Source organism: Nocardia sp. IBHARD005, assembly GCF_052814245.1.
In genome coordinates this window covers 6,234,130-6,291,800 of sequence record NZ_CP199935.1, presented here as the reverse complement: position 1 = coordinate 6,291,800, position 57,671 = coordinate 6,234,130, and the positions used below count along the sequence as shown (strand labels likewise).

Annotated in this window: 52 protein-coding genes and 1 pseudogene (2 of these 53 only partly in view); 27 read left to right on the top strand and 26 right to left on the bottom strand. The window is 66.5% G+C overall.

The features are described from left to right. A protein-coding gene (locus ACTWPB_RS29480) for a GNAT family N-acetyltransferase (protein ID WP_446226538.1) crosses the window boundary here: on the top strand, positions 1–445 show its 3' portion. 290 nt of this gene lie to the left of the window's left edge; only the last 445 of its 735 coding nucleotides appear in the window; the start codon falls outside the window, past its left edge; its stop codon occupies positions 443–445. 167 nt (positions 446–612) lie between these two features. On the opposite strand, the gene ACTWPB_RS29475 is transcribed toward ACTWPB_RS29480, so the two are convergent. The 8 genes from ACTWPB_RS29475 to ACTWPB_RS29440 all read right to left on the bottom strand — a co-directional run bounded on the left by ACTWPB_RS29475 (position 613) and on the right by ACTWPB_RS29440 (position 13,865). Beyond that, positions 613–1,824, bottom strand: a complete 1,212-nt coding sequence (locus tag ACTWPB_RS29475; RefSeq protein WP_446223699.1) for a peptidoglycan-binding protein — start codon at positions 1,822–1,824, stop codon at positions 613–615. 132 nt (positions 1,825–1,956) lie between these two features. Then, positions 1,957–2,289 carry a thioredoxin gene (gene trxA / locus ACTWPB_RS29470; RefSeq protein ID WP_056822621.1) on the bottom strand — a complete coding sequence of 111 codons (333 nt, stop codon included), beginning with the start codon at positions 2,287–2,289 and terminating at the stop codon, positions 1,957–1,959. A gap of 41 nt (positions 2,290–2,330) precedes the next feature. Next, positions 2,331–3,317: a thioredoxin-disulfide reductase gene (gene trxB, locus ACTWPB_RS29465; protein ID WP_446223698.1), complete on the bottom strand. Its 987-nt coding sequence runs from the start codon at positions 3,315–3,317 to the stop codon at positions 2,331–2,333. A gap of 836 nt (positions 3,318–4,153) precedes the next feature. Then, entirely contained in the window at positions 4,154–4,918 is a 765-nt protein-coding gene (locus ACTWPB_RS29460; RefSeq protein WP_446223697.1) for a hypothetical protein, read from the bottom strand. Positions 4,919–5,014: 96 nt separating this feature from the next. After that, positions 5,015–5,611 (bottom strand): RNA polymerase sigma factor SigM, encoded by a 597-nt coding sequence (gene sigM / locus ACTWPB_RS29455; RefSeq protein ID WP_446226537.1) that lies wholly within the window; start codon positions 5,609–5,611, stop codon positions 5,015–5,017. Between the two features lie 292 nt (positions 5,612–5,903). Next, on the bottom strand, positions 5,904–9,521 hold the full coding sequence (locus tag ACTWPB_RS29450) for a murein biosynthesis integral membrane protein MurJ (RefSeq protein WP_446226536.1): 3,618 nt from the start codon (positions 9,519–9,521) through the stop codon (positions 5,904–5,906). 1,432 nt (positions 9,522–10,953) lie between these two features. After that, on the bottom strand, positions 10,954–13,413 hold the full coding sequence (locus tag ACTWPB_RS29445) for a DUF6049 family protein (RefSeq protein WP_446223696.1): 2,460 nt from the start codon (positions 13,411–13,413) through the stop codon (positions 10,954–10,956). Next, entirely contained in the window at positions 13,410–13,865 is a 456-nt protein-coding gene (locus ACTWPB_RS29440) for an NUDIX hydrolase (RefSeq protein ID WP_446223695.1), read from the bottom strand. The genes ACTWPB_RS29445 and ACTWPB_RS29440 overlap by 4 nt, the downstream gene beginning before the upstream one ends. 710 nt (positions 13,866–14,575) lie before the next feature. On the opposite strand from ACTWPB_RS29440, the gene ACTWPB_RS29435 reads away from it, so the two are divergent. Beyond that, positions 14,576–16,039 carry a CCA tRNA nucleotidyltransferase gene (locus ACTWPB_RS29435; RefSeq protein ID WP_446223694.1) on the top strand — a complete coding sequence of 488 codons (1,464 nt, stop codon included), beginning with the start codon at positions 14,576–14,578 and terminating at the stop codon, positions 16,037–16,039. A 41-nt stretch (positions 16,040–16,080) separates the two neighbouring features. Here the strand turns inward: ACTWPB_RS29435 and ACTWPB_RS29430 are convergent, their stop codons facing one another. Further along, positions 16,081–16,896 (bottom strand): hypothetical protein, encoded by an 816-nt coding sequence (locus tag ACTWPB_RS29430; RefSeq protein WP_446223693.1) that lies wholly within the window; start codon positions 16,894–16,896, stop codon positions 16,081–16,083. A gap of 172 nt (positions 16,897–17,068) precedes the next feature. Here ACTWPB_RS29430 and ACTWPB_RS29425 point away from each other — a divergent pair, with 172 nt between their 5' ends. The 3 genes from ACTWPB_RS29425 (at position 17,069) to ACTWPB_RS29415 (ending at position 19,468) form a co-directional block, all read left to right on the top strand. Then, a complete protein-coding gene (locus ACTWPB_RS29425) occupies positions 17,069–17,818 on the top strand; it encodes a LamB/YcsF family protein (protein WP_446223692.1) in 750 nt (249 codons plus the stop codon). A gap of 15 nt (positions 17,819–17,833) precedes the next feature. Then, positions 17,834–18,508, top strand: coding sequence for a 5-oxoprolinase subunit B family protein (locus ACTWPB_RS29420; RefSeq protein ID WP_446223691.1), 675 nt, complete (start codon positions 17,834–17,836; stop codon positions 18,506–18,508). Between the two features lie 69 nt (positions 18,509–18,577). Next, a complete protein-coding gene (locus ACTWPB_RS29415; protein ID WP_446223690.1) occupies positions 18,578–19,468 on the top strand; it encodes a 5-oxoprolinase subunit C family protein in 891 nt (296 codons plus the stop codon). Here the strand turns inward: ACTWPB_RS29415 and ACTWPB_RS29410 are convergent. Next, positions 19,437–20,984: a DUF4185 domain-containing protein gene (locus ACTWPB_RS29410; RefSeq protein WP_446223689.1), complete on the bottom strand. Its 1,548-nt coding sequence runs from the start codon at positions 20,982–20,984 to the stop codon at positions 19,437–19,439. The genes ACTWPB_RS29415 and ACTWPB_RS29410 overlap by 32 nt on opposite strands. A gap of 93 nt (positions 20,985–21,077) precedes the next feature. Between ACTWPB_RS29410 and ACTWPB_RS29405 the strand changes: the two genes are divergently transcribed. Then, positions 21,078–21,371 carry a hypothetical protein gene (locus tag ACTWPB_RS29405; RefSeq protein WP_446223688.1) on the top strand — a complete coding sequence of 98 codons (294 nt, stop codon included), beginning with the start codon at positions 21,078–21,080 and terminating at the stop codon, positions 21,369–21,371. Here the strand turns inward: ACTWPB_RS29405 and ACTWPB_RS29400 are convergent. Continuing rightward, a complete protein-coding gene (locus ACTWPB_RS29400) occupies positions 21,325–22,653 on the bottom strand; it encodes an MFS transporter (RefSeq protein ID WP_446226535.1) in 1,329 nt (442 codons plus the stop codon). The two genes, ACTWPB_RS29405 and ACTWPB_RS29400, sit on opposite strands and share 47 nt — an antisense overlap. A gap of 606 nt (positions 22,654–23,259) precedes the next feature. On the opposite strand from ACTWPB_RS29400, the gene ACTWPB_RS29395 reads away from it, so the two are divergent. After that, positions 23,260–23,979, top strand: coding sequence for a pirin family protein (locus ACTWPB_RS29395; protein WP_446226534.1), 720 nt, complete (start codon positions 23,260–23,262; stop codon positions 23,977–23,979). A 2-nt stretch (positions 23,980–23,981) separates the two neighbouring features. Here ACTWPB_RS29395 and ACTWPB_RS29390 read toward each other — a convergent pair whose 3' ends face one another. Then, a complete protein-coding gene (locus ACTWPB_RS29390; protein ID WP_446223687.1) occupies positions 23,982–24,512 on the bottom strand; it encodes a hypothetical protein in 531 nt (176 codons plus the stop codon). Positions 24,513–24,733: 221 nt separating this feature from the next. Between ACTWPB_RS29390 and ACTWPB_RS29385 the strand changes: the two genes are divergently transcribed. From ACTWPB_RS29385 to ACTWPB_RS29360, 6 genes are all read left to right on the top strand, one after another. Beyond that, complete coding sequence (locus ACTWPB_RS29385) at positions 24,734–25,588, top strand: helix-turn-helix domain-containing protein (RefSeq protein WP_446223686.1); 855 nt, start codon at positions 24,734–24,736, stop codon at positions 25,586–25,588. A gap of 10 nt (positions 25,589–25,598) precedes the next feature. Next, complete coding sequence (locus ACTWPB_RS29380; RefSeq protein ID WP_446223685.1) at positions 25,599–25,964, top strand: DUF397 domain-containing protein; 366 nt, start codon at positions 25,599–25,601, stop codon at positions 25,962–25,964. A 42-nt stretch (positions 25,965–26,006) separates the two neighbouring features. Next, a complete protein-coding gene (locus ACTWPB_RS29375; protein ID WP_446223684.1) occupies positions 26,007–28,022 on the top strand; it encodes a M13 family metallopeptidase in 2,016 nt (671 codons plus the stop codon). Positions 28,023–28,083: 61 nt separating this feature from the next. Continuing rightward, a complete protein-coding gene (locus tag ACTWPB_RS29370) occupies positions 28,084–28,836 on the top strand; it encodes an MBL fold metallo-hydrolase (RefSeq protein ID WP_446223683.1) in 753 nt (250 codons plus the stop codon). A gap of 24 nt (positions 28,837–28,860) precedes the next feature. Then, entirely contained in the window at positions 28,861–29,109 is a 249-nt protein-coding gene (locus ACTWPB_RS29365; protein ID WP_446223682.1) for a FitA-like ribbon-helix-helix domain-containing protein, read from the top strand. A gap of 3 nt (positions 29,110–29,112) precedes the next feature. Continuing rightward, positions 29,113–29,523: a type II toxin-antitoxin system VapC family toxin gene (locus ACTWPB_RS29360; protein ID WP_446223681.1), complete on the top strand. Its 411-nt coding sequence runs from the start codon at positions 29,113–29,115 to the stop codon at positions 29,521–29,523. A 151-nt stretch (positions 29,524–29,674) separates the two neighbouring features. Here the strand turns inward: ACTWPB_RS29360 and ACTWPB_RS29355 are convergent, their stop codons facing one another. From ACTWPB_RS29355 to ACTWPB_RS29325, 7 genes are all read right to left on the bottom strand, one after another. Continuing rightward, positions 29,675–30,751, bottom strand: coding sequence for an ABC transporter ATP-binding protein (locus ACTWPB_RS29355; protein WP_446223680.1), 1,077 nt, complete (start codon positions 30,749–30,751; stop codon positions 29,675–29,677). A gap of 67 nt (positions 30,752–30,818) precedes the next feature. Next, positions 30,819–32,147: an ABC transporter substrate-binding protein gene (locus ACTWPB_RS29350; RefSeq protein ID WP_446223679.1), complete on the bottom strand. Its 1,329-nt coding sequence runs from the start codon at positions 32,145–32,147 to the stop codon at positions 30,819–30,821. A gap of 21 nt (positions 32,148–32,168) precedes the next feature. Continuing rightward, positions 32,169–33,035: a carbohydrate ABC transporter permease gene (locus ACTWPB_RS29345; protein WP_446223678.1), complete on the bottom strand. Its 867-nt coding sequence runs from the start codon at positions 33,033–33,035 to the stop codon at positions 32,169–32,171. Then, positions 33,032–33,943, bottom strand: a complete 912-nt coding sequence (locus ACTWPB_RS29340; protein WP_446226533.1) for a carbohydrate ABC transporter permease — start codon at positions 33,941–33,943, stop codon at positions 33,032–33,034. The genes ACTWPB_RS29345 and ACTWPB_RS29340 overlap by 4 nt, the downstream gene beginning before the upstream one ends. A 258-nt stretch (positions 33,944–34,201) precedes the next feature. Beyond that, positions 34,202–35,092: a L,D-transpeptidase gene (locus ACTWPB_RS29335; RefSeq protein WP_446223677.1), complete on the bottom strand. Its 891-nt coding sequence runs from the start codon at positions 35,090–35,092 to the stop codon at positions 34,202–34,204. A 319-nt stretch (positions 35,093–35,411) separates the two neighbouring features. Then, a complete protein-coding gene (locus ACTWPB_RS29330; RefSeq protein ID WP_446223676.1) occupies positions 35,412–36,749 on the bottom strand; it encodes a cytochrome P450 in 1,338 nt (445 codons plus the stop codon). 36 nt (positions 36,750–36,785) lie between these two features. Beyond that, a complete protein-coding gene (locus tag ACTWPB_RS29325) occupies positions 36,786–37,946 on the bottom strand; it encodes a serine hydrolase domain-containing protein (RefSeq protein WP_446226532.1) in 1,161 nt (386 codons plus the stop codon). A 182-nt stretch (positions 37,947–38,128) separates the two neighbouring features. On the opposite strand from ACTWPB_RS29325, the gene lppU reads away from it, so the two are divergent. Continuing rightward, positions 38,129–38,803, top strand: coding sequence for an LppU family putative lipoprotein (gene lppU, locus ACTWPB_RS29320; RefSeq protein WP_446223675.1), 675 nt, complete (start codon positions 38,129–38,131; stop codon positions 38,801–38,803). 94 nt (positions 38,804–38,897) lie between these two features. Further along, positions 38,898–39,158 (top strand): annotated as a pseudogene (locus ACTWPB_RS29315) (MFS transporter); the annotation flags it as partial. A 59-nt stretch (positions 39,159–39,217) separates the two neighbouring features. Here the strand turns inward: ACTWPB_RS29315 and ACTWPB_RS29310 are convergent. After that, positions 39,218–39,886, bottom strand: a complete 669-nt coding sequence (locus tag ACTWPB_RS29310; protein WP_446223674.1) for a S1 family peptidase — start codon at positions 39,884–39,886, stop codon at positions 39,218–39,220. A 488-nt stretch (positions 39,887–40,374) separates the two neighbouring features. Between ACTWPB_RS29310 and ACTWPB_RS29305 the strand changes: the two genes are divergently transcribed. The 9 genes from ACTWPB_RS29305 (at position 40,375) to ACTWPB_RS29265 (ending at position 49,879) form a co-directional block, all read left to right on the top strand. After that, positions 40,375–41,229: an MlaE family ABC transporter permease gene (locus ACTWPB_RS29305; RefSeq protein WP_446223673.1), complete on the top strand. Its 855-nt coding sequence runs from the start codon at positions 40,375–40,377 to the stop codon at positions 41,227–41,229. A gap of 3 nt (positions 41,230–41,232) precedes the next feature. Continuing rightward, entirely contained in the window at positions 41,233–42,096 is an 864-nt protein-coding gene (locus tag ACTWPB_RS29300; protein WP_446223672.1) for an MlaE family ABC transporter permease, read from the top strand. A 7-nt stretch (positions 42,097–42,103) separates the two neighbouring features. Next, positions 42,104–43,597 (top strand): MCE family protein, encoded by a 1,494-nt coding sequence (locus ACTWPB_RS29295; protein ID WP_446223671.1) that lies wholly within the window; start codon positions 42,104–42,106, stop codon positions 43,595–43,597. Beyond that, positions 43,594–44,619, top strand: coding sequence for an MCE family protein (locus tag ACTWPB_RS29290; protein WP_446223670.1), 1,026 nt, complete (start codon positions 43,594–43,596; stop codon positions 44,617–44,619). The genes ACTWPB_RS29295 and ACTWPB_RS29290 overlap by 4 nt, the downstream gene beginning before the upstream one ends. Further along, positions 44,616–45,611 (top strand): MCE family protein, encoded by a 996-nt coding sequence (locus tag ACTWPB_RS29285; RefSeq protein WP_446223669.1) that lies wholly within the window; start codon positions 44,616–44,618, stop codon positions 45,609–45,611. Before ACTWPB_RS29290 ends, ACTWPB_RS29285 begins: the two co-directional genes overlap by 4 nt. Then, positions 45,608–46,708, top strand: a complete 1,101-nt coding sequence (locus ACTWPB_RS29280; RefSeq protein ID WP_446223668.1) for an MCE family protein — start codon at positions 45,608–45,610, stop codon at positions 46,706–46,708. The genes ACTWPB_RS29285 and ACTWPB_RS29280 overlap by 4 nt, the downstream gene beginning before the upstream one ends. Positions 46,709–46,716: 8 nt before the next feature. Then, on the top strand, positions 46,717–47,805 hold the full coding sequence (locus ACTWPB_RS29275; RefSeq protein ID WP_446223667.1) for an MCE family protein: 1,089 nt from the start codon (positions 46,717–46,719) through the stop codon (positions 47,803–47,805). Continuing rightward, positions 47,802–48,980: an MlaD family protein gene (locus ACTWPB_RS29270; protein ID WP_446223666.1), complete on the top strand. Its 1,179-nt coding sequence runs from the start codon at positions 47,802–47,804 to the stop codon at positions 48,978–48,980. The genes ACTWPB_RS29275 and ACTWPB_RS29270 overlap by 4 nt, the downstream gene beginning before the upstream one ends. A 134-nt stretch (positions 48,981–49,114) precedes the next feature. Continuing rightward, the gene (locus ACTWPB_RS29265) at positions 49,115–49,879 is read left to right on the top strand and encodes a hypothetical protein (RefSeq protein ID WP_446223665.1); all 765 of its coding nucleotides are present in this window, start codon (positions 49,115–49,117) and stop codon (positions 49,877–49,879) included. A gap of 106 nt (positions 49,880–49,985) precedes the next feature. Here ACTWPB_RS29265 and ACTWPB_RS29260 read toward each other — a convergent pair whose 3' ends face one another. The 6 genes from ACTWPB_RS29260 to ACTWPB_RS29235 form a co-directional block, all read right to left on the bottom strand. Then, positions 49,986–50,660 (bottom strand): ribonuclease H family protein, encoded by a 675-nt coding sequence (locus ACTWPB_RS29260; protein ID WP_446223664.1) that lies wholly within the window; start codon positions 50,658–50,660, stop codon positions 49,986–49,988. A 10-nt stretch (positions 50,661–50,670) separates the two neighbouring features. Further along, positions 50,671–51,144 carry an SRPBCC family protein gene (locus ACTWPB_RS29255; protein WP_446223663.1) on the bottom strand — a complete coding sequence of 158 codons (474 nt, stop codon included), beginning with the start codon at positions 51,142–51,144 and terminating at the stop codon, positions 50,671–50,673. 70 nt (positions 51,145–51,214) lie between these two features. Then, positions 51,215–52,432: an L-2-hydroxyglutarate oxidase gene (lhgO, locus tag ACTWPB_RS29250; RefSeq protein ID WP_446223662.1), complete on the bottom strand. Its 1,218-nt coding sequence runs from the start codon at positions 52,430–52,432 to the stop codon at positions 51,215–51,217. Beyond that, positions 52,429–53,073, bottom strand: coding sequence for a hypothetical protein (locus ACTWPB_RS29245; protein WP_446223661.1), 645 nt, complete (start codon positions 53,071–53,073; stop codon positions 52,429–52,431). Before ACTWPB_RS29245 ends, lhgO begins: the two co-directional genes overlap by 4 nt. A gap of 621 nt (positions 53,074–53,694) precedes the next feature. Next, the gene (locus ACTWPB_RS29240) at positions 53,695–54,486 is read right to left on the bottom strand and encodes a TIGR03084 family metal-binding protein (protein WP_446223660.1); all 792 of its coding nucleotides are present in this window, start codon (positions 54,484–54,486) and stop codon (positions 53,695–53,697) included. A 108-nt stretch (positions 54,487–54,594) separates the two neighbouring features. Then, complete coding sequence (locus ACTWPB_RS29235) at positions 54,595–55,950, bottom strand: hypothetical protein (RefSeq protein ID WP_446223659.1); 1,356 nt, start codon at positions 55,948–55,950, stop codon at positions 54,595–54,597. A gap of 197 nt (positions 55,951–56,147) precedes the next feature. Between ACTWPB_RS29235 and ACTWPB_RS29230 the strand changes: the two genes are divergently transcribed. From ACTWPB_RS29230 to ACTWPB_RS29220, 3 genes are all read left to right on the top strand, one after another. Further along, on the top strand, positions 56,148–57,023 hold the full coding sequence (locus ACTWPB_RS29230; RefSeq protein ID WP_446223658.1) for a 3-hydroxyacyl-CoA dehydrogenase family protein: 876 nt from the start codon (positions 56,148–56,150) through the stop codon (positions 57,021–57,023). 16 nt (positions 57,024–57,039) lie between these two features. Beyond that, the gene (locus ACTWPB_RS29225; RefSeq protein WP_446223657.1) at positions 57,040–57,222 is read left to right on the top strand and encodes a hypothetical protein; all 183 of its coding nucleotides are present in this window, start codon (positions 57,040–57,042) and stop codon (positions 57,220–57,222) included. 140 nt (positions 57,223–57,362) lie between these two features. Beyond that, positions 57,363–57,671 carry the beginning of an HSP90 family protein gene (locus ACTWPB_RS29220; protein WP_446223656.1) on the top strand. Its footprint extends 1,488 nt past the window's final position, so 309 of the gene's 1,797 nt are visible here — the first part of the coding sequence; its start codon is at positions 57,363–57,365; its stop codon lies off the right edge, out of view.

Below are 57,671 nucleotides of genomic sequence, written 5' to 3'. Positions count from 1 at the left end.
GGTCCTGCTGACCACGCTGCAGGCCGAATTCCCCTACGACGAGGCCGATGTAGCCCATCGCCTTGTTCAGGCCGTGGTGGCCGATCTGGTGCGTCGTGGCGTGCGGGCGCTGGAGGCGTTCGGCATTCGCAACGGCCCACCGTCCAGTTCGGTGGCCGATCGGGGCTTCGGATCGTCGATGCGGCTGATGGAACGGATCGCGGCGCCACTGCGCGACCCGTCGTCGGCGACGAGGTGCACGCCCGAAACCTGCATGATCGACGCGGATTTCCTCGCCGAGGTCGGTTTCGAAGTGGTGGCCCCGCACCACCGCTTCCCCCGCCTGCGGCTGGAGCTCAACTCCGATCACGGCTGGAAGGAAGACGTCGAGCGCGCACTCGACCAACTGCTGGCGGCTGCGCAGCTCCGCCTCCCCGTGACTTCTGGCTCGTCCGCCTCTTCGTGACTTCAGGCCGGACTAAGGTGCGTTGTTGGTTTGGACGCGGCTGGCGGTGAAGTGGGGAGGGGTTACCCGTTCCCGGCGAGTTACCCATGTAGTCACGAGATCAGTGAAACGGCCCCGCGATAACCCAATACCTTGGGTTATCGCGGGGCCGTTGGTCTGTGGAGGAACTACACGCGCGGGGCGGGAACGTGGCCCGCGTCCGCAGCCGCCAACTCTTCGGCGAGGAGTTCGGCGAAGGTGTAGGTGCCGGTGGGCTGGTCGTCCTGGCCGAGTAGGTAGAGCCGTTTCACCGAGATGAGAATTGCTTCGGCGATCACGTCGCGCATGCGCGGGTTGGTGAGCACCGAGGCGTCGTAGCTGTTGGTGAGGTAGCCGAGGTCGACCTGGACGGTCGGCATCTTGGTCAGGCGCAGCAGGTCCCAGGTGCGCTGATGAGTCCGGCAGTCCTGCACCGCGGTTCGGGCCACCACTTCGCGCTGGATGAAGCCGGCGAGAACCTGACCGATCATCGACACCGAACCGTGGGAATTGCCGAAGTAGAAGCCGGCCACTCCCTTCGCCGACGGGTTGTCACTCGTCGCGCAGCGCAGCGAGATCATCAGATCGGCATCGAAGGCGTTGGAGGTATCGGCGCGTTCGACATCGGTGGGGTTGGCGCCCCACGGCCGGGACAGGAACGTTTCCATGCCCGTCGCGGCCATCCGGCCCTCGAGGCGGGAAGCCAGATCCCACAGGATCTCCGACTCGTAGACGTCGCCGAATTCGGTGGGCACCGCGAAACCCTTGTCGGTGCCGCCGAATCCGGGATCGATGACGATCCGCTTGCCGGTGAGCTGCGGGCCTGCCCGGTGCACCACTTCTTCCTCGGCGATGCGGTGCGGGTTGCCACCGGTGACGCGCGCGCCGAGCAGATCCAGCGAGCGCAAGGTGTCGGGTCCGCAGATACCGTCGGCGGACAGACCGATCTCGCGCTGGAACGCGCTGAGACCGTCGTGGGTGTGCGGGCCGAAGTGCCCGTCCACCCGGTACACGTAGAAGCCGAGGTCCTGCAGCTTGCGCTGCAGGGTGGCCACGTCGTCACCGTAGAGCGGTGCCGACAATTGGTAGATCAACGTGCGAGCACCCAGCCGGTAGGAGGCTTCCTTCAGCGCGCGATAGGTGGCCGGACCGACCACCCCGTCGACGAGGAGACCGCGCTGCTGCTGGAACGCGCGGATCGCCGAATCGAGGGGCCGATCGAACACCGCCTCGGTGTCTTTCCAATACTCCGGGCCGTCGGTGGATTCGACGTGAGGGAGATGCAGGAAGCCGAGGCTTGCGAGGGTGCTCCGAACCTCTGCGACGGCTGGTCCTGAATCGCCGTGACGAAGTCGGTGCATGCGTGAGAGCCCTTTCCTTCGGCCGGAGCGTGCGTCGATTGTCGCAGACCCGGGCCACTTTGCGGGAATCCCGGGTTCAGGCATCCTACGGCGCGTCGGCCGGTAGGAGACGCTTTTATCGGATGCTCTGTGTTAGATGAGGCCGTCGAGCTCGCGCAGCAGTGCCGCCTTGCCCTTGGCACCGACGATCTGCTTCACCGGCTTGCCACCCTGGAACAAGATCATCGTGGGCAGCGAGAGGATCTGGTAGTCGCGGGCGATGCCGGGGTTGGCTTCGGTGTCGAGCTTGGCGATGGTCAGCTTGTCGGCGTGGGTGCCTGCGATCTCCTCCAGCACGGGGGCGACCATCTTGCACGGGCCGCACCAGTCGGCCCAGAAGTCGACGAGCACCGGCTTTTCGCTGAGCAGGACGTCATCAGCGAAGGACTGGTCGGTGACGGTGATGGTGTTGGCGCTCTCGGCCATGGGTGTCTCCTCGACAGGGGTGGAACTCGAAATACTCGAAATCAGTTGGTGCGCACGGCGGCCGGGCCGTCGGCGTGGTCGAGCGTGTTGGCGGTGATGTCGCCCTGCTCGGCGAGCCAGCGCTCGGCGTCGATCGCGGCGCGGCAGCCCGTGCCCGCGGCGGTGATCGCCTGCCGGTAGGTGTGGTCGACGAGGTCGCCCGCGGCGAACACGCCTGCCACATCGGTGGCGGTGCCCGGATCGGTCACCTGCACATAGCCTTCGCCGTCGAGTGCGATCTGGCCCTTGACGAGTTCGCTGCGCGGGTCGTGGCCGATGGCGACGAACAGCCCGGTCGCGTCGAGCTCGGACTCCTCGCCGGTACGGGTGTCGCGCAGGGTGAGGCTGGTGACGCTCTTCTCCCCGTTGACCTTCACGACCTCGGAGTTGAGCCGGAACTTGATCTTCTCGTTGGCCTTGGCGCGCTCGAGCATGATCCGTGAGGCACGGAACTCCTCACGGCGGTGCACGACGGTGACGCTCGCGGCGAACTTGGTGAGGAAGGTCGCTTCCTCCATGGCGGAGTCGCCGCCGCCGACCACGACGATGTCCTGGCCCTTGAAGAAGAAGCCGTCGCAGGTAGCGCAGGCGCTCACCCCGCGGCCGAGCAGGTCCTGCTCCCCCGGCACGTTCAGATAGCGCGCGGCCGAGCCCATCGCGAGGACGATGGCGTAGGCCTCGAAGGTCTCGTCACCGACGGTGACCTTCTTCACCGGGCCGGACAGGTCGATCGCGTCGACGTCCTCGGTGCGCAGCTCGGCGCCGAAACGCTTGGCCTGGTCGCGCATCTGCTCCATGAGGTCGGGACCCATGATGCCGTCGCGGAAGCCGGGGAAGTTCTCCACCTCGGTGGTGGTCATCAGCGCGCCACCGAACTGGGTGCCTTCGAAGACCAGCGGCGAAAGCTCCGCGCGGGCGGCGTAGACGGCCGCGGTGTAGCCGGCGGGTCCTGAGCCGACGATGATCAGGTCGCGAACTGGCGTGCTCATGGGGCCCTTCCGAAAAAGCAATCTGGGACGTGTCAGTCAACAACACCCTAATCGGTGTTGTTCCCGGCCCGCATCGCCGCCGCCCCCGAAAACACCCCTGGGCCGGGTAATCCTGGTGTGTCACCACCTCCGTACACACCCCTGGGCCGGGTGACCCTGGTGTGTCACCACCTCCGTACACACCCCTGGGCCGGGTGACCCTGGTGTGTCACCACCTCCGTACACACCCCTGGGCCGGGTGACCCTGGTGTGTCACCACCTCCGTACACACCCCTGGGCCGGGTGACCCTGGTGTGTCACCACCTCCGTACACACCCCTGGGCCGGGTGACCCTGGTGTGTCACCACCTCCGTACACACCCCTGGGCCGGGTGACCCTGATGTGTCACCACCTCCGTACACAGCCCGGGCCGGGTAACCCTGATGTGTCTTCACCCGGAGGGGCCCGCCCCGATCTGGACTGACCGGAGGGTGCGACGAAGGAGTACCCGGAGGGAGGGAAGATCGGGGGCCCGAAGGGCCCCGACTCGAGCGCGTCAGCGCTCCAATAAACACAGCAAGGTACACCGCCCCGGGCTCGGTTTTACCTGAGCAGCAAGGTACACCGCCCCGGGCTCGGTTTTACCTGAGCAGCAAGGTACACCGCCCCGGGCTCGGTTTTACCTGAGCAGCAAGGTACACCGCCCCCGGCTCGGTTTTACCTGAGCAGCAAGGTACACCGCCCCCGGCTCGGTTTTACCTGAGCAGCAAGGTACACCGCCCCCGGCTCGGTTTTACCTGAGCAGCAAGGTACTCCGCCCAGGGCCCGCTTTTACCTGTTGTCGTCCTGCCGAACTATCAGCCGATATCGCGCAGAGTCAACCGCTCCGGCGCACCAGTGGTACAACCGGTACCCACGACGAGAGCGGTAATGGTAGGCGCCTCAACCCCCTGCACAAGGACGAGGACGGCGTCGGAGCCGCGGAAGGTGATGCTCGTCGCGCCGAGGACCGCGCGGTCGATTCCGTTGGCTTGCACACAGCGGGTGAGTGCGGCGTCGTCGGCGAGTGGGCCGATCACGTCACGTTTGCCTAGTGCGCGTAGTGCGGCGGCAGTGGTGAGCTCGTCGGGGGCCGCGGGTTCGGTGAACGGCGCGGCGGTGGGGGTGCCCTCGGTGGTGTCGAGGGTGCTGAACACGGCACCGGCTCCCGCCAGGACGGCCACCGCGGCGGCGGCCGCGGCGAGTAGCCCCAGCCGGCGCCGGGAGCGATAGCGGTCCAGCGAGATCGGGGCCTCGTCGGCGCTTGGTGCCTTCGGCTCGGCGGGAGGTGCCTGGGGAACGACCGACAGCGGTGTGATTCGGTCGGTCGGCCCATCCCCCGCGTCGAGCTGGGCGACGAAACCGAACATGCGGTCGGCCACGTCGTCGGGCATACGGTGCATGACCCGCTCGTCGGTGGCGAGCATGCGGAGGTGGGTGTTCACCTCGTCGAGCTTGTTCAGGTAGTGCAGCGCGTCTACGTCGGTGCGAACCACGGGCCACAGTTGCTCGCACAGTTCGGGTGCGAGATTGTCGGCATGCAGATCGGCCAGCAGTTCCGACGGGAACGGAGGCTGCGGCACGGATCGAGCCACCCTCGCACCTCCCCTGTTCTGTCGATATCGGATCGCAGGATTTACATCGCTGACTTGTTCGTCACTGTTAATGACGCATCCCGACTACATCCGGTTCCCTGGATCCCGGAAAAATTCCAAACGTTCTTGCAAACGTACGCGCGCTCGGGCGCATCGGCTCTTGATCGTGCCCGGCGCCACGCCGAGCGCAGCGGCGGTTTCGGCGACGCTGCGGCCTTCCATCTCGGTCATCACCAGGGCCAACCGCTGTTCGTCAGGGAGGGTGAACAACGCCTCGCTCACCACCGTGGACAGTTCGTAGTGAGCGAACGCATCATGCGGGTCGATCGCCTCTGGCATGGTGTCGGGCAGGATCGAGACCGCGCGGCGGGTCTTGTTGCGCCGGATCCGGTCGAGGCAGGCATTGACCACGATCGCGTGCAGCCAGCTGCGCACCTCGGATTCGGCGCGGAACGAGTCAGCGGTGCGGTGGGCCGAGAACAACGCGTCCTGCAGGCTGTCGGCGGCGTCCTCGCGGTTGTAGGAGGTGCGCAGCGCGGTCTGCCAGAGATGGTCGGAATGCCTGCGCAGCAGTTCGGCGAAGACGTGCGGTTCCCCGCGCACGTGGGCGGCCAGCAATTGCTTGTCGCTGCCGTTCTCCAGGAACGAGCGGACGCTGGACGCGACCTGCCGCGGTGGCACACCGCGGACTTGCTCGTTGACATCCGGCGACAAAACTGACCCCTTGGACAGCGCTCATTACGGCGACTTCAAGTCGGCGAAACAAGCCCGATCCATCACCTGACTACTACGCGGCGTCCAGGATCGACGTCGACAAATCCTGGGTAACTCTCAACCGAGAGCGCGAGGGGATCATATCGTTGATAACAATTACGCACCAACCGGACCGCGGTTCGATGAAGATCGGCGGCGGGCCCAGAAATGATCGACCACCTGCGCGGATACCGGAGGTGGGAGGGGCCGTGTTTACGGGCTAAGGGGCCGCGTCGAAGCGGACGTCGGCGATCGCGGTCTGGAACTGACCGCCCGAGTTCGCCAGCCCGGTAATCCACACGAGCACGAAACGAGCGGCCTGATCGGTCCGCACGGCGATATCGGTGACCCCGTCACCGAGCTTGGCCGAACCGATCAGCTGGGTCTGGTCGAGGGTGGGCGCCTCGGTGGGCGAGGTGCGGATCTCGACGGTGCTCCCCGCGCTGGGCGAGGTGATCGACACATTGGTCAGCTTCGCCGGTGTCGGCAGCGTGGCCAGCAGTCCCACGCCCTTCTTGAGGGCGGGGAACTGCTGGAAGTACTGATCGGTGCGCCACACCGTCGTCGTGTTGTGGTCGAGCACCGCGCCCGCCGCCGCGGCGCCGTCGGGCGTGCCCTCCGGGGAGAGCACCGCGGCACCGGTGACCGGCACCGGCACACTCGTCGGCGGTGCCGCGGGGTCATCGGCGGGCGGTGCCGATGCCGCGGGCGGCGCCACACTCGAGGTGAGCCCGATATTGATCTGCTGGTCCAGCGGCTTGTCCGACGCGCCTGGCGCGAAGATGCTGACCATCCACCAGATCAGGACGCCGACCACCAGCGCAGCGAGCACGCCGAGGGCGACCATGATCCACATCATCCGCTTGGAGCGTTCCCGCTCGGCCGCGAGCAGTTCCGGGTCGGCGAGCGAATCGGCGCCGGGGGCAACCGCCCGCTGACCCAGACGTAAGACCGGAATGAAGTCGGTCTTCTGGTCGACGACCGAGGCCTGCTCGAGCACGTGCTGCACGGTGGCAGCGGTGCGAACGCCCTTGTTGGATTCCAGCGAGCGCACCGCGACGGCCGAGATCTCGAACGGCACCTCCGGCCGGATCTGCCGCGGTTCCACCGGCGTGCCGTCGGGCCCGAAATCGGCCAGCCGCAGCCCGCCGATGGTGGCCGCCGAGCCGGTGACGCCGCCGACGCGAATCGGCCAGCGCGCGGTGATCAGGGCGTAGAGCATCGCGCCGAGGCCACGCACATCGCCTTGCGCGTCGGAATCGCCGAGCGTGCCGGGGAACGCCAGGACGGCGTCACCGGAGGCACTGATCCGGATCCGATCGGGGTGATCGATCGACAGCGAGCCGCCGCCACGGTGGGCGAGTTCGGCCGCCGAGGCCAGTGCCCTGATGGCCCTGGCCGCGCCGATCGGCGACGGCACGGTCTCGGCCATCTCGCGCAGCGAACGGCCGGGGGTCCACTCGGCCACGACGATGCCGCCGGAGCTGCCGCGAACCACGTCGAGGACCCTGGCAAGGCCGGGCGAATTGATCCGGCCGAGTCGCAGCGTGCGCGACAGCACCGCCTGCGGACCATCGTGACCGGAGTTCTCGCCGGAGGTCTGATCGGCGTCGACGAAGGTCAGCGCGACCTCGCGGTCGAGCTTGATATCGAGTGCCTGCCAGAACTTCAGCCCACGCGCACCGCCGTGACCGGCCAGCAGCCGGTAACGGCCGCCCGCGACGGACGCGCCGGGGATGAGCTTGGGGCCGCGCTGCGCACGGTTGGCCGCGGCGCCGGGGGGCACCTGCGGTGGGATCGGCAACATGCCGGTGTCGTAGGTCGGATCGTGCGGCGGCATGGCCGAACGCGCGTCTTCTTCGTGCGTATCGCGTTCGTCTGGCGCGTCGGTATGCTCGGAATCCGTCGAGTTCGGCGCATCGGGCCCGACCTCGGTGGACATTCCTGCTGCCGCGCGCGCCGCAGAATCAGCGGCCGGGACGCCGCCCACCGCGTCATCGCTCACCCTCGGTCCTCCTTCGGCCTGAAAACCCGTGTCGGTCTGCGAAACAGCGTACGGGAACTGTGCTTTACCGGCGCTGTCAACAGCGCCCGGTCGAATGACGGGGAGCACCATGGTCTGGGTGTCCAAAGACTGCCCGTATGCGGGGAATCCATAGGTATCGGGACGGCGCAGGACGGTGGTCGCGTAGATGTCGTCTGCCGGGGTGTCGTCGAGTCCGAGATCCGGCGCGGGCGGGGTGATACCGAGCCTGCGCGAGATCGCGACGGTGATGGCGACGACCTCGGGGATACCGGCCAGACGCATCAGGCCGAACGCCACCGAGAACATGACCAGCGCATCGATGACGACGCGCAGCAGCGAACCCGCGCCCCCCGAGACGCGGTCGAGTCCGGTCACCGTATCGACGATCAGCATCACCGCGCCGCCGGCGATCGAGGCGAGCAACACTCTGGTCACAGTTCGGCCGACATTGACCATTCGCAAGTCGCCGAGACTGCGGTGCAGCAGTACGCCGCCGATCACTGCGCCTGCGGTGAATCCGAGGCCGGTGGCGACACCGAGAACGATCACCACATCGTCGCTGTTGCGGGCGATGACCGGTGCCAGTGCCGAGATCAGGATCTTGATCGTGGTGATGCCGAGGATGATCCAGGTCGGTGTCCACGCCTGCTCGCGCGCGTAGAACACCCGCAAATGGATGAGCACGAGCGAATACGGGATGAGCGAGAACGCCGACCAGCTCACGGCATCGCCGAGCCGTTCGGCGTCCCCGGCGAATCGCGCGTAGCCGTAGAGCGCCTGGCCGATCTCCGGGCCCGCGAGGGTCATGAAGGTGACGATCGGGATCATCGCAATCATCGTGAGTCGTGTGGCTACGGACAGGTCGTCGACCACCGCGGGCGTGTCGTCGTCGGCGGCGCTGCGGCTCAGCCTCGGCATGATCGCGGTGAGCAGGGTTACCCCGATCACGCCGTAGGGCAGCTGCAACAGCGCCCATGCGTTCGCGAAGATCGCGGGACCCGCTTCGTCGGCCGAGGAAGCGATGTTGTTCGCGACCACCAAGCCGACTTGGCTGATCAGCACGTACAAGATGATCGCGATGCCCATCTTGCCGAACTGCTTGAGGCGCGCGTCGACACCCCACAGTGGACGCAAGTTGATCCCGTGCCTGCGGATCGCGGGCAGCAGACAGAGCGCCTGTGTCGCGACGCCAGCGGTGATACCGAGGCCGAGAACCAGCAGTTTCGGATCGCTCATCCGCACCGGATCGAGGGTGATCTCGCCGGGTGTCAGCGCGTAGATCGCCAGCACGGTCAACGCGACCACATTGTTCATCACGGGGGCCCACGCACCCGGCTTGAACGCCTGCCTGGTGTTGAGGATCGCCGTGAACAGCGCCGACATGCCGTAGAAGAGCAGCGCCGGTGCCAGCAGGTAGGTCAGCGCGACGGTCAGGTTCGTGTTCACCTTGCCGTCGGCGGAGACGAGCACGTGACCGGCCAGGATCGGCGTGGCCGCCAAGGTCAGCACGGTGGCGACGAACAGCACCGTGAAGGCCGCAGTCACCAACCTGCGCACGAACGCGGCACCGTTGTCGGCGTCCTCCTGCTCGGCGCGAATCAAAGTCGGCACGACGATGGCGGTCAGCACGGCGCCGAGGACGAGCTCGGCGATCATGTTCGGGATCAGGTTCGCGGAGATGAACGCACTGGCGATGGCCGGACCGAGCACCGTCAGCAGCAACAGCTGCTTGGCGAAGCCGGTGATCCGGCTGATCAGCGTGGCGACCGCGATCGAACCCGAGTCCTTGAGCAGCTTGGCGTTGCTGCTCATCGGGGCGTCGCCCGCTTTGTGCGCCGAAGGTTCGGCGGCCACCTTCTTCGGCCGGGCGATGACCTGAGTCCGCTCCGCCGACCGATCACCGGCAGGCGAACCGCCCGGGCCCCGCCTACGGTCGCCGAATCCCGCACCTGCCCGCGCGGAATCCGCGGCAGGCATCCCGGGGAAACTTCCACGCGGCGGCACAGGCCGACCCTGCTCGGGCGGACGCCGCCCACCGGCCTGATCGGGCCGATCCTGACTCGGCATGGCGCCGGACTGCGCACCGCGCGGCGGGACCGGCCGTTGCTGGGGGCCCTCGCCCGAGGGGTTCGGGCCGGGCCGCCGCGGGGCGAACCCGTCCGGTCCGGCGCCGGGGCGCTGCTGTTGCGGGAATTCACCTGAACGCCCAGCGGAACCGGCGCCGGGGCGCTGCTGTTGCGGGAACTCACCTGAACGGCCAGCGGAACCCGAGCCGGGCCGCTGCTGTTGCGGGAACTCACCCGAGCGCCCAGCGGAACTGGGCGCTCGGCGTTGCTGCGGAGGTGCGGGGCGACCGTCGGGGCCGTATGCGGCTGGACGCGGTGGCTCGCCGGGGCGACCGGGCGGACCGGCGGGGTGGGCGCCGGAAGGACCGCCTACGCCCTGGCGCTGTGGCGGCACGCCGCTGGGACGTTGCTGCTGCGGGAATTCACCCGAGCGATTCGCCGGGCCGGGTGGCTGTTGACGTGGGTTCGGGAGCCGTTCGCCGTGCGGCGGACGTTGCGGATCCGGGGAGCGATAGCCGCCGGGCGGTTGGGGCGCACCGGGTCGGCCCGGTTCTGCGCGGTGTCCGGCGGGCGGTGGCGGCATGTCCGGTCCAGGACGGTATCCGGGCGGCGGCGGTTCAGGGCGATAAGCCGGGGGCATGGCGGGCCGGGGGGTGCGCTGAGCCGAGGCAGGCGCCGGTGCACCGGCGTCGGCGGAACCCGGCCGGTAACCGGTCTGTTCGAAGGGCGGGTACCCGGCCTGGCCCGGTGTCTCGGGCTGAGGTTCGGCACCGGATCGCTCTCCGGGATGACGTGGGCCTGCACCAGGATGACGAGGCATCGCCTGCGGATCACCGGGCCGGACCGGCGGACGGCCCTCTCGGGGCGCGGCGAAGTCGGGCCGATGACCGGGTACACCAGGGCGCCGATCGCCCGGTCGATCCGCGTGCGGCACAGCCTCGTCGTGATCAGCGTCCTGCCCGGCCGTCATCCCGCGTTCCCACGGCGCGCTGGGTGCCCGGCGCAGGGTCGGGTCGTCGTCGTGGTCACGCCGATGAGCGGAATCATCGTCGCCCATCATGCCTCCTGTACCCGGCGTAACCCGCGAATCTCGCCGCCTCCGATGAGCGTTTCGCTCACCGGTGCCACTCTCGTCCTTGTCTGTCATGGTGCCCTGACCGCGCGTCAGGCGCGGGTGTTCACTGCCGTTGCAGCCGCTGACGTGCGCGCCGCAGCCGACCCGCCCGTTCCACCGTCTCCGGGGCGAACCCTTCGTCGGCGGGGTCGGGTTGCCCGCGGAACCGCCGCAGCAGTCGGCGCCCGGCCAGCAGCAACAGCAGTATCGCGGCACATGCGGTAATTATGGCCAGGGCCTGACCGTAGGCGTTCGAGCGCACCGAGACCGAGGTCGCCTCTCCTAGCGCTATCCCGTCCGGGGTGGTAAGGGCGATCGGAATGACCAGCTTACGGCTGTCGCTCACCTCGGTCGGGATCTGGAATGACCGGGTTCCGGACGGCGGAAGCAGCTGTTCGCCGATATCGGTGATGTTCGTCTCGGCAGGCGCTTCGATCCGGAACATCACCCGGATCGCGACGGGCAGTTCATTGCGCGCCACCAGCAGCAACGGGCTCTGCTCGGAGGCCAGCGTGTACACCCCACCCGGCGGCAGCACCGAGACCGAGGAGAACATCGTGTCCAGTTCGCGGGTCGCCTGATCGATGCGCCGCTGGGCGTGCAGTTCGGCGAGCGTGTCATTGTCGGCCCTGCGGTCGGACAGGCTCAGCGCGCGCAGCAGGTCCTCGCGCGCCGGGGTGAGGAACGCGAGCGGGGTGAGCTCGGATTCGGGCAGTTCGACCAGTGCGCGCATCAGTTCGGTCACCCGGGCGCCCTGGGCGCGAATCGGTCCGATGAACTCTTCCGGCGCGGCGTCCTGGGCGGCGCGCGGCAGGTACTCCAGCGCGAACGGCCGCGGATCGGGCGCCTGGGCGACGAGGTCGGCGAAGGCGCGCGGGCTCGCGAGGTTGTTGCGGGTGAGCAGTTCGACCTGCTTGAGCAGCGCGACGCCCTCCTCCCGGCTGGCACCCCACTGCTGCGGCGGCATCAGCAATTGCGATCGCGGCCGGTCCGGCGACGGATTTAGCGCGCTCCACGCCAGCGCGCCGAGCGCGTCCTGCAATCGGGCCGCGCGCGAATCGTTGGTGACGTCGAAACGCACCTTCGACGGCGTGAACGACGGTGTCGGCGGACTCGAACCGACCGCGGCCAGCGCGGTCGCCGACCAGATATCGAAGGTGGTCACGTGCAGCGCGGGATCGGTGCCAGCGGCGGCACCGGCGGGCGGTTCGACGCTCACAGCCGGCACCCGCACGACATCGGGCGCGGGCTGTTCCCCACCCACGACGACATCAGGTGTGAGGGTGGTCGGCGCGGTGGTGAGCGCGTTGTCGGTATCGGGCGGCGACCCGTCACCCGACACCGCCGAACCGGCAAGCACGGCCGTCCCGTACCCGTGCCGGCGCAACAACTGCCCGGCCGGATCGTCGATACTGCCCGAATCGGGCAGGCTCACCCCGCGCAACGACTGCGTGCCGAGGATCGAGTCCACTACATCGGCGGGCGCGAGCAGCGCCCGCGCCGACAGCCCCGGATCGTTCACCGAGGCCAGCGCCGAGATGTCGACCTGCGCGAACGGCAAGGCCACCGTGCACATCGACCCGGCCAGCGCGCGCAACCGGTCGAGCCAGGCCTGCGCGTTCGCCGCCCCGGTCCCCTCCCTGGTCGCCCCGCTCGGATCCGATGGACTCGCCAGCACCCGATAGCCGCGCGTCATGGTCTGCACGGTCGAGACGAGATCGGGATCGATAGCGATACACACCGATCCGGCCACCCCTTTGTCTTTGCCCGGCGCCGGCACCACCGATTCCAGGGCGGCGACGAGCTGTTCGAGGCGTCCACCCTTGCCGACCGAGGCCGCCAGCTCGTCATCGAGCAGTTCGACCTGGCCGTTCACCGCGCCGGGTTTACCCGCGACCATGCGCGGCCGGTCGGCCAGCGGCCAGATCATCGTGGTCGCGATGGGCGAGGCGTCCGGCGGTGCCCCGACCGGTGGATTCGTGTCGTCGGTGCCGGGCAGCCCCAGCACGGGGAGCAGGAAACGCGCGTCGTCGAGCCGGGCCTGGGTGCCGTAAGCGGGTTCGCCGTTGACGTTGAGCAGCAGCGGATACACACCGGGATCGGTCAAACCGAGCGAAGCCTCCGAGCCCGCGCGCAACGCGATACTCACCGAGAACTGTTTGCGCTGACCGGGACTCAACTGCGGCGCCACATCCTGGAACGGACCGGTCACCTCGTAGTTCACCTGGTCCAAGCGCAGCGAACTACGCAGCCCGCTCGGCGAATCCACCGCGGCCGCCCGCTGGATTCGCACGCTCACATCGTCGACGACCCGGTCGCCGATATTGGTGACCGTGCCCGACACGGTCAGCTTCGGGTCGCTGCCGGTGGTGACCGTGCCCGGCGCCACCGCGTCCAGGGTCAGCTTGAGAAACTTCGGCGTTCCCGACCCGTCCGTTTGAGCGTGCGCGACCGCGGGCAGCAGCGTCATCGAACCCAAGATGGTCAGGACCGCCGTGATCAGCCGGATCAGTCCACCCGTCATCGCTTGCCGGTCTCCATCCGGTCGATCAATCGATTCGCCACTTCGGCCAGCCGCCGTTCGTCGGCGTAGGCCAATCGGGAATCCAACTCGCTCAACGGAACCCACGCAACCTGGGTGACTTCGATATCGGCATCGGACAACTCACCACCGAGACATCGCAGCAGGAAATGGTGCACGGTCTTGTGTACCCGTCTGCCCTCGGTGACGAACCAGTAATCGATACTGCCGAGTTCGGCGACCACTTCGCCGTCGATCCCGGTCTCCTCGGCGACTTCGCGGATGGCGGTCTGCTCGGAGGTCTCGCCCTGCTCGATATGCCCTTTGGGCAGCGACCACAACAGTCGGCCGCGTCGGTCGGTGCGGCCGATCAGGGCGGCGGTGCGCTGGTCTTTGGGACCGTCGAGGCCCTCGACGACCAGTCCGCCTGCCGAGGTTTCCCGGACGGTGCGCATGCGAGGTTTGCCGGCAGTGTTCGCCGAACCACGCCGCCGCGGCTGGCGGCGTCGACTGTTCGCGCGATCGGCCGGAGGAGACACTCCGCCAGCTTAGCTGTGCATATTGCGTGCGGGCGCGGGTGAGGGTGCGGGCGGGATTTGTTGTTCGGTAGTCCCAGGAGGTTTGACGCTGTGTTTGTTGGAGCGCTGGCGCGCTCGAGTCGCGGCCCTGAGGGGCCGCCGGTCAGGCACCGTTGCTTGCTCCTTCGTCGCGTGCGCAACGGCGCCTGACCGGCGACCCGGCCGCGACCGGCCACTTCGTGGCCGCCGCTCCCTATGGGTCGCGGGTGGTGGCTGGGAGTGCGGTCATGGCGGATTTGGGGTGTGCGGTGGTGGCTGGGAGTGCGGTCATGGCGGATTTGGGGTTTGACGGTGTGGTTGGTGGTGGGGTTGTGGCGGATTTGGGGTTTGACGGTGTGGTTGGTGGTGGGGTTGTGGCGGATTTGGGGTTTGACGGTGTGGTTGGTGGTGGGGTTGTGGCGGATTTGGGGTTTGACGGTGTGGTTGGTGGTGGGGTTGTGGCGGATTTGGGGTTTGACGGTGTGGTTGGCGTGCGGTCATGGCGGATTTGGGGTGTGCGGTGGGGTTGGTGGTGGGGTTATGGCGGGCTCAGGTGGGGGGTGGTGGACTGGGGGGAAAGGATTCGACGGGGTCGGTAAGGTGCCTATGTGGTTTCTCCCGATGTTGTCCCTGATGCTGTGGCGGATCGTCGTGCTCGCCTGCTGGCGGGGGCGGCGGTGACTTTGGGGCAGCTCAATGATGTTTTGGCGCCCTTGGGGGGGATGTTCGCCGAGCGGGGGCACAGTCTCTATCTCGTCGGTGGCAGCGTGCGCGACGCGGTGCTCGGCCGGCTCGGCAACGACCTGGATTTCACGACCGATGCGCGGCCGGAGGTCGTGCAGGAGTTGATGCGTGGGTGGGCCGACCATCTGTGGGATACCGGCGGCCTGGCATTCGGCACGGTCAGTGCGGCCAAGGATGATCAGCAGCTCGAGATCACCACCTTCCGCGCCGACACCTACGACCGGGTCTCGCGCAATCCCGAGGTCACTTTCGGCGACACCCTCGACGGCGACCTGGTGCGGCGCGATTTCACGGTGAACGCGATGGCGGTCAAGATCGCCGCCGACGGGTCGCTGGAATTCGTGGATCCGCTCAACGGCATCGACGCGCTGCTCGATGGTGTGCTCGATACCCCTGCGGCGCCGCAGGATTCGTTCGACGACGATCCGCTGCGCATGCTGCGGGCCGCACGCTTCGTCGCCCAGCTCGGGTTCGAGGTGGCGCCGCGGGTGCGCGCGGCGATCATCGAGATGGCCGATCAGATCGACCGGATCACCGCCGAGCGGGTGCGCGCCGAACTCGACAAGCTGATCGGTGCCGACCACCCGATCGACGGCATCAACCTCATCTGCGACACCGGTCTGGCGCAGCGGGTGCTGCCCGAGGTGCCCGCGATGAAGCTCGAGATCGACGAGCACCACCAGCACAAGGACGTGTACCAGCATTCTCTGACGGTGCTCTCGCAGGCGATCGACCAGGAGGAAGGCGACCCCGACCTGGTGTTGCGCTGGGCGGCGCTGCTGCACGACATCGGCAAGCCCGACACCAAGCGCAACGAGCCGGCGGGTGGCGTCAGCTTCCACCATCACGAGGTGGTCGGCGCGAAGATGGTGCGCAAGCGGATGCGGGCGCTGAAATATCCGAAGGCGTTCACCGAAGAGGTTGCGCGCCTGGTGTTTCTGCACTTGCGGTTCCATGGATACGGCAAGGGACAGTGGACGGATTCGGCGGTGCGCCGGTATGTCACCGACGCCGACGACCTCCTCGACCGGCTGCACAAGCTCGTACGCGCCGACTGCACCACCCGCAACAAGCGGCGCGCCGCCGCGCTGAGCTCGACCTATGACGAGCTGGAGGAGCGGATCGCGGCGCTGCGCGCGCAGGAGGATCTGGCGCGGGTGCGCCCGGATCTGGACGGCAACGCGATCATGGAACTGCTCGGTCTGCCGCCGGGCCCGCAGGTGGGTAAGGCGTGGAAGTTCCTCAAGGATCTGCGCCTCGACCGCGGTCCGATGACGAGGGAAGAAGCCGAAGCGGCCCTCCGAGAATGGTGGGCCCAGCAGAACTGATCGAATTGTGCGGCGGCCAAGGGCAGTACCTTCTGCCCTGATCAGAACACGATCAGCGTTGTTCCCGCGATGATGGCGTCGCGGATCTGGGTCAGGTCGAACGAGCCGGTGGTCTCCGGCAGTTCGAGACGGAATTTCACCACATCACCGCGACGGTGCGCGTGGGAAATGCTCGCGCGGTTGGGTAGGTCGTCGAGCAGCAGCGCGGGCGCGGGCACGACGCGTTTGGGGAGCCGGATGCCATACCAACTGGCCTTGCGGATGTCGATGCTGAGCAGATTGTCGTAGACCTGCCCGTCGACGACCGCCCGCATCTTGCGCGTGCGATGGGTCGCCACGATCTGGCCGCGATCGTCGAGCCGCACCCGCCAGTCCAGGTTCTGGGCGTCGACCCAGTCCACCATCGCGCCGATCCCGATGGTGCCCTCGATATCGAGCTGCTGGACCCGGACCTTGGTTGGCACACCGGGAATCAGCCGCACGCCGTGCGCCACCACGGTGACGGTCTCGAAGGGATGCGAGTCCCAGACCAGGTTCGACAGCACCGTCTTGCTCTGGAAGTGTGCGCCGCGTCTGCGCACCTTGAACGTGTCGAGGGTGGCGGTGAGGTCGTGGCTGAGCAGCGTGGCGCTGATCTCCTGACCGCCGAATCGGCTGAGGATGCCCTCGCTGAGCACGGTCATCAGCACATCGGGCATGAGCGCGGTGACGGTGCCGGAACCCAGGTCGGCAACGGGATCGGCCCAGGACGTGGTGAAACCGAGCCACTGGTCGATCCAAGACGGGTCGAGCAGGCGTTTGCCCATATCGACGGCGCCCGCCAGTGACCAGGACTTCGGATCGAAATACGTGGCCATGATGGCTCCGAGCGTACTTGCCCGAATCGCCGGCGGCCACGAAGTGTGACCCGATTATGGTGTCGCGACACTGCGAATCAAGGAAGCGATAACGGTATGAATCTGTGCGTTCATGCTCGAATTACCGGGGTACATACCCGGCGAGTGACCCGCGAAGACCGGAGGGCATCGCATGCCGCTGGACCTGAACAGTGATCTGGGCGAAGGTTTCGGCCCATGGCGGATGGGCGACGACGCCGCCATGCTCGACATCGTGACCAGCGCCAACATCGCGTGTGGTTTCCACGCGGGCGACCCGACGATCATGCGCCGCACCTGCGAACTTGCGGTGGCCAAGGGCGTGCGGATCGGCGCGCATGTCGGCTATCGCGATCTGGTCGGGTTCGGCCGCCGCGATATCGCCATCTCCCCGGCCGATCTGCGCGACGAGGTGCTCTATCAAATCGGCGCGCTGGCGGCCTTCGCGCGGGCCGCGGGCGATCGGGTGCGCTATGTGAAACCGCACGGCGCCCTCTATCACGCGGCGGCCCGCGACCGGCTGCTCGCCGAGGCCCTTGTCGCCGCGGTGGCGGAGGCCGAGCCGGGTCTGGCGCTGCTCGGTCCGGCGGGCACCGAATTGGAGCGTGCCGCGCAGCGGGTGCGTTTCGTCGGTGAGGGATTCGCCGACCGGGCCTACACTGCGACAGGTTCGCTGGCCCCGCGCGGAGTTGCCGGGGCGGTGCTGTCGCCCGACGACGCCGTGTCGCAGGCGACGACTCTTGCGCTGTCAGGGACCGCGCGTACCGTAGACGGTCCCGGTACGGTCGCCGTGTCCGTGGCCAGCGTGTGCGTCCACGGCGACTCTCCGGCGGCCGTCGAGATGGCCCGCCGGATCCGGGGGGCGCTCGACGAAGCCGGGATACCGGTGGAGCCGTTCAGCTGAGGGGCGGGAGGCAGGATGGACATCGATTGGAACGCGCGGATCCGACCAGCGGGTGACCGCGCCATGCTCATCACCCTCGACGGCCCGCGCCCGGTGCAACGCCTGGCCTCGGCGTTGCGCGTGCACGCGATCGCCGGTGTCGAGGATGTGCTGCCGGCGGCGGAAACCGTGCTGGTCACCATGCATTCGGTGAGCTATGGCGTGCAGGTCCGCCGCGAGCTCGTCGCGCTGCTGGACCGGCTGGATCACGAGCCACCGCAAGCGGATTCGCCGGATGTTTCCCGTGGAACAGTGCCGGATGCCGAGTCTGTCGTGGAGATTCCCGTTCGCTACGACGGCGCGGATCTGCCCGAGGTGGCCCGGCTGCTCGACCTGTCGATCCCGGCGGTGATCGCGGCGCACACCGGCACCGTCTGGCGATGCGCGTTCGTCGGGTTCGCGCCCGGTTTCGGCTATCTCACCTCGCCCGACGGCAGGCTCACGGTGCCGCGGCGCACCCGCGCCCGCACGGCCATCCCCGCGGGCGCGGTGGCACTCGCGGGCGGATATTCGGCGGTCTATCCGCGCGGCACACCGGGCGGATGGCAATTGATCGGCACCACCGATCTGCGAATGTGGGCGGTGGACCGCGATCCGCCCGCGCTGGTGCGGGCGGGTTCGGCGATCAGGTTCGTCGCGTCCGAGGAATAGCTGTTTCGGCGGATAATCAGGGCTGCTCAACGGTGCGCCGCCTCGACTCACACATCGGGGAGAGATCGCATGCTGATCTTGATAGAGCGGGTGGGGCCGCTCGCGACAGTGCAGGACCTGGGCAGACAGGGCTGGTTCGATTCCGGCGTGGGGCAAGCAGGCGCGGCCGACCGCGGGTCGCTCCGGCTGGCGAACCGGCTGGTCGGCAATCCGGAGGATTTCGCCGCCATCGAGGTGCTGCTCGGGGGGCTGGCACTGCGCGCCGACGGTCACCTCACCGTCGCGGTCACCGGCGCGCCCGCGCCCGCCACCGTCGATGGCACCCCGGTCGGACATGCCAGCGTGCTCGAACTCGACGAGGGTCAGGTGCTGCGACTCGGCCTGGCGAGCACCGGTCTGCGCAGTTATGTGGCGGTGCGCGGCGGCATCGATGTGGCCAAGGTGCTGGGTTCGCGCAGCCGCGACACGCTGTCGGGCATCGGCCCCGACCCGTTACTCGTCGGCACGCAACTACCCGTCGGTCCCCCGCCGCGCACCCTCCCGACCGTGGAATTCGCGCCGGTTCCGCTGCGGCCGGACATACTCACGGTCCGCGCGTGTCCGGGCCCGCGCGCTGACTGGTTCACCGACCCCGACCAGCTGTTCCGCGGTTCCTGGATCGTTTCCGCCGATACCGACCGCGTGGGTGCCCGCCTGGATCGCGCCGACGGACCACCGCTGGTGCGTGCGGTCGCGCGCGAATTACCCTCGGAGGGCGTGGCGCTGGGATCGGTGCAGGTACCACCGAGCGGTCAGCCGGTGGTGTTCCTGGCCGACCACCCGATCACCGGCGGTTACCCGGTGATCGCCGTGGTCCTCGATGCCGATATCGACCGTGTCGCGCAGGCTCGTCCGGGAGACAAACTGCTGTTCGTGGCAGCACCGGCGATCAGCGTGGCGGATTCAATCGTGCGTGCATGAGGTACACGTTGTAGCTGTCCCACGCCGACATCGTGAAATACAGATCCCGCGCGGTCGACCACGGATGGATGAAACCGCCGTACGCCCTCGGATACATCTCGGTGGACACCAGCGACACCGCCGAATTCCACGCACCCTGCGGCTGGCTCGCGGTCCGCAACACGATCTGGCCTGCGACCGAGTCGAGGTAGACCATCTGCCACTGTCTGCTCTCCTCGTCGAACCGCACCGACAGCTCACTGGCGGTGCCGTGCACGAGCGGTGTCGCCGAGTTCTCCGCCGCGGGTGCCCAACTGCCGTCCACCCAGTACTGGTAGGCCGTCTTGTTGAGCACGTCGTCCTTGCGCACCCTGGCCAGCCCGATCATCCCGATCCGGCCGTTGGGCGTGCCGAACATGTAGACGTAATCCCCGTGCGGCACCATCGCCGCCACCTGGAATCGCCCAAGCCCGAACAGGTTCTCCCAGCGGGCATGCTGATCTTTGGTCCAGGTCTGGCCGCCGTCGTCGGAGTAGGCGAGGCCGCCGTAGTTCGTCAGCCACATGCCGGGGATCTTCGACCAGTGGTTCACCGACATGTAGCTCAGGAACTGCCTTTTCCCGAGCGCGAAACCCGAGGTCGGGATCGTGGTGGTCTCCCAGTTCTTGATCTTGCGGCTGCCGAGGAGTTCGGCGGCGTGACAGGGGCTGTCCTGCACCATCGAGTCGATGGTGATCCCGTCGCTCAGGTCCTTGTCGGTGCTGTAGGCGAGCACATTCGACCGCCAGTCGGCGGTATCGGCGCCCGCGCCGCCATAGGCCCAGCCCTCGCCGAAAGTGTCACCGAAAACCATGGCGACCTTGCCCGGTTCGGTTTCCCAGAACAGCCCGAGGTCGGTGCCGTCGACCTGCCAGCGCATATCGGTCCGGTTGGCCGAGCCGTGCCCGGTGACCTGGTCGACGAGCCGCACGGATTCGACCTTCGCGGGCACGACGGGCGCCGCCAGCGGGCCACGCTCGATCGGCCGGACCACGGGCGCAGGCGCTTCCTGGGCAGGTTCGCCCTCGCCACCGGGTACCGGGATCGGAATCGGCTCGATCTCCGGTTTGATCCTGATCCGGGGCAACGCGGTCGCCGAACCAGTCGCCGAACCAGTCGCCGAACCGGTCGACGTTGTCTCGTCCGTACTTTCCGATTCCGGTTCCGGCGTGTCGCGCACCTCCGGGCACGGATTGCGGCACGGATCCGAGGGCAGCGGAACCTGCGCGACGCGCGTGTTGTCGTGCGGCGGGTCGGGAATCGGCACCGGCGTCAGCTCCGGCACCCAGACCGGGATATCGATGCTCGGCGGCAGGACCGGCGGAGGTGGTGCGGCCGGATCGGGCAGCCGGTTGACCGGGTCGAATCCTGTTTCCCCGCAGACGTTCACCGGGGGCGGCAGCCATGGCAGCGGACCCGCCTGCGCGGGCACGGCGAGGATGGCGGACAGCACCACACCCACGGCGGCAGTTCCGTGCGATACCGGTTTTGCGCGCATCTGGCTCCCTCGAATCGGTGTCGGGCGAGGAACACCTGTGATCTTGTGTGAACTTACCGGAACCGATCGCTGTTGCCGTGCGTCCAAACAGATGTGAACGAAATCGAGTACGTCTTCGGAACCGGCGACGCGGTCGTGCACCACTGGTCGAGCCACGACGAACTAGCCGACACGAGCGCAGTCGCCGCCCTGTGGATCGACTACGACTCCGGCATCGACAACGACGCTTTCCTCCCCGACATCCCGCTGGCCACCGTCGACCACCGAACGGTTCTGGCGCAGGAACCCGCAGGCACCCTCAGCAGCCCTTTCGATGGAGTACTGCTTTCGGCATGTTCCGCTATTCCCGCAGTTCTGCTGGGCCCACCCTGGCTCGACGGGAATTGAGTGCGATAGCCACGATGCCGAGCGCGTAGACCCCGGCACCGGCCAGTACCACCCCGATGGAGCGTCCGTCGGCCGGAATCACCAGCGCGATCACCGCGATCGCCAACACGAAACAGACGTTGAAAACCGTGTCCTGCAGGGCGAATACCTGTCCGCGCTGATCGTCGTCGATGTCGATCTGCATGCTCGCGTCGCCGGTCAGTTTGATCGTCTGACCGGCGAGGCCGAGCCCGAACGCGCCGATCAGCAGGAGCCGGTGCGCGTTGTCGATCGCCGAGCCGGTCGCCAGCGCGATCGGTGTCACGAGCGTGAGCTGCACGATCACCGCTGTCGTCAGGCCGAGCAGCACGGTGCGCGGTCTGCCGAGACGTGGAATCAGGATCGGTGTTCCGATCGCGGCCACCAGCATGCCCGCCGCCGCGAACCCGATCGCGACCCCGAAGCCGACCAACCCGCCGCTCATCTGCGTGCCGTCGGCCGGCTGTCGCAGCACCAGCACCATGATCAGCGTGTTCATCCCGAACACGATGCGATGCGCGCCGATTCCGATCATCGCCGTCGTCACCTGCACCGATTGCCACACCGCCCGCGCGCCGGTGCGCAGACCGGTCGCGATGGCGTGCACGGTGCTCTCGCTCCCGGCCGAACCGCGATCGGGCCCGAGCACCTGCGGGCGGAACCCGAGTGCCAGCACGGCACCGACCAGCGAACCGATGCCGCTCAGTGCCACCGCCACCGCCGAGGCCGCGTCACCGGCGCCGATCAGCGCGATTACCGCCACCGATGCCGCCGCGCCGATCCCGGCACACACCGAGGCCACGGTCGCCAGCACCGAATTCATCGGCACCAGCCAGCGCTGTTCGAGCACTCGCGGCAGCGCCGCCGACACCCCGGCCAGCACGAACCTGCTGATCCCGACCGTCGCCAGGGCCAGCACCAGCAGTGGCGTCTCCCCCACGCCGACGAACAACCCGATCGCGGCCACGCCGATCAAGACCGCCCGCGCCACACTCGCGACCAGCAGCACATTGCGCCGATCCCACCGATCCAGCAGCGCGCCCGCGTACGGCCCGAGCACCGAGTACGGCAGCAGCAGCACCGCGAAACCGGCGGCGATGGCCAGCGGATCGGTCTCGCGTTGCGGGTTGAACAGGATCGCGCCCGACAGGGCCGCCTGGAACATCCCGTCACCGAACTGCGCGGCCAGCCGCAGCAGGGCAAGGCGCGGCATCCGCGGATTACGACGGACCACCTCGCGGGTGTCGCGAAGCAGATGTCTCATCGAGATCGGCTGCTCATCCGCCGTATTCGAGCCGTCCGAGGGATGAGTCGACACGCCATGACCATAGTGCCAAGGAGAACCGTCCAGGGGAGCACTCATACCCGTGAGCAGTACACCATCACTCGTGCCAAGGAGAACCGTCCAGGGGAGCACTCATACCCGTGAGCAGTACACCATCACTCGTGCCAAGGAGAACCGTCCAGGGGAGCACTCATACCCGTGAGCAGTACACCATCACTCGTGCCAAGGAGAACCGTCCAGGGGAGCACTCATACCCGTGAGCAGTACACCATCACTCGTGCCAAGGAGAACCGTCCAGGGGAGCACTCATACCCGTGAGCAGTACACCATCACTCGTGCCAAGGAAAACCGTCCAGGGGAGCACTCATACCCGTGAGCAGTACACCATCACTCGTGCCAAGGAGACGGGTCCAAGGGAGCACTCATACCCGTGAGCAGTACACCATCACCAGTGCCAAGGCGAACTGCCCCACGGACCGCTCATACCCGTGGTCTGTACACCGTCACTATTGGTGCCAGAATTGAACTGTGACGCCCACATCGACGACACCCCCGCGAATCGAACTGCACCGCGGTGGCGACCGGATGAAGACGCGGATCCCGTGGCTCGACTCGAAGCACTCGTTCTCCTTCGGTGAGCACTACGATCCCGACAACACCCATCACGGGCTGCTGCTGGTGAACAACGAGGACGTGGTGCTGCCCGGCGAGGGCTTCGACACCCATCCGCATCGGGACATGGAAATCGTCACCTGGGTGCTCGGCGGCAGCCTCGTGCATCAGGATTCGCTCGGGCACAACGGTGTCATCTACCCGGGTCTGGCCCAGCGGATGAGCGCGGGCACCGGCATCCAGCACTCGGAGAAGAACGATTCGTGGCGCCTCGACGGCAAGTCCCACGACGAGCCCGTGCACTTCGTGCAGATGTGGGTGGTCCCCGACGAGCCCGGCGTCGACCCCGGCTACCAGCAGCTCGACATCGATGACGAACTCGCGCGCGGCGATCTGGTGACGGTCGCGTCCGGCCTACCCCGCTACCGCGACCGCACCGCCATCGCGATCAATTCCTCGCACGCGGCCATGCACGTCGCCAGGATGACGGCCGACAGCCCCGGTGTGACCATCCCCGATGCGCCCTACCTGCATGTCTTCGTCGCGCGCGGCGAGATCGACGTCGAGGGACTCGGCACCTTGTCCCAGGGCGACGCCGTCCGGCTGACCCGCTCCGGCGGCCAGTCGATCCGTCCGCACGGCGATGCCGAAGTGCTCGTCTGGGAGATGCACGCGCGTCTGGGCGGACAGTGAGCTCAGGCCGAACCCGGCTGGCGCAAGAGGGTCGCCGACTTGGCATTGGTCCTGGTAGCGGCGACGATCTGCGCGAAATCCGGCCGGAAATCACCGTCGGGCGCCTGCATCCAGGTGCGATAACCGCTGCGCTCGTCGGCAGGCGAGGGCAGCACGATATCGCTGCCGGGTAAGGCGACCGAGGCGCACACCCGGAACAGCTCGGCGAACAGCACGGTGTCGAGGTAGGAGTTGTCGACCGGCCCGGTGAGGAAGGTCCAGCGACCGGAGCGTGGATGGGCGATGATCGGCCCGCAGCGCATTCCGCGCGTGACGAGCAGCCCGCGGACCCGTTCGCCCAGCGTCGACGGCATCACCACCGCGCCGACCGCGCCGATCTCGAGCACGATCCGTCCCAGTGCCGCGTCGACGACGCCGTAGAGGCCATGGTGTTTTCGGTACTGGCGACAGCGCGCCAACGCGTCCTGGATGGCCGAGTATTCCTCGGCCGCCGTATACCCGCCCTTGTCCTCATCAGTGCGCAACGTGCTCATCACGACCTCGTCTCTGTCGACGCTGGTTCGATGTAGCTGGGAGTTCGCTCGATCCGGGCGAATCTCGGTGAGAGTTGAAGCATCACGACCCGGTGGCGCGGGAAACTTTTTCATAACGGCAGGACGTGAGGGAAAAAGACCGTTCTGCATAGCCTATAGCCGCACAACCATGCTGACAATAGTCAGTAGCTGGCGTGTCGACCGGCGTACCATATTTGCCCATGGCTCCCGTTTCGCCGACCGTCGCGCGGTGGGAACTCGTTCTGCGTCTGCGTGAACTCCGCGAGCAGCGCGGGTTCGATTCGGCCGGTTTCGCCCGCCGTGTCGGGTTCACCCCCGCCAACTGGTCCCATGTCGAGAAGGGCAGGCGGGTGCTCACCCGCACCACCATCGAACCGGTTCTCGACGTTCTCGATGTCACGCCCGACGAACGGAACGAACTGCTCGCGCTGCTGGAGGCGAGTAAACAGCGTGGCTGGTGGGCGACGGCCTCCTCGGCCCTGATCGGCCCCGAGTTGCAGCGGTTGTACGGGATGGAGGCGGGCGCGCAGAGTATCCGCAGCTACGACAGCATGATCGTGCCCGGGTTGTTGCAGACCGAGGCGTACGCGCGGGCTCTGATCAGCGCCGATGTGATGATCCGCCCGGTGCAAGTAGACCAATTAGTCGCAATACGGCTGCGTCGTCAGCGGCGGCTGCACGAGCCCGATCCGCTCGAACTCACCGCCGTGCTCGGCGAGGCCACGCTCCGTCAGCAGACCGGCGGTAGTGCGGTACTGCGCGAGCAGTTGCGGCACCTGGTCGCGCTGGTACACGAGCTCGACACCGTCGATGTGCGCGTCATCCCGTTCAGCGCGCCCGAAGGAGCCGTGCTCGGCGGTTCCAGCTTCCATCTGCTCGACTTCGCAAGCGATCAGCTACCAACTTTCGCCTGGGCCGAGAGCGCGGTGTTCGGTGGACATGTCGACGATGCCGAACAGGTCCGCGATCTCGGCTTCGCCTACGTGCGCGCCCGCGAGCAATCCCTTTCCCGCACCGAATCTCTCGCCCTGATCAGCGAGTATGTGAGCGTGTAAGATTCGGGGTATGTCCACCACCGCTCGCCCCCGCCCGGCCGAACACGGCTGGTTCACCTCGTCACGCTCCAATAACGGCAACCAATGTGTCGAGGTTCGTTTCGATGGAAACACTGTCCAGGTACGAGACAGCAAATTCCGCCGCAACCCGATGAACACCGGTTCGGCAGAGCCCATCATCACCGTCGACGCCCCCGTGTGGACAGCCTTCCTGCACTCCCTCCTGACCGAGCACCACCACCCCGACCTCATCGCCCACGTCTCCCCCGACGGCTCGACCACCCTCCGCCACAAAGACGTGCGGTTGCGTTTCACCGCCGCCGAATGGGAAGCCTTCGTAGCCGGCGTCCGAGACGACGAGTTCGCCTGCGTGTGAGACGACGTCGACAGCCGCCGGTGTTTCGGCATACTGGAGCGCGTGACTTCGGATCTGAGCAGCCCTTCCGGTATTGATCTGTCCTTCCGCGATCAGGATGTGCGGGTGCAGGACGATCTGTTCGCGCATGTCAACGGGCAGTGGTTGGCCGGGTATGAGATTCCGGCCGACCGGGCCGTCGACGGTGCGTTTCGCACGTTGTACGACCAGGCCGAGCTCGATGTGCAGGCGATCATCACCGATAGTGCGTCCGGTGCGGCCGACGATGCCGATGCCCGCAAGATCGGGGATCTGTTCTCGAGCTTCATGGCCACCGACGTGGTCGCGGCGGCCGGGTTCGCTCCCATCGCCGAGGAGCTGCGCTCGATCGCCGAGGTGGCCGATCCGAGTGCGTTCGCCGCGCTACTGGGCCGGTTGCAGCGCACCGGTGTTCGTGGCGCGCTCGCCTACTACGTCGACACCGACGACAAGAACTCCACCCGCTACCTCGTGCACGCGACCCAGTCGGGCATCGGGCTGCCCGACGAGTCCTACTACCGCTCCGAGGAATTCGCGGAGATCCGCGACGCCTACATCGCGCACATCACCAAGATGTTCACCATCGCCGCCGCGGACGCGTCGTTGGACGGGCTGCTGCCCACGGACCCGGCCGACGCCGCCCGTCGCGTGTTCGAGCTGGAACGCACACTCGCCGCAGGCCATTGGGATGTCGTACGCCGCCGCGATGCCGAGAAGAGCTACAACCTAACGACTTTCGCCGGCTTGGTCGCCGAGAACCCGGAATTCGACTGGGCTGCTTGGGTAGACGGCGTCGCCGAAGGTCTCGACCGTGACGGCACGGACCTGTTCGCCGAGCTCGTCGTACGTCAGCCCGACTACCTGCGTGCCTTCGCCACCGCGTGGGCCGAGGTCCCGCAGGCGGATTGGCAGGCATGGACGGCGTGGCAGGTGCTGCACGCGCGCGCCGGTTTCCTCACCGATGAGATCGTCGAGGAATATTTCGACTTCTACGGCCGCACTCTCACCGGCGCCGAGGAGAACCGCGAGCGCTGGAAGCGCGGTGTGTCGCTGGTGCAGGAACTGCTCGGCGAAGCGGTCGGCAAACTGTATGTGGCCCGGCACTTTCCGCCGCAGGCCAAGGCCCGCATGGTCGAGCTGGTGGTCAACCTGCAGGAGGCTTACCGCCGCAATATCACCGACCTCGAGTGGATGGGCCCCGACACCCGCGCCGCCGCGCTGACCAAGCTGGAGAAGTTCACCCCCAAGATCGGCTACCCCGACAAGTGGCGTGACTACTCCGCGGTCGAGATCGACGCAGGAGACCTCGTCGGCAACTACCGCCGTGGCTACGCCGCCGACCACGATCGCGACCTGGGCAAACTGGGTGGCGAGGTAGATCGCGGCGAATGGTTCATGACCCCGCAGACCGTGAACGCCTACTACAACCCCGGCATGAACGAAATCGTGTTCCCCGCCGCGATTCTGCAGCCGCCGTTCTTCGACATGAACGCCGACGACGCCGCCAACTACGGCGGGATCGGCGCGGTGATCGGCCACGAGATCGGCCACGGCTTCGACGATCAGGGCGCGAAGTACGACGGCGACGGCAATATGCAGGACTGGTGGACCGACGAGGACCGCGCCGAGTTCGGCAAGCGCACCAAGGCGCTGATCGACCAGTACAACGTGCTCTCCCCCGCCGATCTGGACGACGAGCACACCGTGAACGGCGAGTTCACCATCGGCGAGAACATCGGCGACCTGGGCGGCCTCTCGATCGCCCTTGCCGCCTACAAGATCTCGCTCGACGGCCAGCTTGCCCCGGTCATCGACGACCTCACCGGTCTGCAGCGCGTTTTCTACGGCTGGGCGCAGGTCTGGCGCACCAAGGCGCGCACCGAGGAAGCCATCCGCCGCCTCGCCGTCGACCCGCACTCCCCGCCGGAGTTCCGCTGCAACGCGGTGATCCGCAATATCGACAGCTTCTACGAAGCCTTCGACGTGACCCCCGACGACAAGCTGTTCCTGAAACCGGAGGAACGCGTCACGATCTGGTGATGAGGTGTCGACCCTGCCGGTTCCCGGTAGGGTCGAAACCAATTGCTCCGGAGAGGGATTCATGCGTCACCAGCAGGTAGCCGACAACGTCTTCACCATCACGGGCACCCATGTGAACATGGTCCTGCTCCGCGACGGCCGCGACCTGACGCTCATCGACGCGGGCTGGCACGGTGATGCCGCCACCATCGAGAAGTCGATCCGAGCCCTCGGCCACCGCCCCGAGGACATCAGGGCGATTCTGCTGACCCACGCCCACCTCGACCACGTCGGCGCACTGAACCACCTGCACCGCCACTACAAGATCCCCGTCTACACCAGCGCGATCGAAGTGGCCCACGCCCGCGGTGAGGTCCACGAGTCCGCTACCCCCGTAGACGTGATCAAACGCCTCACCGACCGCGACACCCTCACATGGGCCCTCAGCATCACCGCCGCCGGCGGCCTACGCAAGAATCCGGTCCCCCACATCCAGGCCTTCCCCACCGAAGGCCCCCTCGACCTCCCCGGCACCCCAACCCCCATCCCCACCCCCGGCCACACCTCGGGCCATAGCGCCTTCTATTTACCGGACGCAGGCGCGGTAGCCACCGGTGACGCCCTCGTCACCGCCCACCCGACCTCGAAAACCAGCGGCCCCCAACTACTCCCGAGATTCTTCCACCACTCGACCGAAGCCGCCTTCGATGCTCTGACCGCCCTCGCGCCTATCGACGCCTCCTTGGTCCTGCCCGGCCATGGCCCGGTCTGGACCTTCGGTATCGCCAAGGCGGTCACACAGGCCCGCGAACACGCGGCCACTGTGCGGAAGTGAAGTTCGTGAGAACATGAACATGACATGAGCATGCTATTCTGGGGTATGGCAATCGCGATCCAAATCAAAGATGTGCCCGAAGAGGTCCGCGACGTGCTTGCCAAGCGTGCCGCCGAACGCGGGCAATCCACCCAGCAGTACCTGCGCGGACTCCTGGAGCGTGAGTACCGCCGCGAGCGAAACAAGCGGCTGTTCGAGGATATGCACATCGAGCGAGGCACGACGATGCCTGCGGACGAGATGGTGGAGTTCATCCGGAGCGGACGGGACTAGTCCGTGCTCGTCGTCGACGCGTCCGCGATGTGTGCGGCCCTGTTGTGGCAAGACGAATTCGGTCAGCGCGCGAGACTCGAGCTCGGCAAAGATACCGACTGGGTTGCCCCGTCCCACATGCCGCTCGAGGTCATTCGAACGCTCCGCAAGTCCGTACTCTCCCGGCACACCGATCAGGATGACGCGAACGAGGCGTTCCGCGCCCTCGCGTACTCCGGCATCGAGTACATCGATGTGGACAGCTCGGTCCTGGAGCGAGTGTGGGCGCTGAGCCACAACGTGTCTTCCTACGACGCGGCCTACCTGGTGGTGGCCGCCGAGAACGCGTCACCACTGGTGACCTGCGACGCGCGCCTTGCCAAAGCTGCCGAACAAGCGAAGGTCGACGTCGAGGTCCGGGTAGTTCGGCGATAGCGGCTCGGCGTGGCAGCTCGGGTGCGGTTCGCGCTGCCTCGACGAGCTGGGGTGGGGTGGGGTCCGATCATCGGCCCTGATCAGTGCGATTCTTCGCCGTCGTGGTCTGACCGATCGGGCCGCCGCTCCGCCGAGGCGGTGTCCTGATAGATCAGCGCGAGCGCAGTTCGGTCTTCGCGTCGAAGAAGAAGACCTCGTCGGGCTTGGGCCGCAGATGCAGGGTTTCGCCCAGGGTGGTCTGGAACCGGCGGTCCACCCGGACAACGATCTTGCCGGAGCGGGTGGACCAGTCGGTGCCCGCGCCGTGGGTGTAGACGAACGATTCGGCGCCCAGTTCCTCGAGTAGTTCGGCGACCACGGTGATCCCGGTGGGATCGGTGGTGACTTCCCAGGATTCGGGGCGGATGCCGAGAACCACGCGAGCGCTGGAAAGCGTGCGGGGCACCGGGATTCGCAGACCGTCGAGGACGGCCTCGCCGTCGACCACGGGTGCTTCGAGCAGGTTCATGCCGGGCGAACCGATGAACCCGGCGACGAAGGTGTTCACCGGGTTGTCGTAAAGCTCACGTGGAGAAGCGATCTGCTGCAATCTGCCGTCGCGAAGTACCGCGACGCGGTGGCCCATTGTCATCGCCTCGACCTGGTCGTGCGTGACGTAGACGGTGGTAGTGCCGAGACGCTGCTGCAGCGCGGCGATCTGGGAACGGGTGCTCACCCGCAACTTCGCGTCCAGGTTCGACAGCGGCTCGTCCATGCAGAACACCTGCGGGCGGCGCACGATGGCGCGGCCCATGGCGACGCGCTGACGCTGGCCGCCGGAGAGCTTGGCCGGCTTGCGGTCGAGCAGCGGCTCGAGTTCGAGCATCGCGGCGGCTTCCCGCACCCGAACCAGCGTGCCGGACTTCGACATTCCCGCGTTGCGCAGCGCGAAGCCCATGTTCTCGGCGACGGTCATATTCGGGTACAGCGCGTAGCTCTGGAACACCATCGCCACGTCGCGGGCGCGCGGCGGCAGGTCGGTGACATCGCGCTCACCGATCCGAATCGTGCCCGCCTCGACCGATTCCAGCCCGGCCAGCATGCGCAGACTCGTCGACTTGCCGCAGCCGGACGGGCCGACCAGCACGAGGAATTCACCATCGGCGATGTCGATGTCGAGTGCGTCGACGGCGGAGACGTCGGCGCCGGGATAGCGATGGGTCACACCGTCGAACTGCACAGTCGCCATGGCGAATTCTCCTAGGGGGAAAGCGAAACGGGCCGGTGGTCACGAGCAACCGCCGGCCCGCCGGGAACTACTTGGGCAGCTTGGGCGTGATCTGCCGGTCGATGATCGCCTGCACGTCGGCGGCGACCTTTGCGAGAACCGTTGCCGGATCGGCGTTCTGGAGGCCGATCTGCTCGTAGCCGGTGCCGATGATCTGGTCGGCACCGGGCACGAAGACGCGTGCGTAGTCCTGCGACTTCGTCACGGCCAGCTGGTCGATGGCGACCTTGGAGTTCGGGTTCTTCGCCAGGAAGTCGACCTCGGTCGGATCGGTGACCGCCGACTTGCGCACCGGCATGTAGCCCGTGTTCTGCGAGAAGTAGGCGGTGTTCGCCGCGTTGGTGATGAACTCGATGAACCTGAGCGCGTTCACCTTTCGCTTGTCCGAGATCCGCGATGGCACAGCGAGACCGGCGCCGCCGGTGGTGACGCCGGGACCGTTCGGGTGCGGCAGGAACGCGGTGCCCACCTCGAACTTGCCGTCGGCGTTCTTCTTGATGCCCTTGAGATCGCCGGTGGAGGCGATGGTCGAGGCGGCGACGCCGGTGCCGAAGTCGACCGCGATCTGCGGGCGGATCGCGGCGTATTTCTTCACGTTGATCGACTCACGCAGGTAGGTGGCCGCGGCGATCGAGCCCGGATCGGTGAACCTCAGCTTCCACTGATCGGAGTAGGCGCCGCCGAAGGTCCAGTTCGGGCCCTGGAAGGTCCAGCCCAGGTAGTTCTTGGCGTCACCCCAGGCGTGCGCGAACTTGTCGGCGCCGACGACGGACTGCAGCTTCGGGCCCCACTCGTCGAATTCCTGCCAGGAGTTCGGGCCGCGGTCGGGCAGGCCGGCCTTCGCCCAGACGTCCTTGTTGTAGTAGAACAGCGGCGTCGAGCGGGCGTACGGCAGCGCGTAGTGCTTGCCGTCGAACAGGTAGTCGGCGGCGAGCGAGTCGACGTAGTCGCCCAGCTGCACACCGGCGGCACCGAAGTGCCCGTCGAGCGGTTCGATGGCCTTGCTCAGCGCGTAGTTGAACCACCAGACATCCGACAGCACAACAACATCGGGCAGTTCACCACCGGTGAGCGCGGCGTTGAACTTCTGTGCCACCTCCTCGTAGTTCTTGCCCGCGTCGACCAGGTTCACCTTCAGCTCGGGGTTCGCGGTCTGGAAGCGGTTGATCAGCTCCAGCTCCAGCTCCTTGGAGGTGCCGGGGTGATTGGACCAGAAGGTGATGGTGTTGGCGTCGCCGGAATCGCCGGATCCGCCGCCGGTGCCCGCGCACGCGGTCAGGGCTGCGGCAGCGGCAACGCCGCCGGTCAGGCCGAGGAAGCCACGGCGACTCAACGCCGGGAATCGTGAGTTGGACACTGGCGAACTCCTGTTCGAGATCTAACCCTTGACCGCACCGGAGGTGAGGCCCTTGATCATGTGACGTTGCAGGGCGAGGAAGACGATGAGGATCGGCAGCATCGTGAGTACGGTGCCCGCCATCACCGGCCCCCAGTTGGTGACGCTGGGGTTCTCGGTGTTCTGCAGCAGGGTCAGGCCGACCGGCAGCGTCGCGACATCGGCGGAATCGGCCATCAGGAACGGCCAGAGGTACTCGTTCCACTCGTTGACCAGCGTCACCACCGCGAACGCCACCATCGTCGGCCCCGACATCGGCAGCACCACCTTGGTGAGCAGTCGCCACCAGTTCGCGCCGTCCATCCGCGCCGCCTCGATGACCTCACCGGGCAGCGACAGGAAATGGTTGCGCATCAGGAAGGTGCCGAAGGCGACGCCGCAGAGCGGAATGATGATGCCCTGGAAGGTGTTTCGCCAGCCGAGCTGCGCGATGAACGCGTAGTTGGAGATCACCGTGATCTGGTTGGGCACCATCAGCGCCGCGATGATCACCAGGAACACGATGTTCTTGCCGGGGAAGCGCAGGAACACCAGCCCGTACGCGCTGAACACACCGAGCGCGAACTTCACCGCCGACACCACGCCGGTGACGATCAGTGAGTTCCGCAGGAACGTCCAGTACGGCACCGTGGTGGTGGCGTGGCTGTAGTTCTCCGGATGCCAGCTGTGCGGCCAGTAGACCGCGGGCTGGGTGTAGATGTCGGAGCGGTCCTTGAGCGAGGTGATCAGGATCCAGAACAGCGGGACCCCGACGATGATCAACACGCACACCATCGCCGCGTAGCCGAGCAGGGTGACAGCGCGTTCGCGACGCCGGTACGAAAGTGTCTCTGGCCCTACATGTTTCATCGCTCGCCTCGATCCATCACGCGCACCTGGATCAACGTGACCACCAGCAGCACCACGAACATGATCGTGGCCACGGTGGCGCCGTAGCCGGCCCGGAAATTGCGGAACGACTCCTCGTACACCTGGAACACCATCGTCGTGGTGCCGTTGCCGAGCGGTCCGCCACGCGTCATCACATTGATGATGTCGAAGACCTGCAGCGAGTTGAGCAACACGGTGATCGACAGGAAGAACGTCGTCGGACGTAGTTGTGGCAGAAGAACTTTCGTGAATCGAGTCCAACTGCTCGCGCCGTCCATTTCGGCCGCTTCGAGCAATTCGGCGCGCACACCTTGCAGCGCGGCCAGATAGATCACGAAGGCGTAGCCGAGGTTCTTCCAGATGTAGGTGAGCGTCACCATGAACAGGGCCCACTCCGGATCCTGATAGAAGTCCGGCACATTGCCGACGCCGAGCCGGTGCAGAACGTCTTGTACCAGACCGAAACTCGGATCGAAGATGAATTGGAAAGCCACGCCGATCGCCGCGCCCGAAATAACGAATGGCGCGAAAATAGCCGAGCGGACTACATTGCGCCCGAACAGTTTTCGATCGAGCAGCATGGCGAGCGCGAGACCGAGCGCCATACTCACCACGACCGCCGCCACGGTGAAGATCAGCGTATTGCTGACGACCTTCCATGAGTCGTCGCGCTGCCACCATTCGATGTAATTGTCGAACCCGACCGAATTCGCCACCGGATCAGCGATGTTCCAGTCGGTGAACGATAGCCGGATGTTATCGGCGAGCGGCCGGTAAACGAACAGGGTGAGCAGCGCCAGGTTCGGCACCACGAGTACCACGAACAGCGCGTAGTCCTGCCACTGGCGGCTTCTCCCGGGCAGTACCCGCTCTGGACTCTTGCGCACCGCCGCAGCTTTACGGCGCATGGCGAACCAGTGGTTAACCCTGCCCGCCGACTTCCTGAACATCGGGCACACAGGACTGATTACAGCAAAGGGCCGAACAACACGACCCCGTTTGATCGTATTGTTCGGCCCTTGTTCAGCGAGTACATGGGTAACTCACCGGGAACCGGCTGACTCCGCACCCACCCGACTGCCGGCCGCGTAGCCGACAGCTAACCCACCTGAGTCTGGCCAGAATACGCGGAGAGGCGCATCAGCTCAGTTCCAGTCGCCCAAACCATCGCCCGCGCTGAGGGTTCCGCCCTTGGTGCCGGTGACGACCACGGCATCACCGCGACGGGTGTTCTCCAGGAACCACTTACCGTCGGAGGTGCTCACATTGAGACAGCCGTGGCTGGCATTGGAGTAGCCCTGCTGACCGACCGACCACGGGGCGGCGTGCACGAAGATGCCGCTGTTGGACAGGCGGGTCGCGTATTCGACCTCGAGCTTGTAGCCCTCGGGATCGGTGACCGGCACGCCGTAGGTCGACGAGTCCATCGTCATCTTCTCGAGCCGCTCACCCACGATGTAGGTGCCGTTGGGGGTCTCGTAGCCGGGCTTGCCGAGCGAGGTCGGCATCTCGCGGACGACCTCACCGTTGATCGTCACGACGATCATCTTGGTGGCGTCGTCCACGGTGGCGACGAACGCGTCACCGATGTGGAACGAGCTGGTGGTGCCACCCGCGACCACGGTCACGTCGGTGTTGGCGGGCCAGAACTCGGTGGGCTTCCAGCGGACCTGCTTGCTGGAGGTCCAGTAGAAGTAGCCCGGCGCGTTCTTGCTCGAGGTGACCTTGATGGCGCGCTCGGCGGCTGCTCGGTCTTCGACCGGCTCTGCGAAGGTGATGATGATCGGTTGCGCGACGCCGACGGTCTCGCCATCGGCGATGTTGATGTTCGGCGGCGCGAAGGGTGCCTGCTGCGCGGGCTCGTTCACCGCGGGCTGGCTGGAACCGGCGCCGAAGCCCGGCAGAGTCGGCTGAGCCTGCGCGGGCACGGCGACCAACGCGCCGGTCGCTGCGATCGCTGCCGACAGCAGCAGACCCCGGCGAAGCCAGTGCGATTGCTGCGTATTTGCCTCGTAGTGCATAGGTTTCTCGTCCATTCCATCTCTCGTTCCGCGTGCGGCGGCGCGAGATCTACTCAGTGACGCTCGTTCTCTTTGACGCAGAGGCCGCAACGGGTCTCTACGGGGTAACGACTTCCCCGACCCTGACCCTCCATTACTACCCGCACCAGGTGACCAGGTGCCAGCCGCGTTGCGCGGTGATTACGGAACCGCAACTATGTGTGGTGCATCACATAACGCGCTGTTATTCATCGGCCTTCGCCAAACGCCGCGCTCACAGCGGCGAGTCGATAGCGGTGCGCGCGAACAGCCGGGAAGCACAGGGGTGTGAGTCTCGAACACCACGTGAGGCAGATCACCCGGTCCGTGTGAAGTGGATCGCCCGATCCGGCGCGGTCGCGATATTGCGAGGCACTGTGCGGGGTCGACGACCGAGTGCCAGAGCGGGGTCGAGGGTCAACCGGACCTCGGTCAGCAGCGTCGCCAGCACGATCCGCAGCTCGTGGTCGGCCAGCGTCGAGCCGATGCATCGCCGGTGACCGCCGCCGAACGGCGCGAACTCGAACGGGGTGAGGGTGCGATCGAGGAATCGGTCGGGGTGGAACAGGTGCGGTGCGGGCCAGGTAGCGGGCTGGCTGTGGAGTACGCCCACGGCAAGACCGATGGTGGCGCCCGCCGCCACGTCGACTCCGCGCCAGCGCAATGGCTCCTTCAGGGTGCGCAACACGATCGGTACCGGTGGGTGCAGGCGCAGGGTTTCCTGGCAGACGGCGTCGAGTAGCGGTAGCCGGGCCTGTTCGGCGGGGTCATCGCCTGCGCTGGGTAGCTCGGCGAGCAGGCGGGTGAGCAGGCCGGGTTCGCGGTGCAGGTGGTAGAGCGCCCAGGTCAGGGTGGTCGCGGTGGTTTCGTGGCCCGCGACGAGCAGCGTGCGCAGCTGTTCGCACAGTTCGGTGTCGGTGGGGGCGGTGCCGTCGTCGTAGCGGGTGGTGAGGAGGAGGTCGAGCAGGTCGCCGTTGGCGGGGCCGGTGCGGCGTCGTCGGGTGATGTCGGCCAGGAGCAGCTCGTCCAGCCGTGCCCGTGCCGCGGTGAACCGCTCCCAGGGACCGAAACCGCCTATGCCACGGCGTAATACGGGCGCCACCATGAGTGGGGTGGTGAACGCGGTGAGGAAATCGGTGACCACATCGCCGTATTCGGCTTCGCGATCGGAATCGGACCCGAACACCGTGGCGAGGATGACCCGCAGGGTGATGGTCCGCGCGGCCGCGAGCGAATCGATCCGGGTGCCGATACGCCAGGGACCACCTGCGCCGCAATGAATCTCGTTCAGCGTCGCGTCGCGGATCACCTTCCCGAGCGAGCGCACCCGAGCACCGTGCAACGCGGGCGCCAGCAGTGTGCGATCCGTGCGATGCCGCGTCCCGGAACTGAGAATCAGCGAGGCCGCCCCGACCATCGGCTCGATCGGATTGGGCCGTGGCGGCTCGAGCAGTGCGACCGGCGCCCGGAACAATTCGCGCGCCCCCTCGGCCGTTCCGGTGAACAGCACCGCCGGAAACCCGGGGAACCCGACCGCGAACGGATCACTGCGGGCAGCGCGTCGTCGCAGGTAACTCCCGAAATCCCGCCCCGCGGCGACGCCGTGCAGCAACGACAAGCGCGGCGCGGCGGGGGCGGGGTTCAGCGAACTCATGTCCTGTACTACGGCGGGCTCCGCCCGTCGGTTCGATCAGGCACGGGCCGTGCGTACGGTCCCCTGGGCGATCGCCGCCAACTTGGCCAGCCGTGCGTCACCGAGCGCCGTAACGGCCCCGCCGAGCCGATTGGTGACGAACGCGATCGACATCCCGAGATCAGGATCGGCATACGCGCCCGAGCCGCCGACACCGTAGTGGCCGAAGGCATTTCGCGGTTGCTGCTTGGTCATCAGCACCGGCCGGTGATAGCCGAGAGTGAATCGCAGCGGTAGGCCGAGGACATAGTCGCGGCTGCTGGTCTGCTGGGTCCGGTTGATCGTCTCGATCGTCTCCGGCCGCAGGAACCGCACCTGGCCCACCTGCCCACCATTGGCGAGCGCCCCGTACATCCTGGCCAGCGCCCGCGCCGAGAACACCCCGTTCCAGCCGGGCATCACCGCATCGTGCACCCGTGGGTCGCGGACGAGCTCGTCGAAACTCTCCGGCATGCCCGCCTCGGCCAGCCCGCGCGCGGGCCGCACCCACGACAGCACCGACGACGCGGTGTTCCAGCGGATCCCCGGTGGCGCCAGATGCGGAAAGATCTTCGCGATCCGGTACCGCTCACCCGGCGGCACCTGGAACCAGAACTCGTCGATTCCCAAGGGCTGCGCCACTTCTCGACGCAGAACCTCGGTGAACGGATCGCCGGTCACCCGCGCCACGATCTCGGCGACCAGCCAGCCGAAGGTGATCGCGTGATAGCCGGAGCTGCGGATGCGGCGCGGGTCGGCGAGGCTCTCGGCGAGCGCGGTCACCACCGCGTCGTAGTCGAGAATGCCCTCGCGACCGGGCACCAGCCCGCGCACCCGATGCAGGCCCGCACGATGGGACAGCACGTCACGCACGGTGATGTCGTCCTTACCGTGCGCCCCGAACTCCGGCCAGTAGGTGGCCACCGGCTCCTCGTAATCGATGAGCCCGCGCTCGGCCAGCCGATGCAGCACGGTGGCGGCGACGCCCTTGCCGGTGGAGAAGGTGAGTGCGACGTTCTCGCCGGTCCAGCGCTGATTCTTGGCCGCCCAGCCCGCCCAGATATCGACGACCGGGCTACCGTCCAGGTAGATGGCCAGCGCGCCGCCACCGCGGCTGGGCTGGGCGAACATCCCGAAGAAATGATCGGCGAGGCGGATGAAGCGCGGATCGACCACCATCTGCCGTGGCGCCGCGAAATCGCCGGTCGGTATTGGTGCCGGGGTACTGCTCACGGTGACCTCCTGATACACGATCGGGGGCCCTGCGCCGCACGTGGCGACCGGAATCCCAAGGGTATCGCAGTGACCCGCCTATCGGACTCGAGTCGACGGGGGTGGCTCCGGTGGTGTATTCACAATGGGTGTTTGCAGATTTGCCCCAGGGCCGACCTTCCGCACCGTCGCGGTCGCATCCTCGATCGGGTCGGCGCAAGGTAACGGGACGGTTCGTCGGTGCGGTCGCCATCACCGTGACCGCGCTGGTCGCGACCGCGTGCGGGGGCAAGATCGACGGCTACGCCCAGCCCGCGATCGACGTCGTCCCCGCGACCGGTAGTGCGACGCCGACCACCAAGCCGGGCAAGTCGACCACCAGCAAGCCGGCGCCCACGTCGAGCAAGGGCGGTAAGACCGACTTCCAGGCCAATATCGGCGACTGCGTGTCGCTCGGCGGCACCGTCAACGACGCGACCATCGAGAAGGCCGCGTGCGGCAGCCGCTCGTCGAACTACAAGGTCATCGGTAAGGCCAAGACCAGCACCGGCTGCGTCAGCGATCGCGACAACTTCTACGCCGAGACGCTCAACGGCATCGAGACCGGCGCGCTGTGCCTCGACATCGACTGGGTGATCGGCGGCTGCCTCGACGTGGGCGGCGACGAACCCAAGCGCATCGAGTGCGGCGAGGGCGGGACCGAACCGGTCAAGGTGATCACGATCAACAAGAACGCCGACAGCGTCGACGACTGCCCCGACGCCGCCGATTCGGGCTTCAAATACGCCGAGCGCCGCGTCGTCGTCTGCGTGAAGAGCCTGTAGTCCGACCAAAGACGCCGGTGGCGGCTAGTTTGGGGTGGTGCCCCAGACGGTTCGGCTGAACTCGGCCACGGGCCGGTGGATTCTGCTCGCCACCATCCTCGGCTCCTCGATGGCGTCGCTGGTAGCGCCGTTGACCGGCGCGGTGCGCGAGGGCGAGGCGGGCATCGCCTCCGGGGTGAACAACGCCGTGGCGCGAACGGCACAGCTACTCGCGGTGGCGGCGTTGCCCGGTCTGGCCGGGTTGTCCGGTGCCTTCGGCAATCCGGTCGCCTTCGCCGCGGGCTTCGACACCGCGATGCCGCACTGCGCGGGCGCCGATGGACCCGCGATCGCACCGAAATCGCTTGCCGCATAGCAAGAGCGGGCCGCGTGGACAACCACGCGACCCGCTCGACATCCGGGAAGTGAAAGGCGCTAGATCGGGTGGAAACCCGAACCGACGCCGCCGCGGGCGTTGATGTCGTTCATGATCGAGTTCATATTCGTCCCGACCTCGGGTCCGAAGCAGGCCACGGCCAGGTAGGCGTTCACCATGCCGACCAGCGTCGACCCGACGACGACCGGCGCGCCGGAATCGCCCTCGACCACGCACATCTGCGACCAGGTCTCGGTATTGGTCTGGAAAACATCACCCCAGGTGATGCCACAGGTGTTGCCGGTGGTCCGGCCTTCCTTGCAGACGATCGTCGGGAACTGTGCCGGCCCGCCGATACCGGTGATGGTGACGTTGCCGATCCGGTTGACCGGGGTGATCCTGCCTGGCGTGAACTCGATGACCGCGTAGTCGAGTTCGGAATTGCTGTGTACGAACCGGCCGATCTCGCCGTAGCCACGATCGACCTCCGCGGTGACGGTGGCCCCGGCGTCGCCGCAGTGACCCGCTGTCAGGCCGACCAGCCTGCCTGCGCCGTCGTACCCGACCGTGGTGACGGTGCACTCGAACGCGTTGTCGATCACGATGCCGGAGCCGCCGCCGATCACCGGGGGGCCTGCTTGCGCGGTGGCCGCACCGGTGCCGAGCAGCGCTGCACCGAGGGCGAGGGCGAAGGCGGTGTTGGCCACCTTGGCGAGTTTGCTGAACATGTCCCTCCAGATGTCGGAAGTTCGCACGATATCAATACGGTCTGTCTATCGTGCCTGTATTCGGTCCCGGGCGCGCCTCCGGACCGGTGCGTTTGCTGGGCGAGTCGTGCGCCTTCGCGCGGCCGTGGTCATAGCGATTCCCTATTGGAATCTTGTCGCAGCGCGTCGTTCATGTTTCTCGCGTGATGTGTTCAGATAATTCGGCGAGGCCTTCGTTATGAATGACAAAGTTCCGCAATATTCCTTTACCGCGACCGCTGGTACTGGGAAACCATGTAACAAAAGGCGTTCGCGCGTAATCCCCGGAATCCCAGAATTGCGGGCTGTAGGGTCCGGTATGGCCGGTCTCATAGCCGTTTTGGACAGTGACCTCTATCTATGACAGCGCTCACATGTCGGTGATGTGTTCTGCGCTACTCCGTAGTAAGGTGCGTCAAGCAAACAAGTCGCCGGAGCGTTGAGGGTCCGGCGTCGAGAGGGGTTATGCAGTGCAGTCGACCGAGAGTCCGCCCACACGTTCACGAGTCAGCGAGGCTGTCGACTGGACGAAGGGCCTTTGGGACGACCATCCGAAGAAGTCGCTGGAAACCTTCGGTCGACAGATCACGATGGGTATCGAAGCGATCACGGAGTTGTTCGTCGCGATCTTCCGTCGGCGTTTTCCTTTCGATGAGTTCATCCGGCAGTCCGCGTTCATGGCCAGTGTCGCCGCGGCGCCGACACTGCTGGTCGCCATCCCGATCGCGGTGATCGTCTCCATCCAGGTGGGCGCGGTCGCAGGTCAGGTCGGTGCCACCTCGTTCATCGGTGCGGCCAACGGCCTCGGCATCATTCAGCAGGGCGCCCCGCTGGTCACCGCGCTGATGATCGCCGGTGCCGTCGGTTCGGCCATCTGCGCCGACCTCGGTTCGCGCACCATCCGTGAAGAGATCGACGCGATGAAGGTCATGGGTGTCGACCCCCTGCGCCGCCTGGTGTCTCCCCGCCTCGGCGCCGCGATGCTGGTCAGCTTCCTGCTCTGCGGCTTCGTCGTCTTCGTCGGCTTCCTCACCGGCTACATGTTCAACATCTTCGCCCAGGGCGGTACACCCGGCTCCTACATGAGCACCTTCGCCTCGTTCGCGGTCACCCGCGACCTCGCGGTGGCGCTGTTGAAGTCGGTCCTGTTCGGTCTGATCGCCTCGATCATCGCCTGCGACTGCGGGCTCAATGCTCGCGGCGGCCCCGGTGGTGTCGCCAACGCGGTGAACTCCGCGGTGGTCAGCTCCACCGTCATGCTGCTCGGTGTCAACGTGGCGATCACCCAGATCTACGCCGCTGTCTTCCCCCCACAGGTGGTCTGAGCCATGTCATCTACTTACGTACCTCCGCTACTGCGGCCGATCCGGTCGCTGCAGAAAGCCAGCAAGGCGCCCGGCGACCTGCTTGCCCGCCTCGGCCACCAGGTCTTCTTCTTCCTGCGTTCGGTCGGCTCCATCCCGCTGGCCTTCAAGCAGTACCCGAAGGAGATCTGGCGTCTGCTCTCCGACGTCACCTGGGGTAACGGCAATATCGTCGTCGGTGGTGGCACCATCGGCGTCATCCTGATCATCAGCGCCTTCGGCGGGATGACGGTGGCCATTCAGGGCCACACCTCGCTGAACCTGCTCGGGCTCAGCCCGATCACGGGCGCGATCTCGGCGTTCGCCACCACCCGCGAGCTCGGCCCGCTGCTGGCGGCATTGGCCTTCGCCGCCCAGGCGGGCTGTCGATTCACCGCACAGCTGGGCGCCATGCGCATCTCCGAGGAGATCGACGCGCTCGAATCGGTGGCCATCCGCCCGCTGCCTTACCTGGTCAGCACCAGGATGATGGCCGCGGTGATGGCGATCGTGCCGCTGTACTGCCTCGGTCTGACGATGGCGTATCTGGCCTGCTCGGTCACCGTGCAGTTGATCGGCGGTACCGCGTCGGGCACCTACTCGCACTACTTCTTCCAATTCCTGGTGCCGACGGACGTGCTCTACTCCATGCTCAAGGCGATCATCTTCGTCATGATCACGACGTTCATCCAGTGTTACTACGGCTTCTTCGCCTCGGGCGGTCCCGAAGGCGTCGGCGTGGCCGCCGGCCGCGCGATCAAGATGTGCATCATCCTGGTCGTGTTCGCCGACCTCCTCATGACATTGGCGATCTGGGGCATCAACCCCGGCATCAGGATCTCGGGGTAAGCGCGCGATGATTATCGATCCCAGTGGGCGCGGTCCCACCATGAAGCAGTTGTATGTGGCCGGTATCGCCGGTTTGATCGTCTTCGGCATCATCCTGGCTTTCCTCACCGCCCGGTACCAGGGCTTCTTCATACCCAAGGTGAACGTGGTCGCGAACCTGTCGACCACCGGTGACGGCCTGCCCTCGGATGCCGACGTGAAGTTCCGCGGCGTGCTCGTGGGCGTGGTGAAGAACGTCGAGATCGACAAGAACGCCGAGCAGAAGGTGAACATCGAGCTCAAGCCCGAGTTCGCCGAGGGCATCCCGAACACCGTCACCGCGCGCGTCGTGCCGTCCAACCTGTTCGCGGTCACCTCCGTGGAGCTGGTCTACAACGGGGCGACCTCCCAGCACCTGAAGGAGGGTTCGCAGATTCCCGAGGACCGCAGCCAGGGCACGATCGCGCTGCAGGACACGCTCACCACGGTGCGCGACATCCTCGACGAGGTCGACCCGGTGAAGCTCGGTCGCGTGCTCGGCACCCTCACCCAGGCACTCGACGGCAGCGGCCGGGTCCCCGGCTCGACCATCCAGCGCCTCGACCACTGGCTGACCACGGTCGCCGACGCGGGCCCGAACCTGGGCGGCATGCTCGACAACTTCTCCAACTCGGCGCACGCGCTCAACCAGTCGGCGCCGGAACTGCTCAATGTGCTCGGCTCCTCGGTGCAGACAGCGAACACCATCGCCACCAAGCGGGAACAGCTGATCGCGCTGCTGGCCGGTGCGAGCGCCACCACCGACCGGGTGAACGACCTGTTCGCGTCGAATCCTGATGTGGGCAAGGAAGCCACCGTCGGAATGAACGCCACTCTGGGCGCGCTGGCCGCCGACCCCGCGTCGATCACCAAGACCTTCCAGGTCTTCGGTCCCTCGCTGGCCCAGCTCAACACCACCTTCCATGGTGGTCCGAGCGGCAAGCAGATGGTGTGGAACGCCGGCCTCACGCTGACGCCGTACAAGCCCAACACCGTCGCCGACTGCCCGCGCTACGGCGACTTGCTCGGACCGAGCTGCTTCACCGCACCGGCCGAGGTTTCTCTGCCGCCGATTCCGGAGAACCTGCGTCCGCGCAGGCTCGACTCGGCCGCGGGCCTGCCGCCGCTGGTTTCGCTCCCTGGCATGCCCGACATTCCGGGTCTGACCAGTCCCGGTGTCTCGCCGATGCACACAGCCAACGGCACCGAGATCAAGCCGTTCCAGGGCACGCCGCTCGAGGGCCTGGTCCCGTCGATCCAGATTCCGGGTCTGCCCGGTCTGGGTGCGCCGGCGCCCGCGCCGGCTCCGGCAGCGGCGCCCGCTCCGGCGACGGTGCCCGCCGCCACACCGATCTCCTACTCCGGTGACGCGGCGATGACTCAGCTGCTCGGTCGCAAGCCGAACGCGTCCGAATATCTGCTGCTCGGTCCGATTTTGAAGGGCGGAACCCTGCAAGTGTCCGAAAACGGGGGTGGCGCATGAGTATCCGCAAGCCACTGATCGGGTTCAGTATCTTCGCGCTCGTCTCACTGCTCGTCACCGTGGTCGTGTGGAACACACTGGCCCGCACGGTCGACGGTGATACGCGCAAGTACACCGCGATCTTCACTGATGTCCTCGGGCTGCGGCCCGGCGACGATGTCCGGATGGCCGGCGTGCGCGTCGGCAAGGTCGAGAAAATCGAGCTCGACGGCAAGAACGACGCCAAGGTGTCGTTCATCGTGCAGAGCGACCAGACACTGTTCAACGACACCAAGGCCCTGGTCAGGTACCAGAACCTGATCGGTCAGCGCTATGTGGCGCTGACTCCGGGCGCGGCACCGAGCCCGGAGGCGCTCGAGAGCGGTTCCACCATTCCGCTCGACCGCACCGAGCCCTCGTTCGATATCTCGGCCCTGCTCAACGGTTTCCAGCCGCTGTTCGAGGCGCTCGAGCCCGCCGAGGTCAACGCGATGTCGGAGACCCTGATCCAGGCGCTGCAGGGCGACGGGGTTTCGCTGTCGGCGTTCATCATTCAGGCGGCCCAGCTGGCCACCGATTTCCAGCGTCGCGACGCGATCTTGTCCGACGTGATCACCAACCTGTCCGGTGTGATGGCCGGGTTGGCACAGCGAGGGGATGAATTGGAGACCCTGGTTACCCAGACCCGGGCGTTGATCGGCGGACTCTACGACCAGGGGCAGTCGCTGCAGGCTTCCACGGTCACCCTCGCCGATTCGACGACCGCGCTGGTCGGGATGATGAGCAAGATCCAGCCGAAGCTGGCGGCCACCCAGAACTCGACCACCGCGGCGCTGAATCTGCTGCTGGCCAATGGCGCCAAGCTCGACCAGGTCGCGATCGACATGCCGTCCATGCTCGCCGACCTCGGCCGGATGACATCGGAAGGCACCCACGCCAACGCCTACGTGTGTGGTCTGGACATCTCGCTGTACGGGGTTCTGTTCCCACGCGGTCTGTTCAGCCAGATCGGTGGCAACGGCCATTCCGAGGTGTGCAGATGAGCAAGATCAAGTCAGTCTTCGTCGGTAACCGCAATTTCTGGCTGGGTGTGGTCGGTGCGCTGTGCATCGTGCTGCTGCTGGTCGGTTCGAGCATCTTCCAGTTCATCGGGCTCGGAAAGCAGTCCATCGACGCGGAATTCGTGCAGGCCGCCGGCATCAAGACCGGCGACAAGGTCGCGGTCTCCGGTGTGCAGGTCGGCACGGTCTCCGGTGCGAAGATCGAGGGCGATCACGTGGTGATCACCCTCGATGTGGACAGCTCGCTGAAGCTCGGTTCCGACGCGCACGCCTCGATCAAGATGGCGACCCTGCTCGGCGCGCGCTACGTCGACCTGGCGCCCGGCGACGGATCGGGCCTGAAGAACAAGACGATCCCGCGCAGCAACACCGACGTGCCCTACGACATCGCCGATGTGGTGCAGGTCGGTACGCCGAAGTTCGAGGCGCTCGACACCAAGAAGCTCGCCGCCTCGCTCAACACCATCAACTCCCAGCTCGGTGATTCGCCGGAGCTGGTTGCCCAGGCGCTCGACAGCGTCGGCGCGGTCGCCAAGGTCGTCGACCAGCGCAAGGGTGAGGTCGACAGCCTGCTCAAGGACCTCAATCGGGTCACGCAGCTGCTCGCCGACAACCGCAACTCGATCCTGCTCGTCATCACCCAGGGCGAGGCCATCGCCAACCGGGTGATGGAGCGGCAGAGTCTGCTGCGCCAGCTGCTCGACAACGTCGCCACGCTGACCCGTCAGCTGGAGGAGATCGGCGCCCAGAACGGCGACCAGTTCGGCGGCACCATCAGCCAGCTCAACACCATGGCCGAGGGTCTGCAGAAGAACAAGGACAATCTCGACAAGCTGCTGCAGATCGGTCAGCCCACCGCGCGCTACTTCAACAACGCGCTCGGCAACGGTAACTACGGTTCGGTGTCACTGCCGTGGATTTTCCCGGACAACTGGCTGTGCTTCGTTCAGGTGATCCAGGGGTGCCAAGGATGAAACTGACCAACAAGCTCCGCATCGCGCGGACGATGATGATCGCCACCACCGCGCTGGCACTCGGTAGCTGCTCGCTGCTGCCGAGCCAGTTCGACGACGCGCTCGGCCGCTCGACCAAGATCACCGCCGACTTCGAGAACATCGCGGGCATGTACGAGGGCAACGAGATCATGGTCCTCGGCCTCGCGGTGGGCAAGGTCGACAAGATCGTGCCGAAGGGCACCTACGTCGAGGTCCACATGACCATCGAAGCGGGCGTCAAGATCCCGAAAGAGGCGATCGCCGCGATTATCTCGCCCTCGATCGTCACCGACCGCCACATCGAGGTGAGCCCGCCCTACACCGGCGGTGAGGCGCTGAAGTCCGGCGACCACCTGCCCAAGGCGCGGACCAGGACGCCCGTCGAGCTGGACACGATGATCAAGACCATCGACCAGTTCGCCGCCGCCCTCAAGCCCGAACCGGGCCAGGAGGGTCTCGGCCCGCTGTCGGGCCAGGTGCTCTACCCGGTGCTCAACGGCAACGGCCAGAAGATCAGGGAAACCCTCGACGCGCTCTCCGGCGCGTTGAAGGTCGGTGTCGACAACAAGGACGCCATCTCCAACATCATCATCAAGCTCAACGAGCTCACGACGATGCTGGCCGACAACGATCAGTCGGTGCGCGACTTCAGCGACCGGATGACCGCCCTGTCGGGGCTGCTCGCCGAGCAGGCACCCGGTCTGCAGGCCACTCTCGACCAGCTCAACCAGTTCCTGAACAACACCTCGACGACCTTCGCCGGGCATCAGGAAGAACTGGCCGCCTCGCTCACCGGCTTGACCAGCGTCACCAACCAATTGCGTGCCAACTCGGGCGCGCTGGTCGAGATCGTCGACGTGGTGCCGCTGCTCATGCAGAACATCGACGGCGCCATCAACAAGGAAAAGGGCTTCGTCCGCCTCCACGCGCTGATCGGTACCGCTCTCTCGGGCGAGATCGTCAGCGTGTTCTGTGAGCGGATCCAGATGCGGGCCGATGGTTGCCGCACCGGAAACGTCCAGGATTTCGGCCCCGACTACGGGCTCACCGCCGCACTGCTCGGACTGACGAAATGAACCAGCGAATGACGATGAAGGCCCGCCGCGCGCTGCTCAGCGCGGCCGCACTGGCCACGGTCACGATCACGACCGGCTGTGGCTTCACCGTGGAGGATCTGCCGCTGCCCAAGCCGGGCACCGGCAGCGAGACCTACACCCTGCACGCGAAGTTCGAGAACGCCCTGAACCTGCCCGACCAGGCCAAGGTGAAGGTCGGTGGTTCTGATGTCGGCGTCGTGTCGTCGATCACGACCAAGAACTTCGAGGCCATGGTCGACATGGAGATCAACACCGATTTCAAGCTGCCCAAGGGCAGTACCGCGGAGTTGCGCCAGGCCACCCCCCTCGGTGACGTCTTCATCGCGCTGAACCAGCCGAAGAACATCACGAGCGCGGAGACCCTGCCCGCGGGTGCGACCCTCGGCCTTGACGCCACCTCGGCAGGCGCCACCGTGGAAGAGCTGCTGATCTCGGTGTCGATGCTGTTCAACGGTGGCGGTGTCGCCAGCCTGAGCAGGCTCGGCACCGAACTCGGCTCGATCCTCAACGGGCACGGCGGTGAGCTGGGGCATCTGATCTACGAGATGACCGGCGTCATCGGCGAACTGAACGCCAACAGCACCAAGGTCGACTCGGTGCTCACCGAGTTCAACACCCTCGCCAACACCATCGAGACCAACAAGGGTCAGCTCGGCCAGGTGGCCGACACACTCCCCCAGGCCATCGGCGCGATCGCCGAGAACAACCGGGCGATCGGTGACCTGCTCAGCAAGCTGGCCACGGCCACCGCAGCCCTCGGTGACTACTCCAACACCACCGGTGACCAGCTGTCGGATCTGCTCACCAATCTCGACAACCTGATGAACGCGCTGGCCGCGACCGGCGGCGACTTCGGTTATGTGATGGATCAATTGCACGCGATCCGGCCCGCCGTCAACCAGACGTTCAAGGGTAAGGGTCTGGCGACGTACGCGACGCTGACCAACCTCGATGTGGGCCTGCTGACCGATCCGGCGAACAGCAAGCTCTGGGACATGAAAGATGTGAACGATTTCGTCGGCAGCTTCATCCAGGTGCTGCAGATCGTTCAGGGCCGAGTGGGAGGCCACCGATGAGCAGGCTGAAGAAGTTCGCAAGCAGCAAGATCTTGCTGGCGAACAGCGCGCTCGTAGTCGTGCTGTTGCTCGGTGCGACGTATCTGCTGGTCAACGTGATGCGGGTCAACCCGTTGCGGTCCGAGTACGACGTCACCGTCAACCTGGACCGCTCCGGCGGTCTGCAGCCGGGCAACGACGTGACCATGCGCGGATTCCGGATCGGCAAGGTCACCTCGATCGAACTGATCAACGACGGTGAGGCGATCGCCGCCAAGGCCCAGATCGACAAGGACTTCAAGATCCCGGTCGACACCCTGATCCAGGTGGCGGCGCTGTCGGCGGCGGGCGAGCAGTACATCGACTTCCGTCCGAAGAGCGATGTCGGCCCGTTCCTCAGCGACGGTGCGGTGATCAAGTACAGCCCGGAGCAGATCCAGACGCCGGTTCCGGTGTGGGCGGTGCTCGACGATACGAGCGCGCTGATCGGCTCGGTGAATCCGGAGCAGTTCAGCATCATCCTCGACGAGCTCGACATCGCGCTCGGTGGCGGCCCCGACCAGCTGCGCAGCCTGATCAACGGCGTCAGCCTGGTGGTCGCGGGTCTGGACAACCTGCTGCCGCAGACGGTGAACCTCATCGCCAACCTGCGGGTGATCGCTGAGACCACCTCGAACGCCCAGCCCGATCTGCAGACGCTCACCCGCAATTCGGGTGCGCTGCTCACGCAGTTCAACAATGCCAACGCCGAGCTGCAGGGCGTGCTCGACAACGCGCCGGGTCAGTTCGAGTCCCTCGGCGCGGTGCTGGACGCGACGGCCGATCCGATCAGTTCGCTGGCGGCCAACTTCGTGGCCATCACGAAGGCGGCGCAGTTGCGCACGCCCGCCCTGCGGCTGCTGTTCCCGTCGCTGGCACTGGGTCTCGGGTCGATCGGCGCCCCGGCGCACGACGGCGAGTTCCACACCATCCTCGATATCTGGCCGCGTCCGACGTGTTACTACGACACCGAGTACCGGCGCAACGAAGAGGTCCAGGACGGCAGCATTCCGAAGTGGAATTACTGCACCAATCCGACCTCTGACCTGCAGATCCGTGGTTCGGCCAATGCCCCGCGCCCGAACGTGCCCAACAACGGTGCGCAGATGCCGCCGGGTGTTGACCCGAACGAGCGGACCCCCATCCCCGCGAAGTAGAGATTGTGGATGCCCGGCCAGGCTGTTCACAGCTTGACCGGGCATACTCGCGGGGAAACGTGTGGCCCGCCTCACGGGCCACACATTCGGAAATCGGTGCGATATGTGCGCCGGGAAAGAGCAGGATTGATTCGATGACCAGCGACGATGCCCAGAGCAAGTCCGATGCTGCCGCGGCAGACAAGCCCGATCTGGCGAAGGCCGAGCCCACCGTCAAGGGTGCGGCGGCGACTCCCGAGCTCGATCAGCCCACTGTCAAGGCACAGACCGTGACCGAGGCGCCGGCTCCGGCCGCTGTCCCGAGCGCGACATCGAGCTCGACGGGCTGGATCGCCGCAGGTGTGGCCGGTGTGGTCGCAGTCGGCGCGATCACCGCGGGTGTGGTGTTCTTCCTGCAGAACAGCAACAAGGCCGACAAGCTCGACGCTATCGCCGAGTCCACCAAGGCCGCCTGCGATTACGGCGCCATCCTGGCCAACTACGACTACTCCAAGGATCTCGACGGCTACATCGAGTCGATGAAGGCGGGCGCCACCGGCGACTACCTCAAGGAGTTCAGCGACGCCAGCGACGCGCTCAAGGGCGCCATGGTGCAGGCCCAGGTCAAGTCGACCGGTGAAGACGTGCAGTGCGCGTACATCTCGGGCAGCACCGAAGACGTCAAGGCCATGGTCACCATGACCCAGTACCGCACCAACTTCACCCAGACCGAGCCCGACCGGATGATGTTCGCGATCGAGATGAGCCTCGAGCGTTCCGGCGACAAGTGGCTGGTCAGCAAGCTGGACTCGCCGCTGCTCAAGAACGGCAGCGGCAGCGCTGCCGGCGGTACGGCACCCGGTCAGGCGGTTCCGGCCCCTGCCCCGGCTCCCGCGCCCGCCCCGACACCGGGGAACTGAGCACCGGGAACAACTGAGCACCGGGAACTGAGCCAACCGAAACGCCGCGGGCAGCTTCATCGCCCGCGGCGTTTCGGTGTCCGGTCCCACTCCGGTCGCACCGCACCTAGAACAGGGTGAGAGTCCCTGCCACCGGCGCGTGCTCTGCGACCGACTTCCCTGTGGGGACCGTGTCTTTTGCGGCTGGCGCCGCGGGTTCTCGGCCCTGAGGCCTCGATTCTTCCCTCCCGACGGGCACTCCTTCGTCGCAGGAGTGACGGTCAGCCCCTACCTGGGACCCTCTGGTCAGTCCAGAATCAAGGCGGCCGAGAACCGGGTTCGGGGCGGCTGGCGCCGCGGGTACGAGCACTCCTTCGCGGACCGCTCGTGCCGCTTCGCCGGCTAACTTATCGGCTTGTTCGTTGAAGTAGTTGCCCACGTGACCGCGCACCCAGCGGAACCGCACCGGGCCTTCGCGGCCGGTGATGGCTCGGTCGATCTGCTTGATGATTTCCACGTTCTTCACCGCGCCGCCGGTGGAGGTGCGCCAGCCGTTGCGTCGCCAGCTGGTGATCCATTCCGAGGCGCATTTGATGGCGTACTGGGAGTCGCTCTCGATGAGCATCGGTTCGGTGCCGGGGTGGGCGAGGATGGCTTCCAGCACGCCGCGGAGTTCGGCGATCTGGTTGGTGCCGCTGGCCGCGCCGCCGCTGTCGGCGGGCCCGGAGTGATTCACCCATGCCCAGCCGATGGCACCACCGGGATTACGCAGGCAGGACCCGTCGGTGCTCACGATGATCATGACCGCCACCCTAGGCGATGCGGCCGACAAGATCGGTACCGTGGAATGCCTCTATCTCCCTTCGCAACCGCGATTCCGTTCGGCGCAGTGCCGATTTCGCGGCCGCGTCGACGAGGCCGTGGCACAGGCGGCCGAACATGCCGCGTGGTGGTGGATAGTCGGCTTCGGAGGTCAGCACCGACCGTTCGTAGCCGAGTGGATCGAAGCGCAGGGTAACGGTTCCGTATACCCGCCCACGCAGGGTATACCCGATCACGGCATTGCGCCGGTATTCGGTGATCTCCACCGATGATCGCAGCGGAATCACCCCGAACAACCGGACTGTTACCGCGAAGGCGGCGCCCAATCCCTGGTCCGGTTCGCCGAGCGGCGCCACGCCGGTGACGCCGAACATCCACCGCGGCCCGTGGCGGAAATCCTCGGCATAGGCGAAGGCGGCGTCGACCGGTGCGCCGACGTCACACGCAAACCTGATGTGGCCCATCGGCCCTCCCTGATCCGGATGGGTTCTCACCCACCGCGTACAGGAGCCAAAAGTACTACAAATCTCCTATTTATTTGGCGGAATTGAGTTGTTCGACCAGGTATTTCGCGATCGGCATCGCCGACGTGGCGGCCGGGGAGGGCGCGTTGAGCACGTGGATCGAGCGCGGCGTGCGTTCGATGAGAAAATCGTGCACCAGCGTCCCGTCGCGCAGCACCGCCTGTGCCCTGATTCCCGCGCGGTGCCCGAGCAGGTCGCCCGCGGTGAGTTCGGGGCAGTATTTGCGGCATTCGGCGAGGTAGCCGCGCTTGAACACCGAATTGCGGAGCTCGCGCACCCCGGTGGCGAAATGGTCGCGGGCCACCCGGCGCACGCCGGCGAAGCTCAGCACGTCGATGGCGTCGCGGCGGTTCACGCTGCCCTTGCGGTAACCCTCCCTCGACAGTGCGAGCACCGCGTTCGGGCCGACGGTGAGTTCACCGTCGATGGTGGGACTGAGGTGAACGCCGAGGAACGGCAGTGCGGGGTCGGGCACCGGATAGATCAGCGTGCGCACCAGATCCGACCGCTCGGCGGGGAGCCGGTAGTACTCGCCACGGAACGGCACGATGCGAAAGTCGGTGTTTATCCCAGCCTTTCGTGCCATCCGGTCGGCTTGCAAACCCGCGCAGACGATCAGCGTGCCCGCGGTGACCGAGCCGCTCGGGCCCGAAACCGTGACAGCTGAGACGTTTTCGGTGATCGCCTCGACAGCGGCGCCGAGCAGGATCTCCCCGCCCATCGCCTCGACCTGAGCGGCGAGCGCGGCGGTGATCTTCGTGTAATCGATGATGCCGGTGGCGGGCACGAACAGCGCTCCGACGCCGGCGATCCGGGGTTCGCGTCGCCGCAGCTCAGCCGCGTCGATCGCCTCGACCTCCACGCCGTTGGCGATCGAGCGCTCGTAGAGCGCGAGCATCCGCTCGAGCTCGGCGGAATCGGTGGCCACCAGCAACTTTCCGCATTCGCGGAACGGAATGTCGTTGGCCGCGGCGAATTCCTTCGTCCACTGCGCACCGGCCCGGCACAGCCGTGCCTTCAGGCTGTCCGGGGGGTAATAGATCCCGGAGTGGATGACGCCGCTGTTGTGCCCGGTCTGGTGCGTGCCGAGCGAGGCTTGTTTCTCGATGAGAACCAGGCTCGCGCCGGGATGCTCGGTCAGCAGCCGATGCGCGGTGGCCACGCCGACGATGCCGCCGCCGACCACGCAGAAGTCGTACGCACCGCTCGAGGTGCCGCGAGGAGTCACACGTCGACGGTAGTCGGCGGTTCCTCGGCTGGTGTCACGGTGCTCGCGGTCTCGGTGTCCGACGGTGTTCCCTCCACCCGCAGCGTGTGGCTGCCGAGGCCGGGGTCTGACAGCACGAACACCAATTCCCCACGGCGCGCGTTGAATTCGGTGTGCAGTGCGGTCACAGCGGCCGGATCCACGGTCAGGCCGAGGTATTTCGCCGCCACCGTCACGAGGTTCGTGTCGACGGTGAACGCCAAGCCTTCGTCGCGCGGCGGCGCCACCTGCGCGCCGACATAGGTGCCGCCGATCCCCACCCGTCCGGCCAGCGGCGAATCGTTCAGTCGCGCACCGACTCCGGACTGCAGCGCGGTGACCGGCGTGCGCGTGGCGGCGGGTACCGAGCGCTCGGTGGCCAGCGTGGGCCCGGCGGACATGGCCAGCTCGACGTCGTAGGCGCTTGATGCGGAGTCTTCGACCGGGAAGGACCGGTGGTGGCCGGGGTTCGGCGTCGCGACCGGGCTCGCGTACTCCCGCGCGGGCGGCGGCATGTGATTGACGATGTAGGCGCCCGCGGCGACGGTGAGGCAGAGGCTGGCGGCGCCGGAGCAGACGATCGCGGACAGGCGCACGATCTGAGCAGGTCGATGTGCGGTCACGATGCGGTTCCCTCCTGTGGCTGTGGGTATACCCGAGTTGAACGGGCCCGCATCGTTGAAAGCCACGTGCTGCCTCCAGGTTACGTGGTGGGCCGCACAGTAACCGCTCCACTGCCGTGAGATCAGAGCCACATCCGAAACGGTGCCGCATCACTCCTAGTCGGGGCGTGTTTTCGCATGGGCAAGTGTTTCTCACACCGTCCAACGGGTAACTGAATAGAGCAGGCGAGCGTCATTCACGACTGCCACGGCGGTCAACCCCGGCCAACGAAGTCCGGGGCAGTCGGCACGAATGGCGCTCAGGGAAGGGCGCTCGCCTGTGTTTATTGGCGCGCTGGCGCGCGCGTGTCCGCGGCCCCGAGGGGCCGCCGGTCAGCGCTCGAGACTAGCGCCTTCGGCGCAGCGCTTTCGAGCGCTGACCGGCGACCCGGCCGCGGACCGGCCACTTCGTGGCCGCCGCTCCCCAGGGGTCGCGGGTGCGGGGTGGGGAGTGCGGTCATGGCGGTCTCGAGGTGAGCGGTGTGGCTGGGGGTGCGGGGCGTGGGGGTCTTGGGGTGAGTGGTGTGGCTGGGGGTGCGGGGCGTGGCGGTCTCGAGGTGAGTGGTGTGGCTGGGGTGGGTCTCAGGCGAATTGGCCTGCGGTGCGGCCGGATCCGGGGGGGCCTGCGAAGGCTTGGGCGATGCCGAGCCAGTGGTGGGCGTCGGGGCCTTCGGTGATCAGGGCGGTGTCTTCTCGGTGGCGGCGTTGGGTGGCTACCAGGCAGAAGTCGATGGCGGGGCCGGTAACGCGTTGGGGGGCGGCTTCGGGGCCCCAGGTCCAGAGTGTGCCGTCGGGGGCGGTCAGTTCGACGCGGAATTCCTCGGCGGGGCCGGATTCGCCGTTGACCAGGTAGGCGTAGTTCCGCGCGCGGACGCTGATGTGGGCGACGGTGCGCAGGCGGGCCGTGGGGACGCGAGTTGCGCCGAGTGCGTCGGCGACGTCCTGGCCGTGGGCCCAGGTTTCCATGATGCGGGCCGAGATCATCGACGCGGCGCTCATCGGCGGGCCGAACCACGGCAGTTTGGTGCCTGCGGGGACGGCGGCCAGGGCGGCGATGAGCTGATCGCGGCCCGTGCGCCAGCGGACCAGCAGGTCGGCGGCCGGTGTCTGCGCGATTTCCTCGGCGCCTTCGTCGACAAGGGTGAATGCCCGTGACGCGGCCTCGGTGAGGAAGGCGGCGAAGGCCTCGGCGTCGGTCGCGGCGATCACCGATACCTCGTCGGTCCAGGTCAGGTGGGCGATCTGGGTGGCGATATCCCAGCGTGGCGCGGGTGTCGGTGTCTTCCACTGCTCGGGGGTCAGCGGTGCGACCAGATTTTCCAGATCCGCGCATTCGGCGGCGAAATCGTCGAGCAGCGCTGCGAGGTCAGCCATGGAGTTCCCTTGCCGATCATGGCGCGACCCGGTGCCGGTGCGCCGTCGTCACCAAGGGTCGCAGCGACCGTCAAAAAATGCAAGCACGCGTGCTTGTTATTTGAGAACCTACCAGCCGAAGGTCAGCAGGTGGAGTGCGCCGACACCGATACCCAGCGCCCCACCGTGCAGGTACAGCAGCCACGCATCCTGTTCGACCGACGCGTAGAACATCTCCATGAACTCGCCGGGCGTCAGCGTGCGCAGCTTGCGCGCCGCGAAGTCGTCGATCTTCTTCGCCTGTTCCAGCACGAACTGTTCGTCCTCGATCATCGTGCGCGCCGAGATCACCCCGGCGCCGACGCCCGACACAGCCAAATTCTCGAACTGCTTCTTCCCGAGCGCGGCCCGCACCATGAACGCGGTCGCGCCCAGCTGCTTGTGGATCTCCTCCGACACCACCCGTTCGAGGAGCTGGCGGGTCTTGTCCCCGTTCGGCCCTTCCAGGAGCTCGTTGGACAGGTTCTCCACGGTCAGCACCTGGTAGGCCAGGATGTGGGCGAGGTCGGTCGCGGCCTGGGGCTGGCGCTTGGCCAGCAGTGCCTGGCGCCACAGGTACTTGTAGCGCGGCTGCGGGTCGCCGGGTTCGAACACCATCTTGATCGCGATGACGTTCACCGTCACACCGATCATCGCCGAGGAGAACAGCACGATCACCCAGGCCGGAATCGCACCGAAGTAGGGAATCTGCGAGTGCACGTGCAGGTACAGCGCCAGGATCAGGCCGAACGGCGCACCGAGCAGACCGATCCGCGCCATGAACTTGAGCTCGGGTGCGGCGATGGTGGTGGTCAGGTCCTTGAGGATGGCCGGGTTCTTCTCCAGGTACCGGATCACGAAGTTCTTCACGTCGAGCAGCTGGTCGATATTGTCGCCAAGGCTCTCGAACGCGCGCCGGCACAGCGCGGGCAGGTTCCGGTCCACCCGCTGGTAGATGGCCTGTTTCACCTGCCGGGGCAGCGAGCGCCACAGGTCGGGGTTTTCCCGGTACATGATCTCGTCGACGATCGGCTGCACCTGGTCGCGCGCCCGGTCGGCGAGGTAGTCGCCGATCCCGTCGAGGTCGAGTTCGTGGATGAAGTCGCGCGGGCTGCCGATCCGCAACAATGCCGAGTCCACGCAGATGCTCGCCATCTTCTCCGCGCGGGCCGGGATGAAGCCCTGGAAGCCGAGCATGCGCCCGTCACCGGAGAACGTCGGCAGCACCTGGACGCGCCGCGGTAGATAGGGGTACAGCACGTGCAGCAGCGGAACCCGGAAGCCCTTGAAGTACAGCGGCCAGAACAGCATCAGCACGCCGGTCCAGTTGGTGAGCCAGCCTGCGAGGGCGCTGAAGATCGGGAAACTGATCAGCTCGACGACGAACTTCGACTGCCCCGTGAGCTCTTCCCAGTCGATGAACAGTCCGGAGGCCAGTGTGGTCATCGAGTAGCCCCCTAGTGCTGACGCGCGAAAAACGTAGAACGTGAGGATAAGGCAACCACATTGTGGCCGGTCGTGACGGGGTGTCAACGCAAGTCGGGGCGTCGGGCGGCTTGGCGATCGGCCGTCGGCGCTACGCTGGCAAGGCTGTCGTGTGCGTCACCGAATTCTTCCCCGTCGCCTGTGCAAAGGGAGTCGCTGTGAGCATTGTCCCGAAGAATCATTTCGAGCGTCCGGTCGCGGTGATCGGCGGTGGCACGTTGGGCAGACGGATCGCGCTGATGTTCGCCACCAGGGGTGGCGAGGTCCGCATCATCGATCCCAACGGCGAGGTCGGCAACGCGGCCGTGGCCTTCGTGGAGAATCAGCTGCCCGACGTGGCGGCGACGGTGCCGAACGGCAAGTCGGGCACCGCCGAGTACGTGCCCGACCAGGCCATCGGCGTGAAGGGCGCGTGGCTGGTGGTCGAGGCGGTTCCGGAGGTCCTCGATCTGAAGAAGAAGGTCTTCGCCCAGCTCGACGACGACACCGATGCCGATGCGATCGTCGCCTCGAACTCGTCGTCGTACGCGAGCCGGTTGTTCACCGAGGGCCTGAGAACCAGCGACCGGATGCTCAACACCCACTTCTACCTGCCGCCGCAGTCGACGGTGCTCGACGTGATGTCGGACGGCAACACATCCAAGGAAACCCTCGACTTCGTCCTGGAGACCTTCCCGGAGTACGGCCTGCACCCGTTCCTGGTGCGTAAGGAGTCGACCGGCTTCATCCTCAACCGCATCTGGGCCGCCATCAAGCGCGAGTCGCTCGAGGTGGTCTACGAAGGTGTGTCGACACCGTCCGATGTCGATGAGATGTTCTCGCGGAATTTCGGCACCGAGGCGGGTCCGTTCCGGATGATGGACCAGGTGGGTCTGGATGTGGTGCTCGACATCGAGCAGCACTCCGGGCAGGAGAACCCGAACCTGCCGAAGGGCCCGGTCGAGCTGCTGAAGAAATATGTCGGCGCAGGCAAGCTCGGGGTGAAGACCGGCGCGGGATTCTATGACGACTACCCGAAGCCGAATCAGGGCTGAGCCCGCGACAGAAATAGTGGCATCGGATCTCGAAGCCGGTGTGATGCACGCTGTTTCGCTCGACGGCAAGCAGGTCCGCACCGTGGTCGGCGGCCTCGACCGGTGTCCCGACGGCGGCGTTGTCGACAAGCTGAGTGGCCATATCTATTGGACCGATATGGGCAGTGCGATCAATACCCTGGTCCATCACCAATCCTGATCAGCGGTCTCCGTGTGCTCGGAGTTGAGCGCCGAGAACCGCGGCGCCAGCGGCAAATGAGCAGACAGAACCGCGGCGCCGGCCGCAAATATTAGAGCTACAGTGACCCAGCAGATGGTCAGCGTTTTGGGAGGGAACTGGTGGAGCAGGTATTCCAGGTCGACTTACGCGGCATCGTCGATCTGTTGAGCCATCACCTGTACGGCAGTCCACGGGTCTACGTCCGCGAGTTGCTGCAGAACGCGGTCGACGCCATCACCGCCCGCCGGGCCATCGACCCGCTGGCTCGCGCGCAGGTGCGGATCGAGACGCCCGCGAGCACCGGTGACGGCACGATCCGCGTCCACGACAGCGGTGTCGGCCTGACCGAGGCCGAGGTGCACACCTTCCTCGCCACGATCGGCCGCAGTGGTAAGCGCGACGACCTCGGTTTCGCCCGGCACGAGTTC

Bases quoted from the DNA above. Each gene is read 5' to 3' on its own strand.
- ACTWPB_RS29475 (WP_446223699.1), bottom strand. From the start codon at position 1,824: ATGCACCGACTTCGTCACGGCGATTCAGGACCAGCCGTCGCAGAGGTT.
- trxA (WP_056822621.1), bottom strand. From the start codon at position 2,289: ATGGCCGAGAGCGCCAACACCATCACCGTCACCGACCAGTCCTTCGCT.
- trxB (WP_446223698.1), bottom strand. From the start codon at position 3,317: ATGAGCACGCCAGTTCGCGACCTGATCATCGTCGGCTCAGGACCCGCC.
- ACTWPB_RS29450 (WP_446226536.1), bottom strand. From the start codon at position 9,521: ATGAGCAGCAACGCCAAGCTGCTCAAGGACTCGGGTTCGATCGCGGTC.
- ACTWPB_RS29445 (WP_446223696.1), bottom strand. From the start codon at position 13,413: ATGACGGGTGGACTGATCCGGCTGATCACGGCGGTCCTGACCATCTTG.
- ACTWPB_RS29440 (WP_446223695.1), bottom strand. From the start codon at position 13,865: ATGCGCACCGTCCGGGAAACCTCGGCAGGCGGACTGGTCGTCGAGGGC.
- ACTWPB_RS29430 (WP_446223693.1), bottom strand. From the start codon at position 16,896: ATGGCCACGTATTTCGATCCGAAGTCCTGGTCACTGGCGGGCGCCGTC.
- ACTWPB_RS29425 (WP_446223692.1), top strand. From the start codon at position 17,069: ATGCCGCTGGACCTGAACAGTGATCTGGGCGAAGGTTTCGGCCCATGG.
- ACTWPB_RS29420 (WP_446223691.1), top strand. From the start codon at position 17,834: ATGGACATCGATTGGAACGCGCGGATCCGACCAGCGGGTGACCGCGCC.
- ACTWPB_RS29415 (WP_446223690.1), top strand. From the start codon at position 18,578: ATGCTGATCTTGATAGAGCGGGTGGGGCCGCTCGCGACAGTGCAGGAC.
- ACTWPB_RS29410 (WP_446223689.1), bottom strand. From the start codon at position 20,984: ATGCGCGCAAAACCGGTATCGCACGGAACTGCCGCCGTGGGTGTGGTG.
- ACTWPB_RS29400 (WP_446226535.1), bottom strand. From the start codon at position 22,653: ATGAGACATCTGCTTCGCGACACCCGCGAGGTGGTCCGTCGTAATCCG.
- ACTWPB_RS29395 (WP_446226534.1), top strand. From the start codon at position 23,260: ATGAAGACGCGGATCCCGTGGCTCGACTCGAAGCACTCGTTCTCCTTC.
- ACTWPB_RS29390 (WP_446223687.1), bottom strand. From the start codon at position 24,512: ATGAGCACGTTGCGCACTGATGAGGACAAGGGCGGGTATACGGCGGCC.
- ACTWPB_RS29385 (WP_446223686.1), top strand. From the start codon at position 24,734: ATGGCTCCCGTTTCGCCGACCGTCGCGCGGTGGGAACTCGTTCTGCGT.
- ACTWPB_RS29380 (WP_446223685.1), top strand. From the start codon at position 25,599: ATGTCCACCACCGCTCGCCCCCGCCCGGCCGAACACGGCTGGTTCACC.
- ACTWPB_RS29370 (WP_446223683.1), top strand. From the start codon at position 28,084: ATGCGTCACCAGCAGGTAGCCGACAACGTCTTCACCATCACGGGCACC.
- ACTWPB_RS29365 (WP_446223682.1), top strand. From the start codon at position 28,861: ATGAGCATGCTATTCTGGGGTATGGCAATCGCGATCCAAATCAAAGAT.
- ACTWPB_RS29355 (WP_446223680.1), bottom strand. From the start codon at position 30,751: ATGGCGACTGTGCAGTTCGACGGTGTGACCCATCGCTATCCCGGCGCC.
- ACTWPB_RS29345 (WP_446223678.1), bottom strand. From the start codon at position 33,035: ATGAAACATGTAGGGCCAGAGACACTTTCGTACCGGCGTCGCGAACGC.
- ACTWPB_RS29335 (WP_446223677.1), bottom strand. From the start codon at position 35,092: ATGGACGAGAAACCTATGCACTACGAGGCAAATACGCAGCAATCGCAC.
- ACTWPB_RS29330 (WP_446223676.1), bottom strand. From the start codon at position 36,749: ATGAGTTCGCTGAACCCCGCCCCCGCCGCGCCGCGCTTGTCGTTGCTG.
- ACTWPB_RS29325 (WP_446226532.1), bottom strand. From the start codon at position 37,946: ATGGTGGTCGATCCGCGCTTCATCCGCCTCGCCGATCATTTCTTCGGG.
- ACTWPB_RS29310 (WP_446223674.1), bottom strand. From the start codon at position 39,886: ATGTTCAGCAAACTCGCCAAGGTGGCCAACACCGCCTTCGCCCTCGCC.
- ACTWPB_RS29300 (WP_446223672.1), top strand. From the start codon at position 41,233: ATGTCATCTACTTACGTACCTCCGCTACTGCGGCCGATCCGGTCGCTG.
- ACTWPB_RS29295 (WP_446223671.1), top strand. From the start codon at position 42,104: ATGATTATCGATCCCAGTGGGCGCGGTCCCACCATGAAGCAGTTGTAT.
- ACTWPB_RS29290 (WP_446223670.1), top strand. From the start codon at position 43,594: ATGAGTATCCGCAAGCCACTGATCGGGTTCAGTATCTTCGCGCTCGTC.
- ACTWPB_RS29285 (WP_446223669.1), top strand. From the start codon at position 44,616: ATGAGCAAGATCAAGTCAGTCTTCGTCGGTAACCGCAATTTCTGGCTG.
- ACTWPB_RS29280 (WP_446223668.1), top strand. From the start codon at position 45,608: ATGAAACTGACCAACAAGCTCCGCATCGCGCGGACGATGATGATCGCC.
- ACTWPB_RS29275 (WP_446223667.1), top strand. From the start codon at position 46,717: ATGACGATGAAGGCCCGCCGCGCGCTGCTCAGCGCGGCCGCACTGGCC.
- ACTWPB_RS29270 (WP_446223666.1), top strand. From the start codon at position 47,802: ATGAGCAGGCTGAAGAAGTTCGCAAGCAGCAAGATCTTGCTGGCGAAC.
- ACTWPB_RS29265 (WP_446223665.1), top strand. From the start codon at position 49,115: ATGACCAGCGACGATGCCCAGAGCAAGTCCGATGCTGCCGCGGCAGAC.
- ACTWPB_RS29260 (WP_446223664.1), bottom strand. From the start codon at position 50,660: ATGATCATCGTGAGCACCGACGGGTCCTGCCTGCGTAATCCCGGTGGT.
- ACTWPB_RS29255 (WP_446223663.1), bottom strand. From the start codon at position 51,144: ATGGGCCACATCAGGTTTGCGTGTGACGTCGGCGCACCGGTCGACGCC.
- ACTWPB_RS29240 (WP_446223660.1), bottom strand. From the start codon at position 54,486: ATGGCTGACCTCGCAGCGCTGCTCGACGATTTCGCCGCCGAATGCGCG.
- ACTWPB_RS29235 (WP_446223659.1), bottom strand. From the start codon at position 55,950: ATGACCACACTGGCCTCCGGACTGTTCATCGACTGGGAAGAGCTCACG.